This is a genomic window from Ruania albidiflava DSM 18029, assembly GCF_000421225.1.
Lineage (GTDB): Bacteria > Actinomycetota > Actinomycetes > Actinomycetales > Beutenbergiaceae > Ruania > Ruania albidiflava.
On sequence record NZ_ATWL01000007.1, the window covers coordinates 112,635 to 170,305 of the forward strand.

Here is a 57,671-nt window from a genome sequence, read left to right on the forward strand (position 1 = left end):
GAGGGACTGGCCACGGCGATCACCGCCGTCGCCGACGCCGACGCGCAGGTCAAGGGTGAGTACCGGGACCCCCGGTTCGCCGTCGAACGGGCCGTGCTGCGCATCTGCGCCGCCCACGGCCCGCAGTAGCCGCTCGCGCCGACACCCGCGGACCCGCACCGCACCGCCGGGCGGTTGGCCACCTGTCTGAGGTGCGCGCGGCGATCGGAGGTCGTCCGGACCACCCGCAGACCGCCTGGCGGACCTCCGATGCCTGCGTGGCGGGACGCAAACGGCGCCGCACCCCGAGCAGGGGAGCGGCGCCGTCGTGCTCGGCTCAGAGAGCGGCGACCTGCTTGGCCAGCGCCGACTTACGGTTCGCGGCCTGGTTCTTGTGGATGACACCCTTGCTCACGGCCTTGTCCAGCTTGCGGGTGGCGGTCCGGAGGTTGGTCTCCGCCGCTTCCTTGTCACCAGCTGCGATCGACTCGCGCACCTTGCGCACCAGGGTCTTCAGCTCGGACTTGTACGCCTTGTTGCGCAGCCGGGCCTTCTCGTTGGTGCGGTTGCGCTTGATCTGGGACTTGATGTTTGCCACGTGTTGACTCTCTCGTGTGGTCGCTGGCGCGACGGGGCTCAATGACGTCGAAGAGGGCGGCCCATGACCTCAGGACCGGGCGTGGGGTGCCCTGTGGCGGGTCGATGGGTGGCCCAGCGGCGACGAAGCACGCCGTCGCAGGTCCAGCCGTTGATTCTAGCAGCAGAGCGAGCAGGTGCGAGCCGTGGCCTCGGTCACCATGGCGCCGGTCAGCACGGTAGGGGAGCCGGGCTCAGCTGCGGTGCCGCCGGACCGCGGCCAGCACCTCGGTGAACCGGTCCCGGTCCAGGGCTGCCCCTTCGCGGCGCACGGTGGCGACCGGTAGCCACAGCACCCGGTCCACCCGGGCTTCGGAGTCGCGGCGCTGGGCGTCCCAGCCGCCGCTGCCCACGTCCACCCAGTACCGGCCCCACCGGGCTTCTTGGGCGGCGTCCTTGTCGTGGTCCTTGGAGGTGAGCTGCAGGCCGAGCAGCCCACCCTCGTGCTCGGCGATGATCAGCACCGGGCGGTCCTTGCCGCGGCTCGGGTCGTCCTCATAAGGGACCCACGCCCAGACCACCTCACCCGGATCGGGAGCACCGTCCGCAGCCGGCGCGTACTCCGGCGGTGGTAGCGGGCCGAGGTACGCATGTGCCTGCTGCGGCGCCGCCGACCGGGAACGTGGTCGACGAGCAGCGACACGCCCGGCCTCACGTCGGGAGGCACGGACCGCATCCCGAGCGACCAGACGGGCTGCGCGGGCAAGACTGCTCACCAGGCTCATGGCGAACCAGGGTAGTGACCCGCACGGGACCCGGTGGTGGACCGGCCCCGGTGTGCCGCGGTCAGCGGCTCAGCAGCAGCGCCTCCCCCTGACCACCACCGCCGCACAACCCCACCGCACCCCGCTGCCCCGGTTGTAGCGCATGCGCGAGGTGCACCACCAGCCGCGCACCGGAGGCACCGATCGGGTGGCCGAGCGCGATCGCACCGCCGTCCGGGTTCACCCGGTCGGCGGCCACACCGAGCTCGGCGACCGAGGCGAGCACCACGGCGGCGAACGCCTCGTTGATCTCTACGTGCGCCAGGTCCGCGGCGGACCAGCCGGCCCGCCCGAGCGCCTGGTCGATCGCCGCCGCCGGTTGGTGGTGCAGGCTGTTGTCCGGACCGGCCACCTGACCGCAGGCCCCGACCGTGGCCAGGATCGGCGCCCCGGCTGCGTCGGCCCGCTCGCGGGTGGTGAGGACCACGGCAGCCGCTCCGTCAGTGAGCTGGGACGCACTGCCGGCGGTGATCGCGCCGTCGGGGGTGAACGCGGGCCGCAGCCGGGACAGGGCCGCCACAGTGGTCTCCGGCCGAATCCCCTCGTCCGTGGCGACCTCGACCTCGTCCTTGCGCCGGCGCACCCGCACCGGTGCCATCTCCGCGGCGAACCGGCCCGCCGCAGTGGCCGCTGCCGCTCGCTGGTGCGACCGCGCTGCCCACGCGTCCTGGGCCGAGCGGGACAGGTCCACACCGGGTGGGCCGCCCCCGCGCTCGGTGAGCTCGCCCATGCTGATGCCGTCGGTCGCATCGGTGAGCCCGTCGTGGGCGAGGTGGTCCACAGCGGTGCGGTCCCCGTAGGCCCAGCCGCCGCGCACACCGGGCAGCAGGTGCGGCGCCTGGGTCATCGACTCCATCCCGCCGGCCACCACCACCTGCGCCTCCCCGGAGCGCAGCAGCCGGGTGCCGTCCACGATCGCGGCCAGACCGGACAGGCACACCTTGTTCACCGCCGCGGCGTGCGCCCGGCGTCCGACTCCGCCCTGGAGAGCCGCCTGCCGCGCGGGGTTCTGCCCGGTACCGGCCTGCAGCACCTGCCCCAGGTACACCGCATCCACCTCCTCGCCGTCCAGTCCGGACTGGGCGAGCGCTGCGGCGATCGCGTGCGCACCCAGGGCGGTGGCGGGCAGCGTGGCCAGGGCGCCGTTCAGGCGGGCGAACGGGGTACGTGCCGCGCCGATGACGACGACGTCTGCGGAGGTGGTCATGTCAGCTCCTTCGCTGTGGCGCACCGCGGGCGCAGTGGTGCCGCGTCTGGCGGTGCGCTCCTCGGGTCGTTCGGTACTGCCATTCTGACGCGAAACGGCCCGGCTGTGTACGAACTGCTGCGCTCCGATTGTCCAGATAGCAAGATGGTGGGGTGCGGGTCGTCGTCGCCGACGGCGCGCAGGAGGGAGTGGTGATGAGCACGACGTTGAGCGCCGGGATCGACAAGGTGGTCCTGGACCCGGCCGAGGCGGTGGCTGACATCGGGCACGGTGCCTCGATCGCCGTCGGTGGGTTCGGTCTGTGCGGCAACCCGATGATCCTCATCGAGGCGCTGCTGGCCCAGGGTGCGAGCCGGCTGTCGGTGGTGAGCAACAACTGCGGGGTGGACGACTGGGGGCTCGGCGTGCTGCTGCGCGCCCAGCGGCTGGCGAAGATGACCTCCTCCTACGTGGGGGAGAACAAGGAGTTCGAGCGGCAGTTCCTCACCGGTGAGCTGGAGGTCGAGCTCACCCCGCAGGGCACGCTGGCGGAGAAGCTGCGCGCCGGCGGGTCCGGGATCGCCGGCTTCTACACCCGCGCCGGGGTGGGCACCCAGATGGCCGAGGGCGGCCTGCCCCGCCGCTACCACGCCGACGGCACGGTGGCCACAGCCTCCCCGGTGAAGGAGACGCGGCTCTTCGACGGGGTGGAGCACGTGCTCGAAGAGGCGATCAGCACAGACTTCGCGCTGGTGCACGCCGCGACCGGCGACCGGGCCGGGAACCTGGTGTTCAACGCCACTGCCCGCAACTTCAACCCGCTCGCCGCGATGGCCGGGCGCACCTGCATCGCCCAGGTGGAGCAGCTGGTCGAGCTCGGCGAGATCGATCCCAACGAGATCCACCTCCCGGGCGTGTTCGTGCACCGGGTGGTCCCGGTCGGGGCCGACATCGAGAAGCGGATCGAACGGCGCACCGTTCGGCAGGAGGACTGAGCGATGGCACTGACCCGTGAGCAGATGGCCGCACGGGCGGCAGAAGAGCTGGCCGACGGCGCCTACGTCAACCTGGGTATCGGGCTGCCCACACTGGTGCCGAACTACGTGCCCGAGGGCCGCACCGTGGTGCTCCAGTCCGAGAACGGCATCCTCGGCGTGGGCCCCTACCCGCGGGAGGAGGAGGTGCACCCGGACCTGATCAACGCCGGCAAGGAGACCGTGACGGTGCTCCCCGGGTCGGCGTTCTTCGACTCGGCCACCAGCTTCGCGATGATCCGGGGCGGGAAGATCGACGCGGCCATCCTCGGCGGTATGCAGGTCTCCGCCCGCGGCGACCTGGCGAACTGGATGATCCCGGGCAAGATGGTCAAGGGCCCCGGCGGCGGGATGGACCTGGTGCAGGGAGCCAGACGGGTGATCGTGCTGATGACGCACACCGCCAAGGACGGCTCGGCGAAGATCACCCACGAGTGCAGCCTGCCGCTCACCGGACGCGGTGTGGTGGACCGGATCATCACCGACCTGGCGGTCATCGACGTCACCGAGCAGGGCCTGGTGCTCCGTGAGCTCGCCCCCGGGGTGAGCGAGGAGGAGGTGCGTTCGGCCACCGAACCGGAGCTGCTGACGCCCTGAGCGGGGTCAGCCGGTGAGCAGCACCAGCGCCAGGATGATCGCCAGCAGCCCGGCCAACGGAACTGCCACCAGCGTTCCCAGCAGGGCGAGCACGGTCACCCGCAGGTCCGGTTTCAGGTAGGGGGCTGCCACCGGACCACCAGCGGCCACCAGCAGAGCGCGCTGGGCCTGCTCGGTGCGGGTGAGGGCGTAACCGAGCACCCCGAGCCGCCCCGAGCCGAGCCAGCGGGTCATCCTTGCCCTGGCGCCGGTCCCGGTGCCAGGGGGCACCCGGCCCTCGGTGATCGCCTCCAGCACCACGTGCACGTCCTGGCCACCCGGTGCGGTGCCCATCTGCTCCGAGACCCGGTCGGCCAGCTCGTCGGGAGCGACCAGGTCGGTGGAGAGCACAGCGGGAGCCGAGGTCTCCACGGCGCGCAACCACCGCCGTCGCCGGATTGCGAACAGCACGACCGGCAGGGCGAGCAGCACGGCCAGACCCAGCACCACCCAGTGCCCGGCCGTGGCCGGGTCGGCCGTGGTGAGGTTGACCACGGCGAGCAGCAGGGCCAGGCCGGCTGCCGCCGTCGCGAGCAGGAGGATGGCAGCGCTGGGCAGCCGGAACAGGCGGCTGAGCCCGCGGGCGAGCTGTCCGATCGACTCCGGTAACGAGCTCATAGATCGATCATGCCTGATCAACCTGGCCGTCACCGCCCCCTCCTCTGTGCGCGAACGCTCCGGTTCGCGGCCATAGTCGGGCGTGTCGCCGCGGAGGAGAGCGTCCGGCACCGGCCAGCCGGCCGGCGCGTACCCATCGAACGATGGATGCCGGTGCCAGCGGGAGCCTGGGACTATGGGGGCGTGACCAGCACACTGACCACCGGCGCGCTCACGCCCCGCCGCCTCTACCGCATCCTCGCCGTCGCCGAGACCGTCACCTGGACGATGCTCATCCTGGGGATGGTCGGCAAGTACGTCCTCGAGCTCGGCGACTGGCCGGTGCGGGTGGGCGGTATGACGCACGGCATCGTGTTCGTCGCCTACGCCTTCACCGCGGGCCTGGTCGGGGTGAACCAGCGCTGGACCCCGGTGCAGGTGGTCGGCGCGGTAGCCACCGCCGTGGTCCCCTATGCCACCATCCCGTTCGACCACAGCCTGGAGCGGCGCGGCATGCTCGACGGCCCCTGGCGCCGGGAGAAGACCGACGACCCCCGGGATGGCACCTGGGTCAACCGGCTGCTGCGGGCCTTCCTGGCCCACCCGGTGCTGCTCGCTGTCGGCATGGTCGTGGCCGTGGCCGTGGTGGTCAGTGTGCTGCTGGCGCTCGGCCCGCCCACCGAGTGGGGGTCCTGACCCTCAGCCCGGCGCGGGCACGCCAGGCGGGGCAGCACCCGCCAGGCATGGGACCATAGAGGGCAGACCTGTCCCCGCCCACCGACCCCCGAGGTAGTCAAGCCCGTGCCCATCGTGACGCCGGCCGCCAGTGCCACCATCGCACCGAGTGCCACCGCGCCCGAGCAGCTGCGCAACTTCTGCATCATCGCCCACATCGACCACGGCAAGTCCACCCTGGCCGACCGGATGCTGCAGCTGACCGGTGTGGTCGAGGAGCGGGTGATGCGCGCGCAGTACCTGGACCGGATGGACATCGAGCGCGAGCGGGGCATCACCATCAAGTCCCAGGCGGTGCGGATGCCGTGGCAGGTCGCCGACGAGGCGTACGCGCTGAACATGATCGACACCCCCGGGCACGTGGACTTCTCCTACGAGGTGTCCCGCTCCCTGGCCGCCTGCGAAGGGGCGCTGCTGCTCGTCGATGCCGCCCAGGGCATCGAGGCGCAGACCCTGGCCAACCTGTACCTGGCGCTGGAGAACGACCTGGCGATCATCCCGGTGCTGAACAAGATCGACCTGCCTGCCGCGCAGCCGGAGCGGTTCGCCGAGGAGCTCGCCTCGCTGATCGGCGGCGACCCGGAGGACTGCCTGCGCGTCTCCGGCAAGACCGGCGAGGGCGTGCCGGAGCTGCTGGACCGGATCGTGCAGGAGATCCCGGCCCCCACCGGCAGTGCGGACGGCCCACCGCGGGCGCTGATCTTCGACTCCGTCTACGACGTCTACCGTGGCGTGGTCACCTTCGTGCGGATGGTCGACGGTCGCCTCAAGCAGGGCGACCGGCTGCAGATGATGAGCACCGGTGAGGTGCACGAGCTGCAGGAGATCGGTGTCTCCAGCCCGGAGCCGCACGCAGTGCCCGGTTTGGCCGTGGGCGAGGTCGGCTACCTGATCACCGGGGCGAAGAACGTGCGCCAGTCCCGGGTGGGGGACACCGTCACCTCCGCCGGCACCCCGGCACCGGAGGCCCTCGGCGGCTACCAGGACCCGCAGCCGATGGTGTTCTCCGGGCTGTACCCGATCGACGGGTCGGACTACCCGGTGCTGCGCGACGCGCTGGACAAGCTCAAGCTCAACGATGCTGCCCTCACCTACGAGCCGGAGACCTCGGTGGCGCTCGGGTTCGGCTTCCGGGTCGGCTACCTGGGGCTGCTGCACGTGGAGATCGTCCGAGAGCGCCTGGAGCGGGAGTTCAACCTGGACCTGATCTCCACGGCGCCGAACGTCGTCTACGACGTGACCATGGAGGACGGCACCGAGCACGAGGTGACGAACCCGAGCGAGTTCCCGCCCGGGAAGATCGCCTCGGTGCGGGAACCGATGGTCCGAGCCACCATCCTCACGCCAGCTGAGTTCGTCGGGGCGGTGATGGAGCTGTGCCAGTCCCGCCGCGGGTCCATGCAGGGGATGGACTACCTGTCCGAGTCCCGGGTGGAGCTGCGGTACGAGCTGCCGCTGGCGGAGATCATCTTCGACTTCTTCGACCAGCTGAAGTCCCGCACCCGCGGGTATGCCTCCCTGGACTACGAGCTGATCGGCGAGCAGGAGTCGCAGCTGGTGAAGGTGGACATCCTGCTGCAGGGCGAGCAGGTGGACGCGTTCTCCGCGATCGTGCACAAGGAGAAGGCCTACTCCTACGGCGTGATGATGACCGGCAAGCTCAAGGAGCTCATCCCACGGCAGCAGTTCGAGGTGCCGATCCAGGCGGCCGTCGGCTCGCGGATCATCGCCCGGGAGACGGTGCGGGCGATCCGCAAGGACGTGCTCGCCAAGTGCTACGGCGGCGACATCTCCCGCAAGCGCAAGCTGCTGGAGAAGCAGAAGGAGGGGAAGAAGCGGATGAAGTCCATCGGCCGGGTGGACGTGCCGCAGGAGGCGTTCATCGCCGCGCTCTCCTCCGATGCCCCCACCGGCAAGGAAGCGAAGAAGTGAGCCGGGCTCCCGCGGGGAGCCGTTGCTCCCGATGACGACGGCGCAGCCCGGCCGGGCGCCGGAGGCTCACCTGGGCGCCGGGGTCGCCCAGGGCGCTGCCGACCGCGAGCTGAGCGTGTACCTGCACGTGCCGTTCTGCTCGGTGCGGTGCGGGTACTGCGACTTCAACACCTACACCGCCGCCGAGCTGGGGGAGGGTGCCAGCCGCTCCGACTACGCCGGCAGCGCGATCGGCGAGATCGCCCTGGCCGAGGAAGCGATGCGGGCGGCCGGGCTGCCGCAGCGGGTGGTGAGCACCGTGTTCGTCGGCGGCGGCACGCCCACCCTGCTGCCCCCGCGTGACCTGGCCGCGATGCTCGGTGCAGTGGCCGACACCTGGGGGCTGGCGCCCGACGTGGAGGTCACCACCGAGGCGAACCCGGACTCGGTCACGGCGGCAGACCTGCACGAGCTGGCTGCAGCCGGGTTCACCCGGGTGTCCTTCGGGATGCAGTCGGCTGTGCCGCACGTGCTGGCCACGCTGGACCGCACCCATGATGTGGACCGGGTGCCGCAGGTGGTCGACTGGGCACGGCAGGCCGGGCTGCAGGTCTCCCTGGACCTGATCTACGGGACTCCCGGGGAGTCCCTGGCGGACTGGCAGACCAGCCTGCGCTCCGCCGTCGAGATGGAACCGGACCACGTGTCCGCCTACGCACTGGTGGTCGAACCGGGCACGAAGATGGGCGCCCAGGTGCGCCGCGGGGAGCTACCCATGCCCGCAGACGACGACGAGGCGGACAAGTACGAGCTCGCCGCCGACCTGCTCGCCCGGGCCGGGTACGACTGGTACGAGATCTCCAACTTCGCCCGCGCCCCGGAGTACCGGTGCCGGCACAACATCGCCTACTGGCGCTCGCAGGACTGGTGGGGGATCGGTCCGGGGGCGCACAGCCACGTCGGCGGGCAGCGGTGGTGGAACGTCAAGCACCCCCGGCCCTACGCGGCGCTGCTGACCGGTGGGCGGCTGCCGGTGGCCGGGGTGGAGGAGCTCACCGCCGAGCAGCGCGCGGACGAGGAGGTCCTGCTGGCGGTGCGGCTGGCCGAGGGGCTGCAGGTCGCCCCGGAGAAGCGGGAGAGGTTGTCGGAGCTGGTGGCCGGCGGTCTGTTGGAGCCGGGGGCTGCCGAGCGCGGTGTGGCGTTGCTCACCTTGCGGGGCCGGTTGCTGGCGGACACAGTAGTCCGCGCACTGGTCGACTGACCCACCCCACCTCTGCCGAACGCTCGATTTCGCGGCTTCTGAACCGATTCATGTCGCGAACCAGAGCGCTCGCGAACCGGGGGTGGGTGGTGTGGGTCGTGGCACCCAAGGGTGCGGCAGCGCTACGGTATCGGCTGTGTCGCGCGGTTCGCGACCCATCGACTCGAACAGAAAGTGGAGCCGAATGAGCCAGCAGCCACCGGAGAACGGGCCCAACGGTCCGAACGGTCAGCAGCCACAGGACCCAGGGGCACCGCCGCCCCCGCCGCCACCTGGTCAGGGGCCCGGTCAGGCACCGCCGCCCCCGCCACCCCCGCCACCCGGTCAGACACCACCGCCGTACGGCGCTGCGCCGCAGCCGCACAGCGCCTACCCGGACCCGCAGCAGGGCGGTTTCCAGACACCCCCGCCGCCAGGACCGGACGGCTACGGCCAGTACGGTCAGCCCGGCCCCGGCTACGGTGGTCCGCCGCACGCGCCACAGTACGGGGCCAACCCGTACCAGCAGGCCTACCCGCAGCAGTTCTCCGTCGGCGCTGCGGCCAGCTACGGCTGGAACGCAGTCACGAAGAACCTCGGCCCCTGGATCCTGGCGATGCTCATCGTGGGCGTGCTGTCGGCGCTGGTGAACTGGCTGCTCAACCCGGCCTTCACCTACACCCTGGATGCCGGAGACTTCTCCCGGGCCGGTGCCGGCGGGTTCGGCGTGCCGGAGCCGTCGTTCGGTGGCGTCGTGCTCGGCATCATCGCCTGGACGCTGACCACCCTGTTCGGCCTGATCATCTACCAGGGCGCGGTGCACCAGGTGAACGGCCGCAAGCCGGGACTCGGTGACTTCTTCCAGCTGAACAACCCGGCCCAGGCGCTGATCGCGGCGCTGATCGTCGGCCTGGTGTCCGGCATCCTGCAGCAGATCCCGATCATCGGTGGGCTCCTCTCCCTAGCGGTCTCGCTGCTGGCCATGTTCGCGATCCCGATCGCCTTGGACGGCAACGTCTCCGGGATCGACGCGATCAAGCACAGCATCACCCTGGTGACGCAGAACTTCGGCAGCGCGTTCCTGCTCGCGCTGGCCTGCTTCGGCATCACCGTGCTCGGGTTCATCGCCTGCCTCGTGGGCGCGCTCGTGGCCTATCCGGTGGCCGTGGTAGCAGCCACGTACGGGGCGAAGTCGCTGTCGAACCAGCCGGTCGCACCGATCGTCTGACCGCGCTGCGGCTGACGCGAGCGGCCGGGTCCCCGCAGAAGGGGGCCCGGCCGCTAGCGTAAGGGGCCATGAGCACGAACCCCCCGTACGGCGAACGTCCCGCCGGACAGCCAGAGACCCCGCCACCACCTGCAGGGCCACCGAGCACCGGAGGCGTTCCGGGCGGGCCGCCGCCGGGCCCGCCACCCGGAGGGCCGCCGCAGGGGCAGCCTGGCGGTTTCGGCCCGACCAGCGGCGGCTACAGCGGTCCGCCGCAGGGTCCTGCCGCCAGCTACCACCCGCCCGGTGGGTATGACGGCCCACCGCCGCAGACGGGACCCGGCGGATACGCCCCGCTCCCGCCCACACCGCAAGCGACCGACGGGTTCGTCTGGGGATGGAACGCGTTCAAGGCGAACGCCGGCACGCTCATCCTCGGCCAGCTCGCCTGGCTGGTGATCGTGCTGGTCATCGTCGGACTATGGTTCGGGCTGCTGTCCGGCTCCGGGATCCTCGCGAGCACCAGCGGCTCTCAGGTGGCGGCCGGCGCATTCCTGGGCGTCGGGATCCTCGGCGTCATCCTCCTGGTGGTGGTAGTGGTGCTGGTGGGCATCTTCGCCTCCGCCGGGATGAGCAACGCCACGCTCAAGCTGGTGCGCGGCGAGTCGATCAGCGTGGGCGACTTCTTCCGCTTCCCGAACGTCGGCACGATCGTGCTCGTCGCCATCGTGCTGTCAGTGGTTTCAGCGCTGCTCAGCTTCACCTTCATCCTGCCGGTGGCGCTGATGTTCTTCGCGGCCTACACGGTGCTGTTCGCTCTCGACCGGGGCGAGCACCTCGTGGACGCGATCACCTCCAGCGTGAAGATGGCCCTGGCCAACCCGGGGCAGACCATCCTGCTGCTGTTGCTGGCCTACCTGGCGAACCTGGTCGGTGGCCTGCTGTGCGGCATCGGCACCCTGGTCTCACTGCCGCTGACGGCACTGGCCAGCGCGTGGCTGTACCGCAGCCAGCTGGCGCTCACACCGCCTCGGCAGTGACGAAGTCCACCAGCTCCTCCACCCGGCCGAGCAGGCTCGGCTCCAGGTCCCGGAAGTCCCGTACCTGACCCAAGATCCGCTTCCACCCGCGCGCGACGTCCGCCTGGTCGGAGGCCGGCCAGCCCAGCGCCCGCAGCGTGCCCACCTTGATATCGGTACCCCGGGGGACGTGCGGCCACTCCTGCAGACCTACCCGGGCCGGCTTGACCGCTTGCCAGACGTCCACGTACGGGTGCCCAACCACCAGGACATGCTCCGCCCCGAACTGCTGGGTCGCTGCCCGGGCGATCCGGGACTCCTTGCTCCCGGGCACCAGGTGGTCGGCCAGCACACCGACCCGGCGACCCGGTCCGGGGGAGAACTCCGCCAGCCGGTCGGCAAGGTTGTCGATCCCCTCGAGGAGCTCCACCACCACGCCCTCGATGCGCAGGTCGTCTCCCCAGACCTTCTCCACCAGCTCGGCGTCGTGGCGACCCTCCACCCAGATCCGCGACCCGCGGGCCACCCGTGCGCGCGCACCCGCCACAGCCACCGAGCCCGAGGCGGTCCGCTGGGGTGCTGCCGCGGCAGGAGCCGGGCGGTGCGGCACCAGCCGGACTGGTTTCCCGTCCACCCAGAACCCAGCCCCGAGCGGGAAGGACCGCGTCCGCCCCTTGCGGTCCTCGAGCACCACCACGTGCACACCGCCGCTCTTCTCCACCCGGACGATGGCGCCCACCCAGCCGGTCTGCACGTCCTCGACGACCAGTCCAGGCTCAGCGGGCTGGTCCCGGGTCTGCGGGCGGCGGCGGGAATGCGGATCGTCGGCCAGGACGTTACTGCCATAGCGGTCGAAGGTCACCGGTCAAGGTTAGGCGGACCGCCGGCGGAACCACCGCAGGCACGCCCAGCCCGGGTGCCCTGATGGTTGCGCGAGGGTGCACCTGTGGTCGTGATCCGGGGTGATTGCAGCCATAACCGCACCCTCGGGATGATGTGTGGGTCGCAGTGAACTTGGCGCCCGCGCGTAGAGTTGGCACTCTAGAGGTGCGAGTGCTATCTGTTCGAGGGTCGAGGAGGTGAGGACCAGTGACGAGCGACCGGCGGCTGCAGGTGCTGGGCGCGATCGTGCAGGACTACGTCCGCAGCCGCGAACCCGTGGGCTCGCGCAACCTGGTGGACCGGCACAACCTCGGCGTCTCCCCGGCCACGATCCGCAACGACATGGCTGCGTTGGAGGACGAGGGCTACATCGCTCAGCCGCACACCTCGGCGGGCCGCATCCCCACGGACAAGGGCTACCGGATGTTCGTGGACCAGATCTCTGTGGTCAAACCGCTCTCCGGTCCGGAACGGCGCGCCATCACCGAGTTGCTCGGCGGCGCTGTGGACCTGGACGAGCTGCTCGAGCGCACCGTGCGGCTGCTGGCGCACCTCACCCAGCAGGTGGCGGTGGTGCAGTACCCCTCCCTGCGCCGTTCTGCACTGCAGCACGTCGAGCTCGTACCCACCGCTCCGCACCGCCTCATGGTGGTCATCATCACCAGCAACGGCCGGGTCGCCCAGCGCATCGTGGAGTCCACCCAGGACCTGGACGAGGTGCTGCTGGCCGAGCTGCGCGCCCGCATCAACGCCGAGGTCGCCGGCCTGGGTGCCGTCAAGGCCCGCCAGCGCCTGGAGCTGGTCGCAGCAGCGTTCGACCCACAGGACCGGCCGCTGATCACAGCGATCGTGCAGACCATCGACGAGACCTTGTCGGAGGACGTCGAGGAGCGGATCGTGATGGCCGGCACCGCGAACCTGGCCCGTTCCGACCTGGACTTCCCTCGCACGATCGGTCCGGTGCTCGAGGCCCTCGAGGAGCAGATGGTGCTGCTGCGCCTGCTCACCGAGATGGTCGACGACGCCCCGGACCGGCCGTTGGCGGTGCGCATCGGCCGGGAGACCCACCACGAGAACCTCGCGGAGACGGCTGTGATCGCGAGCGGTTACGGTGGGGAGGGCCCAGAGGCCGTCGGCCAGCTCGGCGTGCTCGGTCCCACCCGGATGGACTACCCCACCACGATGGCGTCCGTCCGCGCGGTCGCCCGCTACCTGTCCCGATTCATGAGCGGATGACTCGGCCCACAGCCCACCCTCGGACCCTAGCGACCTGAGAACCTACAGAAAGCAACCTGTGAGCGATTACTACGCCATCCTGGGTGTCTCCCACGACGCCAGCACGGATGAGATCAAGCGCGCGTACCGCAAGCTCGCCCGTCAGCACCACCCGGACGTCGCCGGACCGGAGAGCGCGGAGAAGTTCAAGGACATCGCCGCCGCGCACGACGTGCTGTCCAACCCGGAGAAGCGGCGCGCCTACGACATGGGCGGGATGCCCGGCATGGCCGGTGGCGGCGCCGGCAGCGGGTTCGGGTTCTCCGACATCTTCGAGTCCTTCTTCGCCGCGGCGGCCGGTGGCGGCGCGCAACGCGGGCCGGTGCCACGGTCCCGCCGTGGCCAGGACGCCTTGCTGCGCATCGACCTGGAGCTGGCCGACGCCGCCTTCGGGGTGGCCAAGGACGTCGAGGTCGACACGGCGGTGATGTGCACCACCTGCCAGGGCACCTGCTGCCAGCCCGGCACCAGCCCGGTGACCTGTGAGGTGTGCCACGGTCGCGGCTCGGTGCAGCGGATGGCCCGCTCGTTCCTCGGCCAGGTGATGACCACCACGGCATGTGCTGCCTGCTCCGGCTTCGGCACCATCATCACCAGCCCGTGCACCGAGTGCGCCGGAGAGGGCCGGGTGCGCACCCGCCGCACCGTCCGGGTGAACGTGCCCGCCGGGGTGGACGACGGCACTCGGATCAAGCTCACCGGGCAGGGTGAGGTCGGTCCGGCCGGAGGCCCCCCGGGAGACCTGTACGTGGAGGTGCGGGAAAGGCGCCACCCGGTGTTCACCCGTCGCGGTGACGACCTGCACTGCACCACCGAGGTGCCGATGACCGCTGCTGCGCTGGGCACCGTGCTCGACCTGGAGACCCTGGACGGGGTTCAGCAGGTGGACCTGCGACCGGGCACACAGCCGGAGGAGGTGGTCACCCTGCGCGGTCTGGGCATCGGGCACCTGAACGGCGGTGGCCGCGGCGACCTGCACGTGCACGTGGCTGTATCGGTGCCGAGCAAGCTGGACGAGGAGCAGGAACGGCTGCTGCGCGAGCTGGCCACCCTGCGCGGGGAGGAGCGGCCTGAGGCTCGTCTGGCCCCCGCGCACCCGGGGATGTTCTCCCGGTTGCGGGACAAGCTGCAGGGCAAGTGAGCCTGCCGGTCTTCCTCACCGCCGCTGGTGACCTGGACGGCCTCGGACCAGGCGACAGCTACGCACTGACCGGACCGGAGGCCCGGCACGCGGTGGGTGCGATGCGTATCCGCCCGGGCGAGCAGGTCCAGGTGGTCGATGGGGCGGGCGTCCGCCTCACCGGTCAGGTCACCGCCGTCGACGGCGGAGCCCGCCTGGACCTGGACGTGCAGTCCGTCGAGCGCGAGCGGGCCCCCGGGTGCCGCCTGGTCCTGGTGCAGGCCCTGGCCAAGGGAGGCAGGGACGAGCTCGCGATCGAGGCGGGCACCGAGGTCGGCATGGACGCGGTGGTGCCGTGGCAGTCGGCCCGGTCGGTCTCTCGCTGGCGCGGCCCGAAGGCAGCCCGTGGGGTGGCCCGCTGGTGCCAGGTGGTGCAGGCGGCCACCAAGCAGTCCCGGCGTGCGTACCTGCCCGCTGTGGCCGACCTGGTGGACGGCGAGCACGTGCAGACCACGGTGCGCTCCGCCGTCGCCAGCGGGGGAGTGGTGCTGGTGGCGCACGAGAGCGCCACCACGCCGATCAGCCAGGTGCAGATCGCACCGGAGGCCCCCGAGGTGCTCGTGGTGGTCGGACCGGAGGGCGGCCTCACCGACGACGAGGTCCGCGGCCTGTCCGATGCCGGTGCCCAGGTGGTGCGGCTCGGCCCGCACGTGCTCCGCACCTCCACCGCCGGTCCGGTCGCCCTCACTCTGGTCGCCCACGCGCTGGGCCGAGAGTGAGGAAGCGGTCTGCCAACGTCGGCTGTGCTCGGTAGCATCGAGACACACCACACCACCGAACGAGGAGTCACCCCAGGGCCATCGGCCCAGCCCATGACCGAGTCCACCCCCTCCGGCGCCGACGACCAGCTGCCCGCTGGTCGGGTGCGTCACCAGATCACCGTCCCCGAGCACGTGCCCATGGTGGCCCTGCTCGGACAGCGCGACGAGGTGCTCGACGCCATCGAGGCAGGCTTCCCGCAGGTCGACGTGCACGTGCGCGGCAACCTGGTCATGATGACCGGCAACGCCGGCGACGTGGCGCTGGCCGAACGCCTCCTGGACGAGCTGACCCAGATCGCCTCCGCCGGGCAGCCGCTGACCGCCGACGCCGTCGAGCGCGCCATCGCCATCCTCACCGACGCCACCACCGACCGGCCGGCGCAGGTGCTGACGATGAACATCCTGTCCAACCGCGGCAAGACCATCCGGCCCAAGACCGTCGGGCAGAAGGACTACGTCGAGGCGATCGACGCCAACACGGTCGTCTTCGGCATCGGCCCGGCCGGCACCGGGAAGACCTACCTCGCGATGGCCAAGGCGGTGCAGGCCCTGCAGGCCAAGCAGGTGAACCGGATCGTGCTCACCCGCCCGGCCGTGGAAGCGGGAGAGCGGCTCGGTTTCCTGCCCGGCTCCCTGAACGACAAGATCGACCCGTACCTGCGTCCGCTGTACGACGCGCTGCACGACATGCTCGACCCGGAGTCGATCCCACGGTTGATGGCCGCCGGCACCATCGAGGTCGCGCCGCTGGCGTACATGCGGGGGCGGACTCTGAACGATGCGTTCATCATCCTTGACGAGGCGCAGAACACCTCTGCGGAGCAGATGAAGATGTTCCTCACCCGGCTCGGGTTCGGCTCCCGGATCGTGGTCACCGGGGACGTCACCCAGGTGGACCTGCCCGGTGGGGCCACCTCCGGTCTGAAGGTGGTCCAGGAGATCCTCACCGACATCGACGACGTCGCATTCTGCGAGCTGACCAGCGCCGACGTGGTGCGCCACCGGCTGGTTGCCGACATCATCGACGCCTACTCGCACTACGAGACCCGGCACCCGCAGGTGGGGCGGGGGCAGAGCACCCCTCGGGGCCGGTCGGAGTGGACCCGATGACCGCGCAGACACCGACGAACGCGAGGAGCCAGCGCCGATGAGCGTCGAGGTGACCAACGAGTCCGGCTACCGCCTGGACGAGGCTGAGTTCGCCGACCTGTCCCGGCACGTGCTGGATGCGATGGGTGTGCACCCCCTGGCCGAGCTGGAGATCCGGTTCGTGGACGCAGACGTCATGTCCGAGCTGCACGTGCAGTGGATGGACGAGGAAGGACCCACCGACGTGCTGTCCTTCCCGATGGACGAGCTGCGCCCCGGTACCGACGGCGAGCTGAGCGAGGAGGGCATCCTCGGATCGATCGTCGTCTGCCCACCGGTGGCCGCCGACCAGGCGCTGGCCGCCGGGCACTCCGCCGAGGAGGAGATGCTGCTGCTGACCACGCACGGCATCCTGCACCTGCTCGGTTACGACCATGCCGAACCGGAGGAGGAGAAGGAGATGTTCGACCTGCAGCGTCGGCTCCTGCTCACCTTCCTGGCCGCCCGCTGATCGCCATGCTGCTCGGAACTGCCGGTGATGCCCCGGCCCCGGTGGGTGGTATCGGGTTCATGATCGTGCTCGCCTGCGTGTGCGCCCTGCTCGCCGCCGTGCTCGCTGCCGCTGAGGAGGCCGCCAGCCGGGTCACCCGCGCCGCAGCCCAGGACTACGCCGCCGGCTCCGGCCGCGGCACGACGGTGGTGCGGATCGCCGAGGAACCCGCGCCGGCGGTGCGTTCGGCCACCTACGCCCGGGTGCTGCTCGAGCTGGTCGGAGCGGTGTGCCTGACCCTGGTGATCGCGGCCGCCTTCCCCCGTTGGTGGCAGGTGCTGCTGGTGGCCCTGGCCGCCCTGATCATCTTGGCCACTGTGGTGGTGGAGCTGCTGCCCCGCGCCCTGGGCCGCCGGTACTCGCTGCAGGTGCTGGCCCTGGTCGGCCCGGCAGTGCTGCTGGTGCAGCGCGGCCTGACCCCGATGATCGCCGCAGTGCGCCGGCTCGCGCATCGCCGGGGCCGCAGCCCCGCCGAGGAGCTGCAGGAGGAGACGGAGAACCTGCGCGACATGGTCGAGCGGGTGAGCGAGAGCGACCAGATCGACGAGGACGAGCGGGAGATGCTGCAGTCGGTGTTCGAGCTGGGCACCACCCGGGTGCGGGAGGTGATGGTGCCGCGCACCGACATGGTCACCATCCACGTCGGTGTCTCGGTGCGCAAGGCGCTGAACCTGTTCGTCCGGTCCGGGTACTCCCGGGTGCCGGTGGTCGGTGACTCGGTGGACGACCTGCGCGGGGTGCTCTACCTCAAGGATGCCCTGGCCCAGACCGTGCGCGGCGGACCAGAGGAGACCACAGTCGTCGAGGAGGTGATGCGTCCGCCGTTGTTCGTCCCGGAGACCAAGGTGGTCGACGACCTGCTGGAGGAGATGAGAGACGGGTCGGTGCACATCGCCATCGTGGTGGACGAGTACGGCGGAGTGGCCGGTCTGGTCACGGTGGAGGACATCCTCGAAGAGCTCGTCGGTGAGCTGGTGGACGAGCACGACACCGAGGAGGAAGAGGTCGCCGCAGCCGACGACGGTACGTTCGTCGTGCCTGCCCGGCTGGGCCTGGACGAGCTCGGCGAGCTCTTCGACATCGACATCGAGGACGACGAGGTCACCACCGCCGCTGGGCTGCTCACCAAGGCGCTCGGGCGGGTGCCGATCCAAGGCGCCCGCGCCTGCACGCACGGCATCTGCCTGGAGGCGATCGACTTCCAGGGCCGGCGCCGCCGCCTGCACGCGCTACGGGTCTGGCGGGCAGAGACCGAGACCGAGGCTGCTGCGGCAGCCAGCGCCCCCTCACCCGCGTCCATAGAGGCACCCGAAGGACAGACCCGGTGACCGAGAACCACGACCAGCAGCCCGCCACCGAACCAGACGAGGGCTTCCGCGCCGGTTTCGTGTGCGTCGTCGGCCGGCCGAATGCCGGCAAGTCGACCCTGACCAATGCGCTGGTCGGCCAGAAGGTGGCGATCACCTCCGGCCGGCCGCAGACCACCCGGCACGCCATCCGCGGCATCGTGCACCGTCCGGACGCCCAGCTGATCCTCGTGGACACCCCCGGGGTGCACCGGCCGCGCACCCTGCTCGGCCAGCGGCTCAACGACCTGGTGATCGACACGCTCACCGAGGTGGACGCGATCGCCCTGTGCCTCCCGGCGGACCAGACGATCGGCCCCGGCGACCGGTTCATCGCTGGCGCAGTGGCCCAGGCAGGCACCCCCGTGGTGGCCCTGGCCACCAAGGCGGACACAGTGTCCAAGGCGCGGCTCGCCGAGCACCTGGTCGCCATCGCTGAGCTGGGTGACTGGGCGGACATCGTGCCGGTCTCGGCCGTCTCCGGCTACCAGCTGGAGGAGCTGGTGGCTGTGCTCCGCTCGCACATGCCGCTCTCTCCACCGCTGTACCCGGACGGAGAGCTGACCGACGAGCCGGAGCACGTGATGGTCGCTGAGCTGGTCCGGGAGGCCGCCCTGGAAGGGGTGCGCGACGAGCTGCCACACTCCCTGGCCGTGGTCGTGGAGGAGATCGTCGAACGGGACCGGCCAGCCAAGGACGGGCGGCCGATGCTGGACGTGCGGGTGCACCTGTTCGTGGAACGGGACTCGCAGAAGGGCATCGTCATCGGCGCCAAGGGTGCCCGGCTGCGCGAGGTGGGCACCACCGCCCGGCGGGGGATCGAGGCCCTCCTGGGCGCCGCCGTCTACCTGGACCTGCACGTGAAGGTGGCCAAGGACTGGCAGCGTGACCCCAAGCACCTGCAACGACTGGGCTTCTGAGGCCGCTAGCCTGAACCGGTGAGATACCGGAAGCTCGCGATGGTCCTGGTCATCGTCATCGCCTTCGGTGTGATCGGGTCGCTGGCCGGGCCACGGTGGACGCCGCAGCCGATGGAACGGGCCATCGTGCCCGAGACACCGGACGTGACGATCGGTTCGGACGCCGTCACCGACCCGGTCGGCAGCTATGAGATCGCCAGCGAGACCTTCGACGTCGACCTGGACGGCGCCACGGTCGCCGCGACGCTCACCTACCCGGTGGGTGCGCCCGGAGAGCGCCCCGGGATGCTGTTCATGCACGGCGCCGGCACTGCGAGCAACGAGAACTTCCACGACCAGGCCACCGCCCTGGCCAGTGCCGGGGTGTACGTGCTGGTCCCGGCGAAGCGGATGGACACCTACACCACCACCAGCCGCAACTACCCAGCGATGGCCGAGGACTACCTGGTCTCCTGGCACGTGCTGCGCGACTGGCCCGGGGTGGACCCCACCCAGGTCGGGATCTACGGGGAGAGCGAAGGCGCCTGGATCGCCCCGATCGCTGCGGTGAAAGAACCCGGCGTGGCGTACTTGGTCCTGGTGTCTGCACCGATCGTGCCGCCCCGGGAACAGTTCGCCTTCGCCACCGACTCCTACCTGCGCAACGTGGGCGTGCCGGACGCGCTGCTGCGGGCCATCCCGCGCGGCCTCGGGGCGGACGTGCCCGGGGGCGGTTTCGACTACGTGGACTTCGACGCCACACCCTGGCAGCGCCAGCTCACCCAGCCGGTGCTGATGGTCTACGGCACCGACGACGCCTCCATGCCCACCATCCAGGGGCCGCTGACCCTGATCGAGGACATCTCCCACGCCGGCAACCACGCCTACACCGTGCGGTACTTCGCGGACGCGAACCACGGCATCCGGGTGGACGGCGAGCTGGCCCCCGGGTTCACCAGCGTGCTCGCCCGGTGGACCCAGGGCCTGCCGGCCACGGCGATCGCCGAACCACGGATCGCCGGAGCACAGCCGGAACAGACGATCCGGGCCGCACCGCTGGACCACCCGCGCTGGTACGCCAACGGGGACATGCTGGTGTTCACCCTGCTCGGGGCATTCGCCCTGGTGCTCCTCGGGCCGGTGGTGTGGGCGACCAGCCGGCTGCTGCGCCGACCAACTCGCGCGCTGCCGCCGCCACTGGCCCGGTTCAGTGCCGCGACCGTGATGAGTGCGGTCGCCGTGCTGGTGGTGTTCGTCGCCTATGTGGTCTACGTGGCCACCTTGGCGCTGAACTACCGCACCGACGACCTGGTGGTCGATGGCGGGTGGATCGTGCTGCACGCACTGGGGATCCTCGCCGTGGCGGTCGGGGTGCGCTCGGTGGCCGCCGGCTGGAACGCCTGGCGCACTCTCCGGCGGAGGGCGATGAGCGCAGGCTCAGCGGTGATCTGGGCCAGCGTCCACCTCGGGGCGGCGGCGATGCTGTTGATCGCTGCCTACTGGGGAGTGTTCCCCACCCTGTTCTAGGCCGGTCCGCACCCGCCAGCGCTAGGATCGGCAGGTCGATGTGCGCCCGGAGGGAAGGAAGGCAACACGTGCAGGTTGCGTGGGGTGCTGCCACCGATGCGGGCGGGCGCCGTCCGGCCAACGAGGACGCGGTGCTCGCCCAGCCGCCGGTGTTCCTCGTTGCCGACGGCATGGGCGGCCACGTGCACGGAGCGATGGCCTCGGACATCGTGGTGCGCACGTTCGCCGAGTTCTCCGACGCCTGGCACCCGGACGTGGAGGTCCGCGGGGAGCACGTGCTGGCGGCCATCCACGCTGCTCAGGAGCGGATCCGGTCCGAGCTGGCGCACCTCGGTGGTGCGGGCATCACCGCCGGCAGCACAGTGGCCGGCGCCGTGCTCACCGCGCACGACGAGAAGACGTACTGGCTCGTGTTCAACGTGGGCGACTCCCGCGTCTACCGGTTCTCCGGCGGTGAGCTGCACCAGGTGAGTGTGGACCACTCGGTCGTGCAGGAGCTGGTCGAGGCCGGCGCACTGCGGCCAGAGCAGGCGCGCGAGTCCCGGCACCGGCACGTGATTACCCGGGCGGTGGACTCCGGGCCGGACACCACCGCCGACTTCTGGCTGCTGGCCGCCGGCAGCGAGGACCGCCTGCTGATGTGCAGCGACGGCCTGCTGGACGAGCTCAGCGAAGCGCATGTCGCGAGCGTGCTGGCGGAGCGAGAGCTCGCCTCGGCGGCGGCCGAGGTGCTGCTGCAGGACGCGATCACTGGCGGAGCACGCGACAATGTCTCAGTAGTGGTGGTGGACCTGGCCGGTGAAGCCGACCTGGCGCACACCGCCCCGAGGATGGAACCTAGGGGTCAGGACATCTCGTCGGTGGGCACGACCGTGCCCCGCGAGCAGATTCGGTCCACGGAGGGATGACGATGGCAGGGAGCACGGCAGCCCGGTACGTCCGCGGCAGATGGTCAGCGCTGGTGACCGAGCAGGGCACGGCGCTGCTGCACCCCTCGATCGGGGAGGAACGCGTCCGCGGGGTGTGGTCGGCGCTGAGCGAGGGCGCTGGGGTCAGCGGCTGCCTGGAGGTGCTCGCTGCGGACGGGCTGGTCGACCTGCCCTCGTTCGGGCTCGTGCAGCACGGGCAGGGTGAGCTGCGCGTGCTGGTGCGCGGCGAGGTGCAGATCAGTGCCGCCGAGCAGGTGCTCGGTGCCGCTGGTATCGCAACCTGGCGAGAGGCGCTCGTACCCGCCCAGTCCTACCGGATCTTCGTCGCGGACGACGACGCAGCCGGGGTGGCGTGGCCGCTGGCAGCGGGCGTCGTGCTCGCCTCGGAGGTGGAGTGGCTGGGTGCAGCACCGGAGGTCACCGGGGCTGCACAGGCAGGCGTCCAGGCTGCTGAGGCCGCCCAGGGCCAGGCCGAGGTCGAGGGAGCGACCGCCGCGCAGGACGCGGCGGTGAGCTCGCCGGAGGTCGCCGCGCCGGTCCCAGCGGTAGGACCGGTGGCGGACGGCGGCGTGCCGCACGACGGGCCGGCCACCGACGAGGGTCCGCAGCAGGACGAGCCAGCCACGGGCAGTGGCGTGGAGCAGACCGAGGTGAGCCCCGCCGTCGAGCAGAGCGACGAGCACGAGATCGCCGCGGTGGCCGACGACGGGCTGCAGGCGGCAGCCGAGTCAGGTGAACCGGTCGAGGCCCCCGATGCGGTGGCGGCCGAAGAGGCCCCGGGCGAGGAGGAGCAGCCGGAGGCAGGTGCAGCGCCGGTCTCCGAGGAGACGCAGGTCGGTCAGCTGTCTGAACGGCGGCCCACGCACCCGGCACCCTCGCTGGCCGCTGAAGGCAGCGAGATCATCGACTCCCTGCCCTGGGCAGTGAGCACCGCCGACCGGGAGCAGGCAGCCGCTACCGCACCGGCGGCCGAGGCACCGGAGTCCTCGGCGCCGGAACCAGCTGCGGACGACCTGCCTGAGCACACGGTGCTCTCCCCGCGCGGTCCGAACGCCGCCGCTGCAGCGGCGGCCGCCAGCAGTCCGGTGCCGCCCTGGCAGCCGCCGTCGGACATGCCCCCACCCAGCGCAGCGGCCCCGGCCTACGGTCAGGGTGATGTGGACATCGACGGCGACCACGACGGGCACACCATCATGGTCTCCGAGCTGCCCAAGGACCAGGACATGACGATCGTGCCCGGCCTCGGGGACACCGACCTGTACGACGAACCCGGGCAGCGGCCGGCCGGCGCCCCGGCGCTCAGCCTGAGCGTGTCCACCGGCGCCGAGGTGCCGCTGGACCGGCCAGTGCTCATCGGGCGCGCCCCGGAGTCGGCCCGGTTCAGCGCGGGTGTGCAGCCCCGGCTGGTCACCGTGCCCAGCCCGCAACAGGACATCTCCCGGACGCACGTGGAGATCCGTGCGGAAGCAGGCAGCGCCGTCGTCACCGACCTGAACTCCACCAACGGCACTGTGCTCGTGCAGCCCGGTGCTGCCCCGCGTCGGCTGCACGCCGGCGAAGGTGCGTCCGTGCCGGCCGGTACGCTCATCGACCTGGGCGACGGGGTCACCGTGAACGTGCACCCGACCGACCAGGCCGGAACGTGACCCGGCGACCACCCTCACGGCCGCCGGAGATCCCCGGGTTCCGGTACCAGCGGCTGCTCGGCAGCGGCGGCTTCGCCGATGTGTTCCTCTACGAGCAGGAGCTGCCGCGGCGGAAGGTGGCGGTCAAAGCGCTGCTCGCCGACGCCGTCACCCCCGCCGGCCTGGCACAGTTCGTGGACGAGGCCAACCTGATGGCCCAGCTGTCCACCCACCCCTCGATCGTGACCATCTACCAGGCCGCCACGACCGCCGACGGACGCCCCTACCTGGTGATGGAGTACTGCCCCCGACCGAACCTGTCGGTGCGGTACCGCAACGAACGGATCGGTGTGGCCGAGTCGCTGCGGATCGCGGTACGTCTCGCAGGTGCCGTGGAGACTGCGCACCGGGCCGGAATCCTGCACCGGGACATCAAACCGGCGAACGTGCTCACCACCGACTACGGCTGGCCCGCGCTCACCGACTTCGGCATCTCCGTGGCCACCGCCGCCGCCGACGACACCGACCAGGCAGGCATGTCCATCCCGTGGGCAGCACCGGAGTTCTTCGCCGACGACGCCCCCCGCGGCGCCGGTGGCGACGTGTACGCCCTCACCGCCACGGTCTACACGCTGCTGGCCGGGCGCTCCCCGTTCGAGCAGGGGCGCGGGTCGAACTCGGCGCTGGACCTGATCACCCGCATCGAGCGCGACCCGGTGCCTCCGACCGGCCGAGACGACGTACCCCCGTCGCTGGAGGAGCTGTTCCGGCGCGGCATGGCCAAACGCCCGGAGGGGCGGTTCTCCTCCGCAGCGGCGTTCGCGCGTGCTATCCAGCGGGTGGAGCAGGAGCTGCACCTGACCCCCACTGCGTTGGACGTGCCGGACGCCTCCTGGGTGGAGACCGGAGAGGATGCTGAGGACCAGCGCACCCGGGTCCGGTCGATCAGCACGGTGCAGGTGAACCGCGACCCGAGCGCGACCCGGCACCGGCCCGCGATCATCGACCCGGCCGCACGCGGCCAGGAGGCTGCGGGAGCAGGGCGGGCCGCGGACGAGGGGGACGTCGGCGCACCGGGCTCGGAGCGTGCCGGTCGACGCCGGAACGCCTGGATCGCTCTCGGCGCGGCGCTGGTGGTGGTCGCGGCAGTGGCGGCGATGGCGATCGGTGCGCTGAACCAGCCCGGTGGTATCGAGGAACCGAGCCCGTCGGACTCGGTGGCCACCGCTGACACGCCCACCGCACAACAGTCCCCGCCACCACCGGTGACGGACCTGGACCTGGACCGCACAGGTGACGACGTGCAGGTCACGTGGACGGCACCGAAGTACGAGGGGGAACTAGAGTTCGTCATAGTCGTCACCTCCGGTGGGGACAGCTGGGACCTCAGTACCGGTTCTCGGACGTCGAGCACGATCGAGGACCGGGCCGACCAGGTCTGTGTCACGGTGAAGAGCATCGATGCCACGTCCAGGAAGGTGTCCAGTGATAATGGCAATCCGACGGCGTGCGCGTGACCACGGGGAGGGGCGAGACGATCGATGAGCATCCAGGTGGAGTTCTGCGGTGAATGGTTCGACGTCAGCAACGAGGAGACATTCCTCATCGGGCGGGAAGGGGACCTGGAGATCGATGACAACCCCTACCTGCACCGGCGGTTCCTGACCATCACCTACCACGACGACCTGTGGTGGTTGGAGAACGTGGGCAGCCGGCTGTCGGCGACCGTGGCGGACTCCGACGGAAACATGCAGGCCTGGCTCGCCCCGGGGGCGCGGTTGCCGTTGGTGTTCGCGCACACCTCGGTGCTGTTCACCGCCGGGCCGACCACCTACGAGATCGGCATCGTCGGGGACTCGCCACACTTCGAGCCGTCGGCCCCGGAACGCACCCAGGTGGGAGAGACCACGATCGGTCCGGTCACTCTCACCGAGACGCAGAAGCTGTTGATCATCGCGTTGGCCGAACCTGTGCTGCGCGGCCGCGGATCGACCGCCTCCATCCCGACGTCCGCCCAGGCCGCCGCCCGGCTGGGCTGGGCGATCACCCGGTTCAACCGCAAGCTGGACAACGTCTGCGACAAGCTCTCCCGGTTCGGCGTGCGCGGTCTGCGTGGTGGCCCCCGACAGCTGGCGGTGAACCGTCGCGCCCGCCTGGTGGAGCACGCGGTCGCCTCCCGGGTCGTGGTCCCTGCCGACCTGGAGCTGCTCGAGGAGAACGCACGGGCGGTTGCGGAGGCCGCCGAGTCCTGACCGCGGCCGGCCGCTGACCGCAGCTGCGGCCCGCGACGGCGGGCTGTGATGGGGAGCTCTTCCCGTTGGCTTCCCCAGGGCGGCATCGTAGACTGCCACGCGGACCGCAGGTCGACCAAGGCAGGGGCAAGGTGAGGATTCGAACGCGGCTGCGCCAGCACAAGCGTGGTGTTGCCAGCGCGACGATCATGTCGTTGGTGCTCGGCACCGTCGTGGCGCTCAGCCTCAACTACGAAGGCGTCGCCACAGCCGACGTGGACCTGAACGACGGCGGGGTCTGGGTCTCGAACAACTCCTCGATCATGGTCGGTCGGCTGAACTACCCGATCGGGGAGATCGACGCCACCCTGGCGGCGCAGAGCCAGGACGTGGACCTGCTGCAGCGCCAGGACGTCGTCTTCGTCCGGGACCGGGCCACCAACGGCATCCAGCGGGTGGACCCGGCGGCGGTGAGCGTGCAGGGGATGATCCCGCTGCCGGCGGACTCCGACGTGCAGCTCGGGGACGGCACCCTCGGGGTGCTGGTCGGCGAGACCGGTGAGTGGCGGGTGCTCGGGCTGAACGAGCTCGACGTGCTCCAGGAGTCCAGCGAGGACCCGCAGGCCGTGCTCGGCGAGGGGTCGGCCCAGGCGATCGCCGACGACGGTACCGCCTACGGGGTGAACACCCGTGACGGGGAGCTGCTCACCTTCGCCCCAGGACAGCGCACCGAACCCGAGGCGACCACCATGGACGCGGACCTGCTCACCGACGACACCCAGCTGACCGCCGTCGGGAACGATGTGGTGGCCCTCAGCTACGACGAGCAGGAGGACGCGCTCACCCTGCTGCGGCCGGAAGAGGAGCCGGTGGACCTCACCGGCCTGGACATCGACCGCGGCACCGCACAGCTGCAGGCACCCTCCGCCGACGGCGACGTGGTCGCCATCACCACCTCCGACGCCCTGGTGCTGGTGCCGCTGGATGGTGGCGAGCCCCGGGTGGAGCAGCCCAGCACCCCGGGCGAGCCGGCACAGCCCGTGCAGGTGGCCGACTGTGTGCACAGTGCCTGGTCCTCGGCCGGTTCGGAGTACATCCGGGTCTGCGGCGACTCCGAGGCCGTGCCGCTGCCAGTACCGGAAGGCACCGGTGGGGAGCTGAAGTTCCGCACGAACCGGAACTTCGTGGTCCTCAACGAGCTGTCCACCGGTAGCTCGTGGATGATCGAGGACACGCTGATCCTCGTGGACAACTGGGAGGACCTCACTCCGCCGACCGAGGAGGAAGAAGAGGAGGAAGAGGACTCCGAGGACCTCGAGGAGCGGGAGCTGGAGCTGGACCGGGAGGCAGAGAACCGCGACCCGGTCGCCCAGCCGGACTCCTTCGGCGTGCGGCCAGGGCGCACTGTGCTGCTCCCGGTGCTGGACAACGACTCCGACGCCGACGGCGACCTGCTTACTGTCGGTGCCTTCGAGGAGGTGGCAGAAGAGTTCGGCGTCGTGGAGCCGGTGCTCGGTGGCCGGGCGCTGCAGATCCGGGTAGCAGCGGAGGCCAGCGGCACTGCGAGCTTCCAGTACACCGCCGACGACGGCCGTGGTGGCACCGACGATGCGACCGTGGACCTGACCGTGCACGGGCCGGAGCAGAACAGCCCACCCGAGCAGCAGCAGGACATCGAGGCGACCATCACCAGCGGCGCCAGCACCGAGGTGAACCTGCTCGACGACATGCACGACCCCGACGGTGACCCGATGTACGTCGTCGACGCTGTCGATGCTGCCGGGCTGAACGTGGTCGCCAACCCCAACGGTCTGATCAACATCACCGACCCCGGGGTGCAACCCGGCGTGCACCAGGTGCGCGTCGAGGTCAGCGACGGGCAGGACACCTCCGAAGCGGTCATCGACGTAGAGGTGCTTCCGCAGTCCGCGCAACCACCGACGGCGGTCTTCGACTTCGAGACGGCGTTCGCCGGGCAGGCGATCACGATCGACCCGATCGCCAACGACGTGGACCCGAACGACAAGCCACTGCGGTTGGCGAACATCAGCGGGGCCGAGGGGGCGGAGATCTCCCAGAACTCAGACAGCACCACGTTCCAGTTCAAGGCCGAGACTCCCGGGGACTACTACGTCACCTATGTGGTGGCCGACGACGACGGCCTGTCCGCCACCGGTCTGGTCCGGGTGAACGTGCGGGCGGCCGAGGACGACGAGCCGATCGCCGTGGCCGACACAGCGCTGCTGCCTCCGACGGGCACTGTGCTGGTCGATGTGCTGGAGAACGACTTTGACCCAGCCGGTGGTGTGCTGGCGGTGCAGCAGATCGACGTGCCGGCCGGTCAAGGGCTGCGGGTCTCGATCCTGGACCACCGGATCCTGCGGATCAGCTCCGAGCGGGCCCTGGCCGCTCCGGTGACGATCAACTACACCGTCTCCAACGGCACCTCCAGCGCCGAGGGTGAGGTGCTGGTGCTGCCGATGGACGCCGAGACCCAGGCCCAGGGCCCGGTCGCAGTGGCCGACTCGGTCCGGGTGCGGGCCGGAGACCATGTCACCATCCCGGTGCTGGCCAACGACTCACACCCGAACGGGGTGCCGTTCAGCCTGGACGACGAGCTCGTGGAGGAGCCGGAGGAAGGGCTGATCTTCACCGCCGGGGACATGGTGCGGTTCCAGGCCCCGGACGAGGCCACCACGCTGCATGCCGTCTACTCGATCACCGACGAGAACAACCGCACCTCCTCCGCTCGCATCACGATCAACGTGCAGGCTCGGGCGGACGAGGCGAACACGCCGCCGGTGCCCCGGGACGAACAGACCCGATCGTTCGCCGGGGAGCGGATCCGCATCCCGATCCAGACCTACGGCATCGACCCGGACGGGGACTCCGTGCAGCTGCTCGGCACCGAGTCCGCTCCCTCCCTCGGGCGGATCGTGGAGGTCGGTCCCAGCTACATCGACTACCAGGCCTACACCGACTCCGCTGGTGCCGACGAGTTCACCTACGCTGTGCGGGACCGGCTCGGGGCGATGGCCACCGCCTCGGTCACCGTCGGCGTGATCCCGCCGCCGGCGACCAACCGGGACCCGGTGACCGTCAACGACCAGCTGAGTGTGCGACCGGGCCGTGCCGTGACCGTGGACGTGCTGGAGAACGACACCGACCCGGACGGTGACCAGCTCGCGCTGGACGACCCGCCCTTCGGTGAGACCGACGGGATCGACGCATCGGTGCAGGACGGGAACGTCGCGTTCACCGCACCGGAGGAGCCGGGCACCTACCTGGTGGAGTACAACGTCACCGACCTGCACGGTGGCACCGCCCAGGGGCTGCTCACCGTGGACGTCGACCCGGACGCCGAACCGCAGGCGCCGGTCGCAGTCGATGACGTCGTCCCGGCGAACGAGATCGTGGACCGTACCGAGGTGCGGGTCGAGGTGCTTGCCAACGACTACGACCCGGACGGCAGCCGAGAGGCGCTGGAGGTCTCCATCCCGGACGGCCAGGACGGCGTCCGCGAAGTGGACGACCAGGTCGAGGTCCAGCTCACCGACACCAGGCAGGTGGTCACCTACAAGATCACCGACGAGGACGGACTGTCCTCGTACGCCTTCATCGACGTGCCGGGGCTGACCGACACCGGGCCGGTGCTCCGCCCAGACCTGGAGCCGATCCGGGTGGAGGCGGGTGTCACCGAGACGATCGAGCTGAACGACTACGTCATCTCGCTCAGCGGTGACCCGGTGCAGCTGGCCGACACCACCTCGGTGCGCGCGAGCAACTCCGACGGGTCCAACCCGGTGGTGGACCCCAGCACCTTGCAGTTCACCTCCAGCCCCGACTACGTGGGTCCGGCGACCCTCACCTTCGAGGTCACCGACGCCGAGGACATCAACTCCGACGACATCCTCACCTCGGTGCTCACCCTGGACATCGAGGTCTACTCGGAGGAGAACAAGCCGCCGCGGATGCGCAACGGCTCCCTGTCCGCGGAGGTCGGTGGAGACGCGGTCACGCTCGACCTGGCCCGCCTGGCGGAGGACCCGGACGGACAGTCCACCGACCTGGAGTACGCGATCGCCGAGCAGGCGCCGGGCTTCACTGCGTCCCTGGACGGATACATCCTGACCGTGCAGGCGGACAACGACACCGCCACCGGCACGGTGACAGAGCTGCCGATCACGGTCACCGACGGCGAGTCCGACCCGGTCAGCGCCGCAGTAGAGCTGACCGCCACGGCGAGCAACCGGCCACTGATCAGCACCAACCCGGACGATGCCGGTGAAGTGCACCAGGGGCAGAGCACCACTGTGGACGTGCTGGAGAACGACTCCAACCCCTTCCCGGGCGAGCCGCGCGAGATCACCGACGTCCAGGTGGACGCAGAGCAGGGCACTGCCTCGATCGACGGCGACTCGGTCACCATCACCCCGGCCGATGACTATGTCGGCCGGATGACTGTGGTCTACACCGTCGTCGATGTCACCGGCGCCCCGGACCGAGAGGTGCAGGGGCAGGTGACCGCTGCCGTGCTCGGTGCGCCGGAGGCGCCGACCATCCCGCTGGTGGAAGAGGTCGGCAACGGCCAGGTGGCGCTGAGCTGGACGGCACCGGACGACAACGGCTCGCCGATCACCGGGTACACGGTCCACTACAACGGCGGCAGCCAGTCCTGCCCGTCCACCACCTGCACCATCTCCGGACTGTCGAACGGGACCACCTACACCTTCACCGCCGTGGCGCACAACGACGTCGGTGACTCTGAGGAGAGCCCGGCCTCGGCCGAGGCCACCCCGGACGTGCGCCCAGAGGCGCCGCGCGCCCCGTCCGTAGAGTTCGGCGACGGTGAGCTCACCCTGGACTGGAACGAACCGGCCAACGAGGGCACGCCGATCACCTCCTACGACGTGCAGATCAACCCGGCCGGTGGCCGCAGCCAGCAGTCGGTGAACGGCACCCAGATGACCTGGACCGGTCTGACGAACGGGCAGAACTACACCTTCCGGGTGCGTGCCATCAACGATGCACCGGACCCCGGGCAGTGGAGCGAGTGGTCCGCCGCCGAGCACCCGTCCGGTCCGCCGGCCCAGCCAGCAGCACCGCAGACCACCCGCATCGACGATGCCGACGGCGGACGTCTGATGGTCGAATGGAGCGCGCCGAACAACAACGGCGACCCGATCTCCTCCTACGAGCTGCGGATGTACCAGGACGGCGACCGCGTGCAGACCTTCACACCCGGGGGTGGGCAGACCTCCCGGGAGGTGCAGGTGGAGAACGCGCACGACTACCAGTTCAGCCTGGTGGCGATCAACCGATCCGGTGACTCGGAGATGTCTCCGCGGTCCGAGGAGGTGCGCTCCTTCGGCAAACCCGGTCGGGTGGGGAACGTCTCGGCGGAGCCGACAGGCGTGGACAACACGGCCGAGGTCAGCCATAACGAGCCGTCGAACAACGGCCAGGCGATCTCCCGGTACGAGTACCGGCTGAACGGTGGCAGCGTGCAGAACCTGCCCTCCGGCGGCGAGATCACCGTGCCCAACGACGGGACTTCCTACCGGGTCCAGGTGCGCGCCTGCAACACCTACTGCGGCGCCTGGAGCGCACAGTCGTCTGCGTTCAGCACCTACGGGAGGCCGGGAACCTCCACGGTGAACATCGATGCCTCTGCCGATGGGCAGCGCGTCAACTTCTCCTGGACGATCGGTGATCGCGACAACGGCGCTGCGCTGAACGCGAGCCGCTACCGCATCGACGGTGGCAGCTGGCACAACGTCTCCGGCCGGTCCGGCAGCGCCAACGTGAGCGGTGACTGGGAGGAGAACCACACCATCGACGTCCAGGTGCGCAACGAGCACGGCCAGTGGAGCGACTCGAGCGCTAGCAAGTCGCAGAAGGCCGACAAGGACCCGACGCCGCCGGCGAACCCGCGCATGTGGATCACCCACGGTGACGAGCGCGGCTGCCAGAGCTCCGGAAGTACCAGTGGCTGCGTACGGTTCAAGTTGAACTGGGAAGACATTCCAGCGGCGGATCAGGGTACGTACGATGTCTGGATCTCAGTTTCGAACGGCTGCTTCGACCGTCGCGGGCCATACTCCACGACCATCGACTCGACGGATGGCAGCGTCCAGCTCGGGAACTCCGGATACACGCCGCCGCACCTCGACCCGAACTGCAGCGGAACCGTGGATCTCGAGATCAGTCCGAACGGTGGATGGGCAGACGACACCGCTTGGTGACAGGCAGGCGTGACGAAAGGCACTCATGACAGCAGCACCTCTGACGGGGCAGCAGGCCCCGGTGACCCCCGACCAGGCGGCCTGGTTCGCCGACACGTTCGACCGGCTGGTCGCCAACGTGTCCGCTGCAGTGCTCGGCAAGTCGCACGTGGTACGGCTGACCCTGACCTGCCTGCTGACCGGCGGTCACCTGCTGTTGGAGGACTTCCCGGGCACCGGGAAGACCTCGTTGGCTCGCGCTGTGGCCGCCACCGTGCAGGCCAGCCACTCCCGGATCCAGTTCACGCCCGACCTGCTGCCCTCGGACGTGACCGGTGTGACGATCTACGACCAGAAGAGCCAGCAGTTCGAGTTCCACGCGGGCCCGATCTTCGCCTCCGTGGTGCTCGCAGACGAGATCAACCGTGCCTCGCCGAAGACCCAGTCGGCGCTGCTGGAGGTGATGGAGGAGGGGCGCGTCACCATCGACGGCAAACCGCACTCCGTCCCCGGCCCGTTCATCGTGCTCGCCACCCAGAACCCGGTCGAGCAGGCCGGTACCTACCGGTTGCCCGAGGCGCAGCTGGACCGGTTCCTGATGCGCACCTCGCTCGGGTACCCGGACCAGGCCGCCACTGTGGAGATCCTCAGCGGTGCCGCGGTCCGCGACCGTACTGCGGCGCTGTCCCCGGTGATCACCGCTTCCGCCGTGGTGGACATGGCCAACCTCGCTGGCGCGGTGCACGTGGACCCCGCCGTCCTCGCCTACATCTCCAGCCTGGCCGAAGCCACCCGCGAGGCTCCCGAGATCGCCCTCGGTGTCTCCGTGCGTGGTGCTCTCTCCCTGGTCCGCTGCGCCAAGACCTGGGCGGCCGCGAACGGCCGGCACTACGTGATCCCGGACGACGTGAAGGAGCTGGCCGAGCCCGTCCTGGCCCACCGCATGGTGCTGGACGCCGAGGCGGAGTTCGAGGGCGCGGACCCGGCCACAGTGCTCTCCCGGATCGTCTCCGAGGTGCCGCCGCCCGCGCAGCGGGGGCAGACCCCCGGAGCATGAGCACCCCGCCTGAGACGCGCCGGCGCATCGACACCGGCCCCAGCATCGGCGACGGCCTCACCCGGGCCGTCGCCGGGCTGCGCGACCCGATCCGGCGCACCACGTCGGTGCTCACCTGGATCACGCGAGCGGCCTGGATCGTGCTCGGCCTGGGCGTCATCGCCTGGGTGGTCGGCGCACTGGGCGGCTGGGTGGAACTGGTCGTGGTCGGTGCCGGTCTGCTCGCGGTGCTCCTGGGCTGCGCGTTCTTCGCCATCGGCCGGCACCCGTACGCGGTGAACCTGCGCCTGCGCGAGGGGCGTGTGGTGGTCGGCGAGCGTGCGATGGGTGGGATCGACGTACGCAACGTAGGCACCTCGCACGTGCTGCCCGCCCGGCTGGAGCTCCCCGTCGGCCCGGTCACCGCGAAGTTCGCCCTCCCCGGGCTGGACCCGGGAGCCGAGCACGACGAGCTGTTCGCGATCCCCACCGAACGCCGCGGGGTGCTCCAGGTCGGCCCGGTCCGCTCCGTGCGTGGCGACCCGTTCGGGCTGATCCGCCGGGCGGTGCAGTGGACCGACCCGGAAGACCTGTACGTGCACCCGCGCACGATCCGGCTGGGTTCCTCCTCGGCCGGGTTCCTGCACGACCTGGAGGGTCAGGTCTCCCGCGAGGTGACCAACGCGGACCTGTCCTTCCATGCCCTGCGCGAGTACGTACCGGGTGATGACCGCCGGTACGTGCACTGGCGCTCCTCCGCCCGGGTGGGGGAGCTGATGGTGCGTCAGTTCGAGGAGACCCGCCGCACCCACCTGGTCACCGCCCTGTCGGTGAACGACCGCGACTACGGCGACCCAGACGAGTTCGAGCTGGCCATCTCCGCTGTGGGGTCGCTCGGCCTGCACACGCTCGGCACCGAGTCCGAGCTCACCGCCCTCACCCAGCGCCGGGAGATCGTCACCCTCGGCCCGCGCCCGTTGCTGGACGACCTCACCCGGCTGGAGAGCCGGAAGATGAGCGAAGGGGTGGTGGACCTGGCCCGGGCGGTCACCCGGGACGCGATGCGTGCCACAGTCGCGATCATCGCCTGCGGGTCCACAGTGACGCCGCACCAGATCCGTGCTGCCGGTGCCGTGCTGCCCGCCGGGGTTCGGGCGCTGGCAATCCAGTGCCGCATCGGCGCCCAGGTGCGCGCCCACCGGCTCGGCGCCGTCACCGTGCTCGAGCTGGGCAACCTCGAGGACCTGCCCCGCGGCTTCCGAAGGCTCAAGGCATGATGCGGGGTAGCCCATGAGTGCCGACGCCGCAGCACCCGCCTCTCGTCGCGAACGACGCGTGCAGGCCCGCAGCTGGCTGACCCCGCTGGCCCGGTGGGCCAGCCTGCGCAACGTGCTCAACGCCGTCGTACCGGTGCTCCTGATCGGCATGGCGATCGCACCGCTGCACGCGGTCTACCTGGACCCGGCGCTGTACGCGGCAGTGGTCGGCGGACTGGTGCTCGGCGGCGGTATCGCCGTGGCCGGCGCCGCCTACCGTCTCGGTGCCGTGACCATGATCTCGGTGACCGTGATCGTGTTCTTCCTCTTCGGGGCACTGGCGGCCCCGTCGACGGCGGTGCTCGGGGTGATCCCCACGCCCACCACGTGGCAGCTCATGGGCGTGGGCATGGTGACAGTGTGGAAGCACGTGCTGACCGTGGCTCCGCCGCTGGGCGCAGGCGGTGTCGTGCTGCTGCTGCCGTACCTGTTCACGTTCGTGGCCGCCGTGGTCGCGGTGACCATCTCGCTGCGCACCCGCCGGCTGTACAGCCTCAGCCTGGCGCTGCCTGCGGTGGTGCTGATGGCCTCGATCCTGTTCGGCACGTACCTGTCCGTGCTCGCCGGTGTGCTCGGTGTGCTGGCTGTGGTGGTCGCGGTCACCTGGGTCGCCTGGCGTGCCGACCGCCTGGAGCTGAACCGGGTGCTCGCGGTCACCATCGTGCTCGCGGTCGCTGCCCTGGGTGGGACCGGTGCTTCGGTGTTCGCCGCGCCCACCTCGCAACGTGTGGTGCTGCGTGACTACGTAGAGCCGCCGCCGGACCCGCAGGACCTGCCCAGCCCCCTGGCCGGGTTCCGGAACTATGCCGACGAGCTCGCCGACGTCGACCTGTTCACCGTGTCCGGGCTGCCGCAGGACGAGACGCTGCTGCGGCTGGCCGCGCTGGACAGCTATGACGGGCTGGTCTGGTCGGTGACCGGGGAGAACGTTCCCGGGTCGGGAGTGTTCCGGCGGATCGGGGAACGGGTCGAGGTGGAGGTCCCTGACGACGCCTACGCCGTGGACGTGCACGTCTCCGGTTATGACGACGTGTGGGTGCTGAACGCCGGCGGCACGGTCGATGTGAACTTCTCCGGGGCCGATGCCGCCGACCTGAGCGACACGTTCTACTACAACCAGGCCACCGACACCGGGCTGACCACCGCCCGCCTCAGCGAGGGAGACGGCTTCGAGCTGGTGGCCGACCCGGCCGCGCAGGTGGTCCCGGAGAACGTCACCGAGCTGGCCGTGGCCAACATCACCTTGCCCGAGCCACGAGACGTGCCCGACGCGATCGGTTCGCTGGCCGGACGGTACTCCGCAGACGCGAACTCTCCCTACGCCAAGATCGAGGCGATCGCCGAGTCGCTGAGCAGCTACGGCTTCTTCTCCCACGGTCTGGAAGGGGAGGTGCCCTCCCGTCCCGGGCACGGGTCCGCCCGGTTGCAGGAGATGCTCGACGCCGAGCAGATCGTCGGGGACGAGGAACAGTACGCTGCGGCGATGGCGCTGATGGTGCGGGCACTGGGGTACCCCGCCCGGGTGGTGCTCGGCTTCGACGTGACCTCCGGGGGCACGGTGACGCTCACCGGTGAGGACGTGATCGCCTGGGTCGAGGTGCCGTTCGAGGGCGTCGGCTGGGTGCCGTTCTTCCCGACCCCGCCCGAGGACCAGATCCCGCAGGCGGAGGACCCTGACCCCGCAGACCGCCCCCAGCCGCAGGTGCTGCAGCCGCCGCCACCGCCGGAGGAGCCAGCTGAGGTGCCGCCGCAGGACCGTGACGACGCCGAGGTAGACAACAAGACCATCGACAAGCTCCCGTACTACAACCGGTGGGTGCTCATCGCGGGGATCGGCTCGGGTTCGTTGCTGGTCCTGCTCAGCCCGCTGTTGCTGATCCTGGCGATCAAGGGGTTGCGCCGCCGGCGCCGACGCACCCGCGGGGACACCGTCGACCGGATCACCGGCGGCTGGGACGAGGTGATCGACTCGCTGCGTGACCTCGGTGTGGCCACCCCGTCCGGGACCACCCGCAGCGAGCTCGCCACCCAGGTGGACGCCCAGGTCGACGGTGCCGATGTGCTCACCCTGGCACGCGAGGCAGACCGTGCCGTGTTCGCACCGGAGCAGCCCGCCGAGGAGCACGTGACCACCTACTGGGCGGCCATCCGACGCGCTGCCTCCCGGGTGGCCGCGGGCATGCCGTGGCGCCGCCGGATGCGCGCGCGGATCTCCACCCGGTCGCTGCGGCGCAGGAAGCGCTGAGGCCGGGCGGTAGCGAAGGGACCCCGTCCTGAGCCGAGGATGGGCAGACGATGGGGAGTCCTCCCCGTCGACCCTGCGCAGGGTGCTGCCTAGGCTCGACGAGTAAGCAAGAGTGAGGAGGGCCGGTGGCAGCCGAGCTGGTGGGCGCGGACGGGACGCAGCTGCTGCAGCAGCTGGAGCGCGCGAAGACCCGCGTCCAGGAGATCCGCAGGCACCTGGACCGAGCAGAGCACGCGATCGCCCGGACGATCAATGGTCAGGACGGTGAGGGTGCGGTCGAGATCGTGCTCGGTGCCGACGGGAACGTCGAGGCGGTGCACCTCGATCCCGACTGGCGGGAGCTGGTGGACGAGCAGGGGCTCCCGGCGGCGGTGACCGAGGCGCACCGCGCGGCACACGGCTCCCGCCTCGCCGACTGGTGCGGTGCACTACGGGAGAGCCTCGGGGCTCGCGGCTGGGTGCCGATGGTCCTGCGAGCGCAGACCGAAGCCCCCGATGGGCCACGGCTCCTCGGACCGGACCCGGACCTGAGCGGTATCGACCCGGACCTCTCCGACGGGCAGGTCGCCGCCGAGGTACGTGCCGCGCTGCACCGGGCCACAGGTGCAGGACCGCATGCTGCGGGCACCGAAGGGGCAGCGCCCGCTGCGGCCGACCGGGGCGCTGGTGCACCGGCCGACGCGCGGCGGCTGCGCGAGCAGGTGGTGGCGGCATTCGGCGACCTGTCGGTGGCGATCGATGCCGCACCTGCCTGGTTGGACATCACCCTCGTGGTCAGTGGCGCCCAGACGGTGCTGGGCATGCTCCGCGAGGTCACCGAACCGCTGCTGCACTCCGGAGCCGGTGCGCCCGAGAGCCAGGTACGGCTCACCGGCGGGCTGGACGTCGCCGTCCGGCGGGCACGGTCGCTGCTGGGGATCCCAGAAGGCCTGGGCGTGGCGCTAGGTGCGGTCACGGACTTCGTCACCGTCGCCGGTCCCGGGCTGGCTGGCGGTCGCTAGCAGCGGCCGACCGGTCGACAACAACCGACAACTGATGTCTTGGTGTACCCGCCTGCGTCTAGGGTGACATCTATGGTGTGGTTCTCTCAGGAAGGCCGTTGGCTGGAGCGCGGGCAGCTCGAGCAGGCGTGTGACCAGCTGCTCACCGAGGCGAAGGAACGGCTCGGCATCGAGACCTACCGCCGGGTGCTGCTGCTGCCGCCGGACATCACCCGGGCACACGCGGGGGTCGGCTGGATCACCGAGTACCTCTACCACCAGCTCGACCAGGCGGGTGCCGAGGTGCACGTGATCCCCACCCTGGGCCAGCACGTGCCGCACACCCCGGAGGACAACCGGTGGATGTTCGGCACCATCCCCGAGGAACGGATCCACGCCCACGACTGGAAGGACGGGGTCACCCACGTGGGCACTGTGCCGGCCGAATACGTGGCCGAACGCACGGGCGGGGCCGTGGACTGGGAGATGCCGATCGACCTGAACACCATGGTGATGAGGCAGGACTGGGACCTGATCATCAACGTGGGCCACATCGTGCCGCACGAGGTGCTCGGCTTCGCCAACCACAACAAGAACTACTTCATCGGCCTCGGCGGCAAGCGCACCCTCGGCGCTGCACACATGGCCTCGGCCGTGTACGGCATCGAGAACAACCTCGGCAACCTGCTCACCCCGGTGCGGGCGTGCTTCAACTACGCCGAGGAGCACTTCCTGGCTGACCTGCCGGACGTGTACCTGCAGGTGGTGATGGACTACCGCGAGGACGGCACCCTCGCGCACACCGGCGTGTACGTGGGCGACGACCTGGACACCTACTACAGCGCCGCACGCGCCTCGATGGCGCAGAACATCACCGCGTTCGAGGAGCCGGTGGACAAGATCGTCGCGGTGATGCAGGCCGACGAGTTCCGCGCCACCTGGGTGGCGAACAAGGCGGTGTACCGCACCCGGATGGCGATGGCCGACGGTGGCGAGCTGGTGATCATCGCCCCAGGGGTGGAGCGGTTCGGGGAGCAGCCTGAGGTGGACGCACTGATCCGCAAGTACGGCTACCTGAGCAAGGACGAGGTGCTCAGCCGGTACGCCACCGAGGCGGACATGCAGGCGATCCCGCACGCCACCGCGCACCTGGTGCACGGCAGCCCAGAGGGCCGCTTCACCATCACCTACGCCCCCGGCGGCCTCACCCGCGAGGAGATCGAGTCTGTGGGCTATGAGTACCTGGACCTGGACGAGGCGCTGCGGCGGTACGATCCAGAGCAGCTCGACGACGGCTGGAACACGCTGCCCGACGGCGAACGCATCTACTTCATCTCCACCCCGTCTGCAGGTCTGTGGTCCACCCGGGCCCGGCTCGAGGCCCGCGCCGGGCACGAACAGCACCACTGACCAGGAGCCAGGATGCTCGATCTCATCGGCGAGGCCGCCGCCTATCTGTCCGCCCCCGCGGGTCGGGCACGGTGGCAGGACACCTGGACGATGAAGCGCACCCGCCGTGAGGCGATGGGGCACCTCGCCAGCGCCTACGCCTCCTGGTTGCGCACCGTCTGCGGTGTGCTGGTCACCGTCGTGGCCCTCGGCGGGGCGTTCCTGCTCGGCCGAGGCGCAGGAGACCTGAGCGGTCCTGGCGGTCTGGTCGCCGTGCTCACCATGGTCGGGGGAGTGGTCCTGCTGCTGGCCGCTCTGGTGGGCGCCGGGTATGTGCTGCTGACCGGCACCCGGCTGGTCGGTGCGTTGCGCACCTGGAGCGCGGCCCGGGCCGACGACGGCGGACCCGGGGTGGGCAAGGTGCTCACCCCTGCCGTGATGGTGCGGCTGGTGCTCGCGCTGCTCGCCCTGCTCAGCGGCCTCGCCGTGGTGCTGGTCCGCACCGACGTGCTCAACCTCGATCTGCCCCTGACCGCGGGCGGGGCACCGGACGAAGCCGGTCAGACGTTGTGGGCGTGGTTCGCTGCGGTGATCGCCATGGCGAGCGGACTGGCCGCAGGCAGTGGTGCGGTCCGAGCGGGACTGGCCGTCCGCCGTCGACCCCGGACCAGGAGAGCCGCACCAGCGGCACAGGCCGCTGCCTCCCAGCAGCAGTACGCTCCTCAGCCCGGTGGTGGCATGTCGAGCGGAGCCGGCGGTGCGACGGCACCCGGGGGGTTGGACCTGGCCACCAGCGCACCGGCAGGTGCGGGGGCTCCCACGGGTGCAGCGGGCTGGCAGCCGCCGGCGACCATGGAGCAGCCGGTGCCCGTGGAGCAGCCGGTGCCCCCGTCAGCACCCGGATCGTCGGCCGAGGAGCAGTGGGCCGAGACCCGAAAGGTCGGCGACCTGCCCGCCGAGGCCCGCCCCACCGCGGAGCCGATGACCACCGCGCTGCGCGCAGTGCTGGCCGATGGACGCACCATCGCCGCCGAGGGGCTCACCCTGCTCGGGCGGTCGCCCGCCGGGCGTGCCGGTGAGCAGGTGGCCGCAGTGGTCGCGGTCGAGGACGCTGCGGTGTCCAAGACGCACCTGGCGATCCGGCTGGAGGGCGCCCAGGGCTGGGTGACCGACCGGGCATCGACGAACGGGTCGGTGCTGGTCCGTGACGGCAACCACGAGACGCTCACCCCCTGGCAGGAGGTGCTGCTCGCAGCCGGTGACCGGCTCCTGCTCGGCACGTCGACGGTGCAGATAGAGGCGGCCAGCTGATCGGTGGTACGGTGGCCAGCATGCGCATGAGCGTCAACCTCCTCCTTCGCTGCCGCGACGAGGCCTAGCAGGCCGGATCCTCGTCGCGGAGTGGTGGTGCCCGGCCATAGCCGACCACACGATGAAGGACATCCGATGACGAAGCGCACCCCCTACGGAATGCCGGTCTCCAAGTACGTCTCGTTCCACGAGGCGATGCCCACCGACATCTCCACGCTGATGACCGACCGCACCTGGCCGAGCAAGGAGATCACCAAGGCCCCGCGGTGGCTGTCCACCGACCTGCGGGACGGCAACCAGGCCCTGATCGAGCCGATGGACCCGGTCCGCAAGCGCACCATGTTCGACCTCCTGGTGAAGATGGGCTACAAGGAGATCGAGGTCGGGTTCCCCTCCGCCTCCCAGACAGACTTCGACTTCGTCCGCTCGATCATCACCGACGACGCGATTCCCGAGGACGTCACCATCTCGGTGCTCACCCAGGCCCGTGACGAGCTGATCGAACGCACGGTTCGCTCGGTGGTCGGCGCCCACCGCGCCACCGTTCATCTGTACAACGCCACTGCTCCGGTGTTCCGCGAGATCGTGTTCCGCAACGACAAGGACGCCACCAAGGAGCTGGCTACCGCCGGTACCCAGCACGTGATGGACCACGCGGAGAAGATCCTCGACGACGACACCATCTTCGGCTACGAGTACTCCCCGGAGATCTTCATCGACACCGAGCTGGACTACGCGCTGGAGGTCTGCGAGGCGGTGATGGACGTGTGGGGCCCGGAGGACGGACGCGAGATCATCCTCAACCTGCCGGCCACCGTAGAGCGCGCCACCCCGAACGTGTACGCCGACCAGATCGAGTGGATGAGCCGCAACCTCACCCGCCGCGAGCACGTGGCGCTGTCGGTGCACCCGCACAACGACCGGGGCACCGCCGTGGCCGCCGCCGAGCTGGCCGTGATGGCCGGAGCCGACCGGATCGAGGGCTGCCTGTTCGGCCAGGGCGAGCGCACCGGCAACGTCGACCTCGTCACCCTGGGGATGAACCTGTACACCCAGGGCGTGGACCCGGGCATCGACTTCTCCGACATCGACGAGGTGCGCCGCACCGTGGAGCACTGCACCCAGATGGATGTGCACCCGCGCCACCCCTACGGCGGCGACCTGGTGTACACCGCGTTCTCCGGCTCCCACCAGGACGCGATCAAGAAGGGCTTCACCGTGCGTGAGCAGCGGGTGGCCGAGGCCGGTGGCGACGAGGCGGACGTGGTCTGGAACGTGCCCTACCTGCCGGTCGACCCCCGCGACGTCGGACGCAACTACGAAGCTGTGATCCGGGTGAACTCCCAGTCCGGCAAGGGCGGGGTGGCCTACCTGCTCGCCTCCACCCGGAACCTGGACCTGCCCCGCCGGCTGCAGATCGAGTTCTCCCGCACCGTGCAGCGGCACACCGACGCCTACGGCGGCGAGATGAGCGCCGAGCGGCTGTGGGAGATCTTCGCCGACGAGTACCTGCCGGCCACCAGCGACAACGGGCTCACCCCGTGGGGCCGGTTCCAGCTGCACGCCACCCAGGTGGCCTCCGCCGGGGACGGCAGTGACGACGTGCTCACCGCCACCATCGTCGACCAGGGCACCGAGCACACGGTGCAGGCCCGCGGCAACGGCCCGGTGGCGGCGTTCACTGACGCGCTCGAGCAGCTGGGCGTGCAGGTCGCCGTGCTGGACTATGCCGAGCACGCGCTGTCCGAGGGCGGGGACGCGGCCGCTGCTGCCTACGTGGAGTGCGAGGTCCGCGACCAGGTGATCTGGGGCGTGGGTATCGACCCGTCGATCACCACCGCCTCCTTCAAGGCGATCATCTCCGCGGTAAACCGCGCCGTCCGCTAACCCCCCCAGTTCGCGAACGCTCTGGTTTGCGGTGTGAATCGGTTCAGCAGCCGCGAAGGCGAGCGTTCGCGATGGGGTGGTGGGGACTAGCTCCCGCTTGGTCGACCATCCCTTCGGCCGCGGGCGTTCGGTGGCGGCGCGGAGGGTCGCGACCCGGCCCTCCCGTGACCATCGAACAAGGGCGCCGCACGGAGCCACCCGGCTCCGGCGGCGCCCTTGTCACTCCCAGGGTTCGCGAACGCTCTGGTTCGCGACCTGAATCGGTTCAGCAGCCGCGGAGGGGAGCGTTCGCGAGGGGGGTGGGTCAGGGGGAGAGGCGGCGCCAGAGGCGGTCCCAGGGCCGCTCGGTCACCGCTATCAGCACTTGCTCTCCTGAGGCCAGCCGCGCCAGCGACCGAGCCCGGGCACCGAGCAGCACCAGCACCATCGCCGTCGTGGAGAACAACCCGGCCACGGCGATCACCCCCAGTGCCCACCGGTAGTCGCCCAGGGCGGCGGGAGCGCCACCTGCACTCAGGTCGAGCACGACGCCGACGACGATCGCCACCACCATCGACCCCAGGAACCCGCCCGCATTCACCAGCCCGGTGGCGGTGGCCATCGTCCGAGGGCTGTTGTAGTCCCGCGCCAGGTGGAACCCGATCTGCGAACCAGGCACCCCGGTGGCCAGCAGCGCCAGCACCAGGCCGATGACCACAGTCGGTGGCCGGCCACCAGGCCAGAGCACCAGCGTGCCGATACCCAGGATGCAGATCAGGGCCACAGCGAGACCCATCGCGGTGCGCCACTCCGGGCGGCGGCCGGCCAACGGACCGATCACCAGGCTGGAGAGGAGGTTGCCGAGCACGTACACCGACAGCAGCGACGCAGCGGCGGCGTCGTCGTACCCCAGCCCCTCGGTCAGGTAGGGGTACCCCCACACCAGGGACACCACGGTGCCCGCCGTCATCGTGCCCTGGTGCAACCAGAACGCCAACCGGGTCTCCCGGCGGGCCCAAGCCACGCGCATCGTGCCGGTCGGCCGGGCGGGGCGGGTGACGCCGGCGGCGGTGCTGGCGGCGGTCTGGTCCGGGTCGCGGCGCGAGCCGGTCGCGCTCGCCGACCCGTCCTCCTCACCCGTGTCGGTGCGGAACGGAGCAGCGACCGCCGGGCGGAGCAGCAGCAGCGCATAAGCCACGGAGATGCCACCGGTGATCAGGAACGTCTTCGTCCAGCCAAGAGCGCCCAGCGCGAGCACCAGCGGCACGGTCGCGGCAAAGTTGCCGAGCATGCCGACCAGCCCGGTCGCCATCGTCAGCACCGCGTAGCGCCGCCGCGGGAACCAGCCAGCCACCAGGCGGAGCACGGCGATGAACACCATGGCATCGCCCACCCCGAGCAGCGCCCGGGCCAGCAGCGCCACCGGGTAGGAGGTGGCGACGGCGAACACCAGCTGCGCCGTGCCCATCACCACGGTCGCCACCAGCAGCACCCGCCGTGGGCCGAACCGGTCGATGGCCAGTCCGGCGGGTACCTGCATGGCGGCGTACAGGCCGAGCTGGACCATGATGAAGCTGCCCAGCTCGGTGGCGGAGATGTCCCACCGGGCCACCGCCTGCGGGCCGGCCACCCCGAGCGAGGTGCGGTGCACCATGCCGAAGAAGTACACGCCGACCGCGAGCAGCCAGACCAACCAGGCGGAGCGGCGGGCCGCATCCTCGATGCGGGAGAAGTGGCTGGTCACGGTGGCCCATTCTCTCACCCCGGCTTCCTGGCCGCTGCTGTCGGCAATGTCCGGACACACCCCTGGCGCCTCCGCCGCCGTCACGGCTCATACGGACCACTATTCGTCAGCGGATCGCCTCATCGGGGTACACACTCAAATAGTGAGCGGCGTTGGGGCCGTCTCCGAGCGAATGGGGTCGGATCATGGGGAGCTTGACGGCATGCCGGAATGGTTGACTGTGAGCTTCAAGGCCTACAGTCGGGGGTAGCGTCGCCGACGAGGTTGCCCATGGTGGGTCTGCGGTTCGACCGCGTTGATTGGCTGCGCTGCTGCTACGGCCGCGTTGGCAGCGGCTCACGCGTATCTGAATGAACGCGGAGGAGTCTGTCCATCCGGTCAGAGGTTGGAGCTGCGGTGGGCCACCTATAGTCCGTTGGCTTTTCCAACAAGTATCGGGTGCATGTTCTGATTGAGGCGAATAGGTGGTTGGTCGGATTGTACAAGCTTCGGCAAGCGGCGCTTGGTACTGCAGCGCTAACGCTGACCAACTTCGCTGTTGTGGCGGTAACGGCCAGTTCGCTGCTTGAGGCTGTTCGTACCGTACTGTTGCCGTGCGCCATCGGCGGCGGGGCGATACTCACCGTGCTGTACTTCTCAGATCGTTCGGCACAGCGACGTCGGGCACGACCAGAGTGACGTCGTCGGGTTGTCACTGCCCCAGATCTGTCGGCTGGCTGAGTCAGGATCAGCCCCATCTGGCCAGAGGTGCGGTGGCGGGGCCATTCATCACCGGATGAATCTCTCGGGCACGGCACCACTCCGCTGACGTTTCGCGGCGCCGTCACCGGAGACACCGCGCGTCTGCAGGGGGCTTGTCGGTCCGATAGGTGACAATGGGAAGGTGAAGCTCTACCGGGACGAGGCGATCGTGCTGCGCACCCACAAGCTGGGTGAGGCCGACCGGATCGTCACGTTGCTGACCCGCCGCTATGGGCAGGTGCGCGGGGTGGCCAAGGGGGTGCGCCGCACCAGCTCGAAGTTCGGCGCCCGGCTGGAACCGTTCAGCGTGATCGACGTGCAGCTCTACGCCGGCCGGAACCTGGACGTGATCACCCAGGTGGAGACCCTCGCTCCGCACGGTCGCCCGCTGGGCGGGGACTATGCCCGCTACACCACTGCCACCGCCATGGTGGAGACCGCCGGGCGGCTCACCGAGATCCCTGGCGAACCGGCCACCCAGCAGTACCTGCTGCTCTCCGGCGCGCTTGCCGCGCTCGCCGAGCAGCGCCACCCGGCCACCCTGATCCTGGACTCCTACCTGCTGCGCGCGCTGGCGATCGGCGGCTGGGCCCCGTCGTTCACCGAGTGTGCCCGGTGCTCCGCCCCGGGTCCGCACCGGGCGTTCGCGCCGGCGCTGGGCGGTGCGGTCTGTGGGGACTGCCGCCCGCCCGGTTCGGCAGCGCCCGCCCCGGAGACGTTCACCCTGCTCGGTGCGCTGCTCGCGGGGGACTGGCCGCTGGCCGAGGCCAGCGAGGACCGGCACCGCACCGAGGCCTCCGGGCTGGTGGCCGTCTACACCCAGTGGCACCTGGAGCGTCAGCTGCGCTCGTTGCGGCTGGTGGAGCGGGCGTGAGACCAGCCGCACACCAGCACCACCCGGTCGCGCCCCCACCACATCCCTCCGGCGCCCGCCCGCCGGCGATCCCTGCCGAGCTGGTACCCCGACACGTGGCGATCGTGATGGACGGCAACGGCCGGTGGGCCAACGCCCGCGGACTCACCCGCAACCAGGGGCACGCCGCCGGGGAAGCGGTGCTGCTGGACGTGGTGGCCGGTGCCATCGAGCTGGGCATCAGCCACATCAGCGCCTACGCCTTCTCCACCGAGAACTGGAAGCGGTCACCCTCTGAGGTGCGCTACCTGATGGGCTTCAACCGGGACGTGCTGCGCCGCCGCCGGGACGAGATGAACGACTGGGGGGTGCGGGTGCGCTGGGCCGGTCGCCGTCCCCGCCTGTGGCGCTCGGTGATCACCGAGCTGGAGGAGGCCGAACGGCTCACCGCCGGCAACTCCACCTGCACGCTGACCATGTGCGTCAACTACGGCGGCCGGGCGGAGATCACCGACGCGGTCCGGGCGATCGGCCGCGAGGTCGCCGCCGGGCGGCTGGACCCCGACCGGATCACCGAACGCACCCTCGCCCGGCACCTGGACGAGCCGGACATGCCGGACGTGGACCTGTTCCTGCGCACCTCCGGGGAGCAGCGCACCTCCAACTTCCTCATCTGGCAGTCCGCCTACGCCGAGATGGTCTTCCTGGACAAGCACTGGCCGGACTGCGACCGCCGGGACCTGTGGGCCGCCGCCGAGATCTACGCCAGCCGGGACCGCAGGTACGGCGGAGCCCAGGACCGGCCCGCCGCCCGCTGACCTGCGGCTCAGTGCACCTCGGCGGGCACCTGCTCGGCCGCTGCCCGGCTGCGCCGCCGGCGCACCAGCACCACGCCTGCCACTGCGCCGAGCACCAGCACCACGATCACGGCGATCCCCAGCGGACTGCCGGCAGCCGCCGCCAGCGCAGCCTCCCACACGGCGAACCCGATGGAGGCATAGATCAGCCCCCACGCGATCGCCCCGGGAACCTGCGCGAGGGCGTACTTCCACCAGGTGATCCGCAGCACCCCGGCACCGGTCTGCACCATCGACTGGAAACCCACGGTCAGGTAGCAGACCGGCACGATCAGCAGGCCCCAGCGGCGGATCGCCTCGATGCCGGCATCGGCGCCGCCACCGGCGAGCCAGGCGTGCACCCGGCCCAGCCGCCCGGTCGGGTTGGTGCGCCGCAGCGCCTGGTCGGTGGGGATGCGCCCGATCCAGTACATCAGCTGCCCACGCAGCCAGCCGCCCACACTGAGGGCGGTCAGCGCCACCGCGAACGGAAGGCTGCTGAGAAAATCGGGCACGCCGTCTCCGTCCATCGCTTGCAGTTACCGGGCGCGCAGCACCTGGGGGCTGACCCGCAACCATGTTATCGCAACATCAGTGTTGCTGAAGTGGCTCCGGTCACCCAGCGAGGGGGCGCGGCCGCCCGCGCGTGATCACTCCTTGGCGGCGCACTCCGCGCAGGTGCCGAACAGCTCCACAGTGTGCTCCACGCCGGTGAACCCGTGCTCGGCGCCCATCCGCGCTGCCCAGTTCTCCACAGTGGCGGCATCCAGCTCCACTGTGGCCCCGCACTCCCGGCAGACCAGGTGGTGATGGTGGTGCCGGGTGAGGCACTTGCGATACAGGGACTCGCCGTCGGCGGCGCGCAGCACGTCCACCTCACCGCGTTCGGCGAGGACCTGCATGGTCCGGTACACGGTGGCCAGGCCGATCTCCTCACCACGGTCCCGGAGCATCTCGTGCAGCTGCTGGGCGCTGCGGAAGTCATCGGTCCCGTCCAACAGCTCCGCCACCGCGGTCCGCTGGCGGGTCATGCGTTGCACTGGCCTACCTCCTGCTCGGAAAGACTGACGTCGTCCGGGACATCCGGGTGCGGGTCGGCGTGCTGGTGCCGCCGGCGGGGCCGGACGACGGTGCGGACGATGGCCACTCCAGCGTAGACGGTCACTGCGAGCACCACGATGGTCGCCCCCGGAGCGAGCGGCTGGGTGAAGGTGATCAGCAACCCGCCCACGCACAGCAGGGCGCCCAGGCCCATCGCCAGGGTCATCGTGCGCCGGAACGAGCTGGTCAGCTGCTGGGCGATCGCCACCGGGACGATCATCAGGGCACTGACCAGCAGCAGCCCCACCACCCGCATCGCGATCGTCACGGTCAGCGCTGCCACCACGGCGATCGCCAGGTTCACCACCCGCACCGGCAGCCCGGCTGAGCGGGCGAACTCCTCGTCCTGGCTCACCGCGAACAGCACGGTCCGCCCACCCAGACCCACCACGAGGATGACGGCGGCACCCACCATGGTCGTGACCAGCTCGCTGGGGGAGACGGTCGCCAAGGAACCGAACAGGTAGCCCATCAGGTTCGCGTTCGTGCCGCCGGCCACGCCGATCAGCACCACGCCGCCGGCGATGCCGCCGTAGAAGAGCAGCGCCAGGGCCACGTCCCCGCTGGTCCTGCCCCGGGCGCTGACCACGTCGATCAGGATCGCGCCGATCACCGCGGCGACGACGGCGCCCAGGACTGCGTAGGCATCGTTGGGTTCGGCATGGGTCCGGGCCCCGACGAGCCAACCCATCGCCACGCCGGTCAGGGCCACGTGGCCGACCCCGTCGCCGAGCAGGGACAGGCGCCGTTGCACCAGGTAGGTGCCCACCACTGGGGCGCTCACCCCGACCACCAGGGCGGTGAGCAGGCTGCGCTGCAGCAACGGGGAGGACAGGGCCGTGGACATCAGCTCCCACCAGGCGTTCATGGCAGGCTCCGTTGCATCAGGTGCTCCTCGGCAAGGGTCTGTTCCTCGCCGTGGTCGGCGTGCAGGTGCTGGTGACCCAAGCCCGCGTGTGCGTCTGCGGCCAGGGGAGGGGCGCCGTCGTGCACGATACGGCCATGCCGCAGCACCACGGCTCGCTGCAGGATCGCCGACATCCCGGCAACCTCGTGCAGCACCACCACGATGGTCATCCCGTCGTGGTGCAACTGACTGAGCAGCTCGACCAGCGTGTTCTGGGTGGGCGTGTCCACCCCGGCCATCGGCTCGTCCAGCAGCAGCAGGTCGGGCTGACGCACCAGTGCTCGGGCGATCGCGACCCGCTGCTGCTGTCCGCCGGAGAGGTGCTGCAGTGCAGTGTGCGCCTTCCCGGCCAGGTCCACTGCTTCCAGTGCGGCCAGGGCACGAGGGCGGGCGCCCCGGTGCAGGCGGAGCGTGCGGCGGTTCAGCAGGCCGGTGAGCACCACCTCCACAGCGGTGGCCGGAACACCGGACGGGGCGGCCACCCGCTGGGGCACGTACCCGATCCGCTCCCACGGCACCGCCCGGCCCTTGCTCACCGGGGTGCCGAAGATACGCGCCTGCCCGGCGGTCGCGGGGATGATGCCGAGCAGGGTGCGCATCAGCGTGGACTTGCCGGAGCCATTGGCCCCGAGCAGCGCCACTGCCTCTCCGGACCGGATGGTCAGGTCCACATCGGACAGCACCCGGGCGGAGTCATAGGCCACCGAGAGGTGCTCGGCCTGGATCACAGGCGTGCCCGGGGCGGGGCGGGCGGCGGCGGGGTTCGAGGCGTTCATGCGCACTCCAGGGCGGAGGTGAGGGCGGTCAGGTTGCTGCGCATAACGCTGAGGTAGTCGGCGCCCGGGTCGGTGAGGCTCTCCAGCGGGTCGAGGCGCTGCACGGTGATGTCGAGCTCGTCGGCGAGCGCCTCGGCGACGTCCGGACTGAGCAAGGTCTCGGTGAAAATGGTGCGTACCCCCTCGGTGCGGATCACCTGCGCGATCTGCTGCATCCGTGCCGGGGAGGGCTCGCTCTCCGGGTCCAGGCCGGCGACGCCGACCTGTTCGAAGCCGTACCGGTCGGCCAGGTAGCCGAAGGCCTCGTGGCTGACGACGATCACGTGTTGGTCGCAGCTGGAGAGCTGGTCGTGGAACTCGGCGTCCAGCTCGCCCAGCTCCGCCTGCAGCTGTGCGGCGTTCGCGGCGTAGGTGGTGGCGTTCGCGGGGTCGATCGCGGAGAGGGCGGTGGCCACCTGGTCGGCGGTCGCAGCGAGCCGCGTGGGGTCGAGCCAGAAGTGTGGGTCGGTGCCCAGGTGACCGTGGCCGTCGTCGTGGGCATGGGCGTGCTCGTCGTGGCTGTGGCCTGCGTGGTTCTCGGCTGCGCCCTCGGGGTCGGCTGTGCCCAGGTGTGGATCCTCCTCTGCGACGGTGTCCACCACCTGCGGGCCGCGGATCTCGGCGAGGGCGTCGTCCAGCGCCGGTTGGAACCCGGAGAGGGTGAGCACCGCGTCTGCCTCCTCCAGCACGAGCACGTCCCGGGTGGTCAGCTCCAGGTCGTGTGGCTCGGCCCCGGCGGGGGTGAGGTTCTCGACGTCTACCTCGTCGCCGCCCACCTGCTCGGCGACGAACTGCAGCGGGTAGAAGGAGGCCACCACGCGCACCTCGCCGGTGCTGGCGTGTCCGGCGGTGCAGCCGGCCAGGGCCAGGGCGGATACGAGGGCAGCACTCAGTAGCCCCCAGGTCCGCCCGCTACGCTTCATGGGAACGATTCTCAATCCAGGTAAGGGTCGATGTCAACTTGGCGCTGTCTTGGCCCGCCCCGAGTCGACGATCTGAGGTGCCAGAGGGTGTCTGAGGCAGGCGCGGCGTACCTCAGTCAGCACCCACGGCCTCAGACGTGCGTGCAGGGCGGCTGGCAGTGGGCAGAGGCACGTCGGGCGACCGGTAGCCTGGTGCGCACGTCTCGCCCGGACCAGCCAGGTGCGGGCCCGCCGACCCAGGAGTGTATGAAGTGGCCAAGGAGCCGTCGCGTCTCGATTCCGTCGTCAACCTCGCCAAGCGTCGGGGATTCGTGTTCCCGTCCGGGGAGATCTACGGCGGTACCCGCTCCGCGTGGGACTACGGCCCACTGGGTGTGGAGCTGAAGGAGAACATCAAGCGGCAGTGGTGGCAGCAGATGGTGCGCGGCCGTGAGGACGTGGTCGGGATCGACTCCTCGGTGATCCTGCCCAAGCAGGTCTGGGTCGCCTCCGGGCACGTGGGTGTGTTCAGCGACCCGCTCACCGAGTGCCTGTCCTGCCACAAGCGGTTCCGCGAGGACCAGATGATCGAGGAGTTCGAGGAGCGCAAGGGGCGTGCCCCCGAGGGCGGGCTGGCCGAGATCGCCTGCCCGAACTGCGGCACCCGTGGCCAGTGGACCGAGCCTCGGGACTTCAACATGATGCTGAAGACCTACCTCGGCGTGCTCGAGGACGAGTCCGGTCTGCACTACCTGCGCCCGGAGACCGCGCAGGGCATCTTCGTGAACTTCGCGAACGTGATGAGCGCAGGGCGGAAGAAGCCGCCCTTCGGCATCGGCCAGATCGGCAAGTCCTTCCGGAACGAGATCACGCCAGGCAACTTCATCTTCCGCACCCGCGAGTTCGAGCAGATGGAGATGGAGTTCTTCGTCGAGCCGGGCACCGACGAGGAGTGGCACCAGTACTGGATCGACAACCGCACCGACTGGTACGTGGACCTGGGTATCGCCAGGGAGAACCTGCGCCACTACGAGCACCCGACCGAGAAGCTCTCCCACTACTCCAAGCGGACGGTGGACATCGAGTACCGGTTCGGGTTCTCCGGCAGCGAGTGGGGTGAGCTGGAGGGCATCGCCAACCGGACCGACTTCGACCTGTCCACGCACACCAAGCACTCCGGGCAGGAGCTGTCCTACTTCGACCAGGCCACCGGGGAACGCTGGGTGCCCTACGTGATCGAACCCGCCGCGGGGCTGACCCGCTCGCTGATGGCGTTCCTGGTGGAGGCCTACGCCGAGGACGAGGCACCGAACGCCAAGGGCGGGGTGGACAAGCGCACCGTGCTGCGCCTGGACCACCGGCTGGCCCCGGTGAAGGCTGCGGTGCTGCCGCTGTCCCGGAACGAGAAGCTCTCCCCGGTCGCCCGCGACCTGGCCGCCGAGCTGCGGAAGAGCTGGAACGTGGACTTCGACGACGCCGGCGCGATCGGCCGCCGGTACCGTCGCCAGGACGAGGTCGGCACCCCGTACTGCGTGACTGTCGACTTCGACTCCCTGGAGGACCAGGCGGTCACCATCCGGGAGCGGGACTCGATGGCCCAGGAGCGGGTGGCCCTGGACCAGGTGGGCGCCTACCTGGGGGCACGTCTGATCGGGGCATGACCGGGTGAGTCACGGCCACGGCCAGGTGGAGCTGGCCGCCGGACCTGCGCGTCGGGCCCGGCGCGTGCTGGCCGCCATCACCGTGCCGCTGCTGCTGGCCACGCTGATCGGACTGGCCGTGCTCTGGCCGCGCGGAGACACCCCGGTGGGCTCCCAGCCGGACCCGTTCGCCGGTGCCCAGTTCGTGACCGCGGAGGTCGTGGAGGTTACCGGGGAGACCGGCAAGGAGGTGCGCGCCGAGCTGGCGGACGGGTCGGGCGAGGTGGTGCCGGTGCAGGTGCCGCCGGAGATCATGGCTGCCGGCGTGGACCCTGGCGACAGCATCCGGGTGTTCTTCACCGCCACCGCGATGGGCTCGGGCAGCCCGTACGTGTTCGTCGACTTCGTGCGCGATGTGCCGCTCGTGCTGCTCACCGCGGTCTACGTGCTGGTGGTGCTGGCCGTGGCTCGGGTGCGCGGGCTGATGGCGATCGTCGGCCTGGTTGCCTCGATGGGCATCGTGGTGGCCTTCCTGCTGCCGGCGCTGATGGCCGGGGGCCCGCCGCTACCGGTGACCCTGGTGGGGGCGAGCGCGATGATGTTCATCGCGGTCTACCTCGCCCACGGCATCTCGGTCCGGACCACGACGGCGTTGCTCGGCACGTTCGTCGGCCTTGCGGTGACCACGTTCCTGGCCTCCTGGGCGACCGGTGCCGCCGAGCTGTCCGGGGGGCAGCTCGGACGCCTCGATCATGATGAACGCCATGCTGCCCGGGGTGGGGCTGCGTGAGCTGCTGCTCTGCGGGATCGTGATCGCCGGCCTCGGTGCGCTCAACGACGTGACCATCACCCAGGCCTCGGCCGTGTGGGAGCTGCACGCGGAGAGTCCTCGGGCACCGCGCCGGCGGCTGTTCTCCCGGGCGATGCGGATCGGCCGGGACCACATCGCCTCGACCGTGTACACCCTTGCCTTTGCCTATGTGGGCGCCGCGCTGCCCACCCTCATGCTGGTGATGCTCTACGACCGGTCCCTGGGCGCCACCCTCACCGCCGGAGAGATCGCCGAGGAGGTGGTGCGCACCCTGGTCTCCTCGATCGGGCTGGTGCTGGCCATCCCCGCGACCACCGCCCTGGCCGCCGTGCTGGTGCGCACCCGAGGCGGTGCCCGACGGGTGGACCGGTCGGCCCCGGAGCAGGCGGCGTCCGTAGACTGACGCGGTGTCTGTGCGCGTCGCGATGATCAGCCTGCACACCTCCCCAGGTGCCTCGCCCGGGGCAGGTGACGTGGGCGGGATGAACGTGGTGATCCGCCAGCTCAGCGATGAGCTCGCCCGCCTGGGCTGCGCCGTCGAGATCCTCACCCGGCGCACCGACCCCCAGGCGCCGGACAGCATCGAGCTGGACCCAGGAGTGCGGCTCCGGCACCTGGACGCCGGACCGCCGCGGGTGCTGGCGAAGAACGCCCACGAAAGCTTGGTGCCCGAGTTCGCCGCGGCGCTGCGCGGCCTGCCGGGCTACGACCTGGTGCACGCCCACCACTGGTACTCCGGCCTGGCGGCGCGGCAGGCGGCCGCCGACTGGGGTGCGCCGCTGGTGCAGTCCCTGCACAGCATCGCCGCGGCCCCGCACACCCCGCTCAGTGCCGGCGAGCGGCCGGAGTCACCGGGGCGGCTCGCCGCCGAGCAGGCACTGGCACGCCGCGCCGACGCGCTGCACGCGGTCAGTACTGCCGAGCGAGACACCATCGTCGACCGGCTCGGCGCCGATCCCGCCCGGGTCGAGGTGATCCCGCCCGGAGTGGACACCCGCCAGTTCCACCCCCAGCGGGCCGAGCAGGGCGGGCCTGGTTACCTGCTGATGGCCGCCCGGTTGGAACCGCTCAAGGGGGCCGACCTGGCGATCGAGACCTTCGCCCGGATCGATCCCGCGCTGGTCGGAGAGCTGATCGTCTGCGGTGGCGCGACCAGCGGGTTCGAGGACTACGTCACCGAGCTGCACCACCTGGTGGCCGACCGGGGCCTGGGGGAGCGGGTCCGGTTCGTGGGTGCCCGGGACCGGGACGAGCTGGCTCGGCTGATGGCCGGTGCCCGGCTCTTCCTCAACCCCTCGCACTCGGAGACCTACGGTCTGACCGCGCTGGAGGCCGCTGCCTGCGGGGTGCCGGTGGTCGCCTCCGCCGCCGGCGGGCTGGTCGAAGCGGTCCGGCACGGCGAGACCGGCCTGGTGCTGGACAGCCGCGACCCGCAGGACTGGGCCGAGGCGGTCACCGGTCTGCTCCGCGACCCGGACCAGGTCCGCCGCCTCGGCGTCGGTGGGCTGGAGCACGCGCGGGCACACACCTGGGCGCTGATGGCCCGCCGCACGCTGGCGTCCTACCGCAGGCTGCTCGGGCGCGGCTGACTCGGCGTGCTGCAGGGCAACGGGGGTGACCTTGTGGTTGCGATCGGCGCCGTTTGCAACCACAAGGTCACCCCCGCGGAGGGATGTGGCACGAATGGTTCGGATCCGTTGGCCCGTGGCGACGGCAGCGCCTACACCGCCACCGGACGCCGCCGCGGCCGCGCCCGGGCGGGGCGCAGGGTGCGGGTGGTCGGCCACGGGTTCACCGTGACGGGATAGTCAACCCCCACGGGTCTACCGCACACTCGGGCACGAGCGGAAGGCAGACCCCCAACGTGTCCAGAGCGCGGACAGCAACATCTGACAGACGGTCGCGCCAGCGCCCCGGAGGCAAGATCCTCAAGCCGGCCAGGACCTCTGCGCGGTTGATGACTGTGGTGACCGGTTGCTCCGGGAGACTCCGCACCCACGCCAGGACGTGCGCAGAAGCGTGCGGACCCCGCATCAGCTCGGAGATGACGTTGGTGTCGAGAATGATCATCGAGCGGTGAAGTCGGCGGCGGTCGCAGGTTCGTCCGCGACCTCGGGGATGTCAACGCCACCCACGTCCTCACCAACGGCGATGCGCTGCTCGACCCGATCGGGCCCGGTGATGGCCGGCCCCGCCCAGCTGAGAGAATGGCAGGGTGAGTGGACTGCAGATCGGACCCATCGCCGTCGGCACTCCCGTGGTGCTTGCGCCGATGGCGGGCGTGACCAACGCCCCGTTCCGCCGCCTCTGCCGAGAGGCCGGCGCTGCCGGGCTGCCCGCCGACCGGCCCGACCTCGCCGCGGGACCAGCACCGGCCGGGCTGTACGTCGCCGAGATGGTCACCTCCCGGGCCCTGGTGGAGCGCACCCCGGAGTCGATGCGGATCATCTCCCACGATGCCGGTGAGGCCGTCCGCTCGGTGCAGCTCTACGGTGTGGACCCCGCCACTGTGCGCGCTGCCGTGCGGATGCTGGTCACCGAGGACCGCGCCGACCACATCGACCTGAACTTCGGCTGCCCGGTGGCCAAGGTCACCCGCAAGGGTGGGGGAGCGGTGCTGCCCTGGAAGTCGGACCTGTTCGGCGCCATCATCACCGCTGCCGCTGAGGAGACCCGCGGCACCGACGTGCCACTGACCATCAAGATGCGGATGGGCATCGACGCTGACCACCTCACCTACCTGGACGCCGCCCGGCACGCCCAGGACGCCGGCGTAGCCGCGATCGCCCTGCACGCCCGCACCGCCGCCGACTACTACTCCGGCACCGCACACTGGGACGCGATCGCCACGCTGAAGCAGGCGATCACCGAGGTGCCGGTGCTCGGCAACGGGGACATCTGGTCCGCCGAGGATGCGCTGGCGATGGTCGAACACACCGGCTGCGACGGGGTGGTGGTCGGCCGCGGCTGCCAGGGCCGGCCGTGGCTGTTCACCGACCTGGTCGCCGCCTTCGCCGGCTCGGACCTGCGGGTGCGACCCGGGCTGGCCGAGGTGGCCGAGGTGATCCGGCGGCACGCCCTGCTGATGGTCGAGCACTTCGGCGAAGAGCTCAAGGCACTGCGCGAGCTGCGCAAGCACCTGTCCTGGTACATGAAGGGGTACGTGGTCGGCGGCGAGGCCCGCCGGCAGCTCGGCCTGGTCAGCACCCTGGCCGAGCTGGACGAGCGGCTCGAGGCACTGGACCTGTCCCAGCCCTATCCGGGTGAGGCTGCGGAGGGGCCGCGGGGCCGGGCCGGCAGCCCGAAGCGGCCGCACGTGCCCGAGGGCTGGCTGGACTCGCGAGTGATGGATGAGTCCTGGCGGGCCCAGCTCGCCGAGGCGGAGCTGTCCATCTCCGGCGGCTGAGCACACGTCCGGCGCACGTCTCAGCCCTGCGGGGCAGCCGCCGTCGAGTCCCGCACGATCAGCTCCGGGGTGAACAGCATCTCCGTGTGCGGTGCCCCGGTGCCGTCGATCTCGGCGAGGATCGTGCTCACCGCAGCGGTGCTCATCGCGTCCACGCTCTGCCGGATGGTGGTCAGCGGGGGATCGGTGAACGCGATCAGCGGGGAGTCGTCATAGCCCACCACGGACACCTCGCCCGGCACCGACAGCCCGCGTGACCGCGCCGCCCGGATCGCCCCGAGCGCCATGATGTCCGAACCGCAGACGATCGCCGTGTGCCCGGAGGCGAGCAGCTCTGTGGCTGCCGCCTGCCCGCCCTCCACGGTGAACAGGCTGGTCGCCACGTGCTCGCCCGGGTCGCTCACGCCGAGCCGCTCGCGCAGCGCGGCGGTGAACCCGGCCACCTTGCGCTCGGCCGGAACGAATCGCTGCGGACCGATCGCCAGCCCGATCCGAGTGTGCCCCTGAGCGACCAGGTGCCGCACCGCCAGGTCCATCGAACCGGCGTCGTCGGAGGAGATGAACGGCGCGTCCACGCTGGCCGAGTACCCGTTGATCAGCACCATCGGCATCCCGCGGCTGTGCAGCCGTTGATACCGCTCCGGGCTCGCCTCGGAGTCGGCGTGCAACCCGGAGACGAAGATGATCCCTGCCACGCTGTGATCGAGGAGGATCTGCACGTACTCGTCCTCGGTGGTGCCCCCAGGTGCCTGGGTGCACAACAACGGTGTGTAACCAGAATGGGTGAGTGCCGCCTCGATCTTCTGCGCGAAGTTCGGGAACACCGGGTTGCTCAGCTCCGGGACCACCAGGCCGATCAGGCCCGCAGACTTGCCGCGCAGCTTTTCCGGCCGCTCGTAGCCGAGCATGTCCAGGGCCGCGAGCACCGCTTGCCGGGCCTGTGCGGACACTCCCGGCTTGCCGTTGAGCACACGGGAGACCGTCGCGGTGCTGACACCGGCCTGGTCGGCAAGATCGGTGAGCCGAGTGCGTGAGGACACGGCGACCTCCTCGTCTGGCGCCCCGCCACCGACGGTGCCCCTCATTCTGAAAGCGTGATCTGAAAGTTACAGCAAGGGCTTGCAGGATGCCAGTCGAGCACTTATCTTCGGAGTGTCCCGGCCGCAGGACGCATCGACGCAGGCGGCCTTCCACCAGTCCCACATCAGGAGAAGAGCGGATGCGACGAAGCATGATGATCACTGCGGCGGCCGGCCTCACGCTGGTGCTCGCCGCGTGCTCGGGCGGCACGGCCGAGGCGCCCGAGGAACCCGGCAGCGCAGATTCCGACCAGGCCGACGGCGGCGAGGAGCAGGCCTCCGGTTCGCTGACCGTCTGGGCCGACGAGCTGCGTGCGGACGCGATCACCGACATCGTCGCCCAGTTCGAGGAGGACAAGGGCGTGGACGTGGAGGTCGTGGAGAAGAACTTCGACGACATCCGCGAGGAGTTCCTCGCCCAGGCACCCACCGGCGAGGGGCCGGACGTGATCGTCGGCGCGCACGACTGGGCCGGGGAGCTGGTCACCAACGGTGTGGTCAGCCCGGTCGAGCTCGGTGCCACCGCTGAGGAGTTCTCCGAGGTCGCGGTGAACGCCTTCACCTACGAGGGTCAGGTCTACGGCGTCCCCTACGGCATCGAGAACATCGCCCTGGTGCGCAACAACGACCTGGCCAGCGACACCCCGGACACCTTCGACGACCTGATCGCCCAGGGCGAGGACGCCGACGCGGAGTACCCGGTGCTGATCCAGGTCGGCGAGGAGGGCGACGCGTACCACATGTACCCGCTGCAGACCTCGTTCGGCGCCCCGGTGTTCGAGACCGACGAGTCCGGCTCCTACGTGCCCGAGCTGGCCCTCGGCGGGGAGAACGGTGAGGCGTTCGCGGAGTACCTGGGCTCCATCGGTCAGGCCGGTTCGGGTGTGCTGGACACTGCGATCACCGGTGACATCGCCAAGGAGGCCTTCGCCAACGGTGAGTCTCCCTACATGATCACCGGGCCGTGGAACATCTCCGCGTTCACCGACGCTGGGCTGGACATCTCCGTGCTGCCGATCCCCGGCGCGGGCCCGGAGCCGGCGGCGCCGTTCGTGGGCGTGCAGGGCTTCTACGTCTCCTCCTACTCGGAGAACGCGGTGCTCGCGAACGAGTTCCTGGTGAACTACGCGGCCACTGAGGACGTGCAGATCGCGCTGTACGAGACCGGCGGGCGCATCCCGGCACTGACCGCAGCGGCCGACGCGCTCGCTGACGACCCGATCGTGGCTGG

The 57,671-nt window shown here is 70.6% G+C and carries 49 protein-coding genes (2 of these 49 cut by a window edge); 36 read left to right on the forward strand and 13 right to left on the reverse strand.

Translation table 11 applies throughout. The features are described 5' to 3' along the window. Nucleotides 1-129, forward strand: the 3' portion of a protein-coding gene (gene holA, locus K338_RS0110215) for a DNA polymerase III subunit delta (protein ID WP_027286693.1). It extends 909 nt beyond the left edge of the window; the window shows 129 of its 1,038 coding nt (coding positions 910-1,038); its start codon lies off the left edge, out of view; its stop codon occupies nt 127-129. 187 nt (nt 130-316) lie between these two features. On the opposite strand, the gene rpsT is transcribed toward holA, so the two are convergent. The 3 genes from rpsT to K338_RS0110230 all read right to left on the reverse strand — a co-directional run bounded on the left by rpsT (nt 317) and on the right by K338_RS0110230 (nt 2,586). Next, on the reverse strand, nt 317-577 hold the full coding sequence (gene rpsT / locus K338_RS0110220; protein WP_022918078.1) for a 30S ribosomal protein S20: 261 nt from the start codon (nt 575-577) through the stop codon (nt 317-319). Between the two features lie 232 nt (nt 578-809). Next, nucleotides 810-1,340, reverse strand: coding sequence for a type II toxin-antitoxin system PemK/MazF family toxin (locus K338_RS25115; RefSeq protein WP_022918079.1), 531 nt, complete (start codon nt 1,338-1,340; stop codon nt 810-812). A 61-nt stretch (nt 1,341-1,401) separates the two neighbouring features. Next, nucleotides 1,402-2,586: an acetyl-CoA C-acyltransferase gene (locus tag K338_RS0110230; protein ID WP_022918080.1), complete on the reverse strand. Its 1,185-nt coding sequence runs from the start codon at nt 2,584-2,586 to the stop codon at nt 1,402-1,404. Between the two features lie 194 nt (nt 2,587-2,780). On the opposite strand from K338_RS0110230, the gene K338_RS0110235 reads away from it, so the two are divergent. Then, nucleotides 2,781-3,560 carry a CoA transferase subunit A gene (locus K338_RS0110235; RefSeq protein ID WP_051154764.1) on the forward strand — a complete coding sequence of 260 codons (780 nt, stop codon included), beginning with the start codon at nt 2,781-2,783 and terminating at the stop codon, nt 3,558-3,560. Between the two features lie 3 nt (nt 3,561-3,563). Further along, nucleotides 3,564-4,196 (forward strand): CoA transferase subunit B, encoded by a 633-nt coding sequence (locus K338_RS0110240; RefSeq protein ID WP_022918082.1) that lies wholly within the window; start codon nt 3,564-3,566, stop codon nt 4,194-4,196. Nucleotides 4,197-4,202: 6 nt separating this feature from the next. Here the strand turns inward: K338_RS0110240 and K338_RS0110245 are convergent, their stop codons facing one another. Then, nucleotides 4,203-4,853: a hypothetical protein gene (locus K338_RS0110245; RefSeq protein WP_022918083.1), complete on the reverse strand. Its 651-nt coding sequence runs from the start codon at nt 4,851-4,853 to the stop codon at nt 4,203-4,205. A 183-nt stretch (nt 4,854-5,036) separates the two neighbouring features. Here K338_RS0110245 and K338_RS0110250 point away from each other — a divergent pair, with 183 nt between their 5' ends. From K338_RS0110250 to K338_RS0110270, 5 genes are all read left to right on the forward strand, one after another. Continuing rightward, on the forward strand, nt 5,037-5,528 hold the full coding sequence (locus K338_RS0110250) for a DUF3817 domain-containing protein (protein ID WP_027286695.1): 492 nt from the start codon (nt 5,037-5,039) through the stop codon (nt 5,526-5,528). A gap of 105 nt (nt 5,529-5,633) precedes the next feature. Next, nucleotides 5,634-7,499, forward strand: a complete 1,866-nt coding sequence (lepA, locus tag K338_RS0110255; RefSeq protein WP_022918085.1) for a translation elongation factor 4 — start codon at nt 5,634-5,636, stop codon at nt 7,497-7,499. A gap of 31 nt (nt 7,500-7,530) precedes the next feature. After that, the gene (hemW, locus tag K338_RS0110260) at nt 7,531-8,739 is read left to right on the forward strand and encodes a radical SAM family heme chaperone HemW (protein ID WP_022918086.1); all 1,209 of its coding nucleotides are present in this window, start codon (nt 7,531-7,533) and stop codon (nt 8,737-8,739) included. Nucleotides 8,740-8,923: 184 nt separating this feature from the next. Then, nucleotides 8,924-9,946 carry a DUF2189 domain-containing protein gene (locus K338_RS0110265; RefSeq protein ID WP_022918087.1) on the forward strand — a complete coding sequence of 341 codons (1,023 nt, stop codon included), beginning with the start codon at nt 8,924-8,926 and terminating at the stop codon, nt 9,944-9,946. 68 nt (nt 9,947-10,014) lie between these two features. After that, a complete protein-coding gene (locus K338_RS0110270) occupies nt 10,015-10,965 on the forward strand; it encodes a hypothetical protein (protein WP_022918088.1) in 951 nt (316 codons plus the stop codon). Here K338_RS0110270 and K338_RS0110275 read toward each other — a convergent pair. Beyond that, nucleotides 10,946-11,806, reverse strand: coding sequence for a DUF3097 domain-containing protein (locus K338_RS0110275; RefSeq protein WP_022918089.1), 861 nt, complete (start codon nt 11,804-11,806; stop codon nt 10,946-10,948). The genes K338_RS0110270 and K338_RS0110275 overlap by 20 nt on opposite strands. Before the next feature lie 227 nt (nt 11,807-12,033). On the opposite strand from K338_RS0110275, the gene hrcA reads away from it, so the two are divergent. The 20 genes from hrcA (at nt 12,034) to leuA (ending at nt 41,626) form a co-directional block, all read left to right on the forward strand. After that, nucleotides 12,034-13,062, forward strand: coding sequence for a heat-inducible transcriptional repressor HrcA (hrcA, locus tag K338_RS0110280; RefSeq protein WP_022918090.1), 1,029 nt, complete (start codon nt 12,034-12,036; stop codon nt 13,060-13,062). 58 nt (nt 13,063-13,120) lie between these two features. Beyond that, nucleotides 13,121-14,242 (forward strand): molecular chaperone DnaJ, encoded by a 1,122-nt coding sequence (dnaJ, locus tag K338_RS0110285; protein ID WP_022918091.1) that lies wholly within the window; start codon nt 13,121-13,123, stop codon nt 14,240-14,242. After that, on the forward strand, nt 14,239-15,000 hold the full coding sequence (locus tag K338_RS0110290) for a 16S rRNA (uracil(1498)-N(3))-methyltransferase (RefSeq protein ID WP_022918092.1): 762 nt from the start codon (nt 14,239-14,241) through the stop codon (nt 14,998-15,000). Before dnaJ ends, K338_RS0110290 begins: the two co-directional genes overlap by 4 nt. A gap of 93 nt (nt 15,001-15,093) precedes the next feature. Then, nucleotides 15,094-16,152, forward strand: coding sequence for a PhoH family protein (locus K338_RS21850; RefSeq protein ID WP_022918093.1), 1,059 nt, complete (start codon nt 15,094-15,096; stop codon nt 16,150-16,152). 37 nt (nt 16,153-16,189) lie between these two features. After that, on the forward strand, nt 16,190-16,642 hold the full coding sequence (ybeY, locus tag K338_RS0110300) for an rRNA maturation RNase YbeY (protein ID WP_022918094.1): 453 nt from the start codon (nt 16,190-16,192) through the stop codon (nt 16,640-16,642). Nucleotides 16,643-16,647: 5 nt separating this feature from the next. Further along, on the forward strand, nt 16,648-18,009 hold the full coding sequence (locus tag K338_RS21855; protein WP_022918095.1) for a hemolysin family protein: 1,362 nt from the start codon (nt 16,648-16,650) through the stop codon (nt 18,007-18,009). After that, on the forward strand, nt 18,006-18,947 hold the full coding sequence (gene era, locus K338_RS0110310) for a GTPase Era (protein WP_022918096.1): 942 nt from the start codon (nt 18,006-18,008) through the stop codon (nt 18,945-18,947). The genes K338_RS21855 and era overlap by 4 nt, the downstream gene beginning before the upstream one ends. A gap of 18 nt (nt 18,948-18,965) precedes the next feature. Further along, nucleotides 18,966-20,453: an alpha/beta hydrolase family protein gene (locus K338_RS0110315; RefSeq protein WP_022918097.1), complete on the forward strand. Its 1,488-nt coding sequence runs from the start codon at nt 18,966-18,968 to the stop codon at nt 20,451-20,453. 68 nt (nt 20,454-20,521) lie between these two features. Beyond that, a complete protein-coding gene (locus K338_RS21860; protein WP_022918098.1) occupies nt 20,522-21,361 on the forward strand; it encodes a PP2C family protein-serine/threonine phosphatase in 840 nt (279 codons plus the stop codon). A 2-nt stretch (nt 21,362-21,363) separates the two neighbouring features. Further along, a complete protein-coding gene (locus K338_RS0110325; RefSeq protein ID WP_040653532.1) occupies nt 21,364-23,028 on the forward strand; it encodes an FHA domain-containing protein in 1,665 nt (554 codons plus the stop codon). Beyond that, nucleotides 23,025-24,524, forward strand: a complete 1,500-nt coding sequence (locus K338_RS21865; RefSeq protein ID WP_022918100.1) for a serine/threonine-protein kinase — start codon at nt 23,025-23,027, stop codon at nt 24,522-24,524. The genes K338_RS0110325 and K338_RS21865 overlap by 4 nt, the downstream gene beginning before the upstream one ends. A 24-nt stretch (nt 24,525-24,548) precedes the next feature. Further along, nucleotides 24,549-25,259 carry an FHA domain-containing protein gene (locus tag K338_RS0110335; protein WP_022918101.1) on the forward strand — a complete coding sequence of 237 codons (711 nt, stop codon included), beginning with the start codon at nt 24,549-24,551 and terminating at the stop codon, nt 25,257-25,259. Nucleotides 25,260-25,390: 131 nt separating this feature from the next. Then, the gene (locus tag K338_RS21870; RefSeq protein ID WP_157612349.1) at nt 25,391-31,483 is read left to right on the forward strand and encodes an Ig-like domain-containing protein; all 6,093 of its coding nucleotides are present in this window, start codon (nt 25,391-25,393) and stop codon (nt 31,481-31,483) included. A gap of 25 nt (nt 31,484-31,508) precedes the next feature. Further along, a complete protein-coding gene (locus tag K338_RS0110345) occupies nt 31,509-32,519 on the forward strand; it encodes an AAA family ATPase (protein ID WP_051154755.1) in 1,011 nt (336 codons plus the stop codon). Continuing rightward, nucleotides 32,516-33,775, forward strand: coding sequence for a DUF58 domain-containing protein (locus K338_RS0110350; RefSeq protein WP_022918104.1), 1,260 nt, complete (start codon nt 32,516-32,518; stop codon nt 33,773-33,775). The genes K338_RS0110345 and K338_RS0110350 overlap by 4 nt, the downstream gene beginning before the upstream one ends. Nucleotides 33,776-33,788: 13 nt before the next feature. After that, on the forward strand, nt 33,789-36,059 hold the full coding sequence (locus K338_RS0110355; RefSeq protein ID WP_157612351.1) for a transglutaminase-like domain-containing protein: 2,271 nt from the start codon (nt 33,789-33,791) through the stop codon (nt 36,057-36,059). A gap of 125 nt (nt 36,060-36,184) precedes the next feature. Then, on the forward strand, nt 36,185-37,060 hold the full coding sequence (locus K338_RS0110360) for a YbaB/EbfC family nucleoid-associated protein (protein ID WP_022918105.1): 876 nt from the start codon (nt 36,185-36,187) through the stop codon (nt 37,058-37,060). A gap of 72 nt (nt 37,061-37,132) precedes the next feature. Then, nucleotides 37,133-38,449, forward strand: a complete 1,317-nt coding sequence (locus tag K338_RS0110365) for a nickel-dependent putative hexonate epimerase (RefSeq protein ID WP_022918106.1) — start codon at nt 37,133-37,135, stop codon at nt 38,447-38,449. Nucleotides 38,450-38,461: 12 nt separating this feature from the next. Further along, nucleotides 38,462-39,739 carry an FHA domain-containing protein gene (locus K338_RS0110370; protein WP_022918107.1) on the forward strand — a complete coding sequence of 426 codons (1,278 nt, stop codon included), beginning with the start codon at nt 38,462-38,464 and terminating at the stop codon, nt 39,737-39,739. A 135-nt stretch (nt 39,740-39,874) separates the two neighbouring features. Beyond that, a complete protein-coding gene (gene leuA, locus K338_RS0110375; RefSeq protein ID WP_022918108.1) occupies nt 39,875-41,626 on the forward strand; it encodes a 2-isopropylmalate synthase in 1,752 nt (583 codons plus the stop codon). A 304-nt stretch (nt 41,627-41,930) separates the two neighbouring features. Here the strand turns inward: leuA and K338_RS0110380 are convergent, their stop codons facing one another. Continuing rightward, nucleotides 41,931-43,367 (reverse strand): MFS transporter, encoded by a 1,437-nt coding sequence (locus K338_RS0110380; protein WP_157612353.1) that lies wholly within the window; start codon nt 43,365-43,367, stop codon nt 41,931-41,933. A gap of 865 nt (nt 43,368-44,232) precedes the next feature. Between K338_RS0110380 and recO the strand changes: the two genes are divergently transcribed. Beyond that, a complete protein-coding gene (gene recO, locus K338_RS0110385; RefSeq protein ID WP_022918110.1) occupies nt 44,233-44,964 on the forward strand; it encodes a DNA repair protein RecO in 732 nt (243 codons plus the stop codon). Beyond that, entirely contained in the window at nt 44,961-45,761 is an 801-nt protein-coding gene (locus K338_RS0110390) for an isoprenyl transferase (protein ID WP_027286700.1), read from the forward strand. The genes recO and K338_RS0110390 overlap by 4 nt, the downstream gene beginning before the upstream one ends. A gap of 8 nt (nt 45,762-45,769) precedes the next feature. Here the strand turns inward: K338_RS0110390 and K338_RS0110395 are convergent, their stop codons facing one another. The 5 genes from K338_RS0110395 to K338_RS0110415 form a co-directional block, all read right to left on the reverse strand. Continuing rightward, complete coding sequence (locus K338_RS0110395) at nt 45,770-46,294, reverse strand: DedA family protein (RefSeq protein ID WP_027286701.1); 525 nt, start codon at nt 46,292-46,294, stop codon at nt 45,770-45,772. A gap of 135 nt (nt 46,295-46,429) precedes the next feature. Next, nucleotides 46,430-46,810: a Fur family transcriptional regulator gene (locus K338_RS0110400; RefSeq protein WP_040653534.1), complete on the reverse strand. Its 381-nt coding sequence runs from the start codon at nt 46,808-46,810 to the stop codon at nt 46,430-46,432. After that, on the reverse strand, nt 46,807-47,748 hold the full coding sequence (locus K338_RS0110405; RefSeq protein WP_022918114.1) for a metal ABC transporter permease: 942 nt from the start codon (nt 47,746-47,748) through the stop codon (nt 46,807-46,809). Before K338_RS0110405 ends, K338_RS0110400 begins: the two co-directional genes overlap by 4 nt. After that, the gene (locus K338_RS0110410; protein ID WP_022918115.1) at nt 47,745-48,563 is read right to left on the reverse strand and encodes a metal ABC transporter ATP-binding protein; all 819 of its coding nucleotides are present in this window, start codon (nt 48,561-48,563) and stop codon (nt 47,745-47,747) included. The genes K338_RS0110405 and K338_RS0110410 overlap by 4 nt, the downstream gene beginning before the upstream one ends. Next, entirely contained in the window at nt 48,560-49,525 is a 966-nt protein-coding gene (locus tag K338_RS0110415; RefSeq protein WP_022918116.1) for a metal ABC transporter substrate-binding protein, read from the reverse strand. Before K338_RS0110415 ends, K338_RS0110410 begins: the two co-directional genes overlap by 4 nt. A gap of 251 nt (nt 49,526-49,776) precedes the next feature. On the opposite strand from K338_RS0110415, the gene K338_RS0110420 reads away from it, so the two are divergent. From K338_RS0110420 to K338_RS0110430, 4 genes are read left to right on the forward strand one after another with little or no spacing between them, the layout of a single operon-like run. Continuing rightward, the gene (locus K338_RS0110420) at nt 49,777-51,165 is read left to right on the forward strand and encodes a glycine--tRNA ligase (RefSeq protein WP_022918117.1); all 1,389 of its coding nucleotides are present in this window, start codon (nt 49,777-49,779) and stop codon (nt 51,163-51,165) included. 4 nt (nt 51,166-51,169) lie between these two features. Further along, nucleotides 51,170-51,934, forward strand: coding sequence for a YibE/F family protein (locus K338_RS26420; protein ID WP_281166614.1), 765 nt, complete (start codon nt 51,170-51,172; stop codon nt 51,932-51,934). Further along, entirely contained in the window at nt 51,897-52,358 is a 462-nt protein-coding gene (locus tag K338_RS26425) for a YibE/F family protein (RefSeq protein WP_281166615.1), read from the forward strand. The genes K338_RS26420 and K338_RS26425 overlap by 38 nt, the downstream gene beginning before the upstream one ends. A gap of 4 nt (nt 52,359-52,362) precedes the next feature. Continuing rightward, the gene (locus K338_RS0110430; RefSeq protein WP_022918118.1) at nt 52,363-53,544 is read left to right on the forward strand and encodes a glycosyltransferase; all 1,182 of its coding nucleotides are present in this window, start codon (nt 52,363-52,365) and stop codon (nt 53,542-53,544) included. A 202-nt stretch (nt 53,545-53,746) separates the two neighbouring features. Here K338_RS0110430 and K338_RS26585 read toward each other — a convergent pair whose 3' ends face one another. Continuing rightward, nucleotides 53,747-54,025, reverse strand: a complete 279-nt coding sequence (locus tag K338_RS26585; protein ID WP_022918119.1) for a PIN domain-containing protein — start codon at nt 54,023-54,025, stop codon at nt 53,747-53,749. A gap of 145 nt (nt 54,026-54,170) precedes the next feature. Between K338_RS26585 and dusB the strand changes: the two genes are divergently transcribed. Next, nucleotides 54,171-55,361 carry a tRNA dihydrouridine synthase DusB gene (gene dusB / locus K338_RS0110440; RefSeq protein WP_022918120.1) on the forward strand — a complete coding sequence of 397 codons (1,191 nt, stop codon included), beginning with the start codon at nt 54,171-54,173 and terminating at the stop codon, nt 55,359-55,361. 20 nt (nt 55,362-55,381) lie between these two features. Here dusB and K338_RS0110445 read toward each other — a convergent pair whose 3' ends face one another. Continuing rightward, the gene (locus K338_RS0110445) at nt 55,382-56,401 is read right to left on the reverse strand and encodes a LacI family DNA-binding transcriptional regulator (RefSeq protein WP_022918121.1); all 1,020 of its coding nucleotides are present in this window, start codon (nt 56,399-56,401) and stop codon (nt 55,382-55,384) included. A gap of 179 nt (nt 56,402-56,580) precedes the next feature. Here K338_RS0110445 and K338_RS0110450 point away from each other — a divergent pair, with 179 nt between their 5' ends. Further along, nucleotides 56,581-57,671, forward strand: partial view of a sugar ABC transporter substrate-binding protein gene (locus K338_RS0110450; RefSeq protein WP_027286704.1) — the 5' portion only. It continues 175 nt past the right edge of the window; 1,091 of the gene's 1,266 nt are visible here — the first part of the coding sequence; it begins with the start codon at nt 56,581-56,583; its stop codon lies beyond the right edge, outside the window.

Bases quoted from the DNA above. Each gene is read 5' to 3' on its own strand.
- K338_RS0110410 (WP_022918115.1), bottom strand. From the start codon at position 48,563: ATGAACGCCTCGAACCCCGCCGCCGCCCGCCCCGCCCCGGGCACGCCT.
- K338_RS0110400 (WP_040653534.1), bottom strand. From the start codon at position 46,810: ATGACCCGCCAGCGGACCGCGGTGGCGGAGCTGTTGGACGGGACCGAT.
- K338_RS0110270 (WP_022918088.1), top strand. From the start codon at position 10,015: ATGAGCACGAACCCCCCGTACGGCGAACGTCCCGCCGGACAGCCAGAG.
- K338_RS0110235 (WP_051154764.1), top strand. From the start codon at position 2,781: ATGAGCACGACGTTGAGCGCCGGGATCGACAAGGTGGTCCTGGACCCG.
- K338_RS0110345 (WP_051154755.1), top strand. From the start codon at position 31,509: ATGACAGCAGCACCTCTGACGGGGCAGCAGGCCCCGGTGACCCCCGAC.
- ybeY (WP_022918094.1), top strand. From the start codon at position 16,190: ATGAGCGTCGAGGTGACCAACGAGTCCGGCTACCGCCTGGACGAGGCT.
- K338_RS26425 (WP_281166615.1), top strand. From the start codon at position 51,897: ATGATGAACGCCATGCTGCCCGGGGTGGGGCTGCGTGAGCTGCTGCTC.
- K338_RS0110265 (WP_022918087.1), top strand. From the start codon at position 8,924: ATGAGCCAGCAGCCACCGGAGAACGGGCCCAACGGTCCGAACGGTCAG.
- K338_RS0110350 (WP_022918104.1), top strand. From the start codon at position 32,516: ATGAGCACCCCGCCTGAGACGCGCCGGCGCATCGACACCGGCCCCAGC.
- K338_RS0110370 (WP_022918107.1), top strand. From the start codon at position 38,462: ATGCTCGATCTCATCGGCGAGGCCGCCGCCTATCTGTCCGCCCCCGCG.
- K338_RS0110240 (WP_022918082.1), top strand. From the start codon at position 3,564: ATGGCACTGACCCGTGAGCAGATGGCCGCACGGGCGGCAGAAGAGCTG.
- K338_RS21850 (WP_022918093.1), top strand. From the start codon at position 15,094: ATGACCGAGTCCACCCCCTCCGGCGCCGACGACCAGCTGCCCGCTGGT.
- K338_RS0110230 (WP_022918080.1), bottom strand. From the start codon at position 2,586: ATGACCACCTCCGCAGACGTCGTCGTCATCGGCGCGGCACGTACCCCG.
- leuA (WP_022918108.1), top strand. From the start codon at position 39,875: ATGACGAAGCGCACCCCCTACGGAATGCCGGTCTCCAAGTACGTCTCG.
- K338_RS0110405 (WP_022918114.1), bottom strand. From the start codon at position 47,748: ATGAACGCCTGGTGGGAGCTGATGTCCACGGCCCTGTCCTCCCCGTTG.
- K338_RS0110325 (WP_040653532.1), top strand. From the start codon at position 21,364: ATGGCAGGGAGCACGGCAGCCCGGTACGTCCGCGGCAGATGGTCAGCG.
- K338_RS0110245 (WP_022918083.1), bottom strand. From the start codon at position 4,853: ATGAGCTCGTTACCGGAGTCGATCGGACAGCTCGCCCGCGGGCTCAGC.
- K338_RS0110415 (WP_022918116.1), bottom strand. From the start codon at position 49,525: ATGAAGCGTAGCGGGCGGACCTGGGGGCTACTGAGTGCTGCCCTCGTA.
- K338_RS0110365 (WP_022918106.1), top strand. From the start codon at position 37,133: ATGGTGTGGTTCTCTCAGGAAGGCCGTTGGCTGGAGCGCGGGCAGCTC.
- K338_RS0110335 (WP_022918101.1), top strand. From the start codon at position 24,549: ATGAGCATCCAGGTGGAGTTCTGCGGTGAATGGTTCGACGTCAGCAAC.
- K338_RS0110355 (WP_157612351.1), top strand. From the start codon at position 33,789: ATGAGTGCCGACGCCGCAGCACCCGCCTCTCGTCGCGAACGACGCGTG.
- K338_RS25115 (WP_022918079.1), bottom strand. From the start codon at position 1,340: ATGAGCCTGGTGAGCAGTCTTGCCCGCGCAGCCCGTCTGGTCGCTCGG.
- hemW (WP_022918086.1), top strand. From the start codon at position 7,531: ATGACGACGGCGCAGCCCGGCCGGGCGCCGGAGGCTCACCTGGGCGCC.
- K338_RS26585 (WP_022918119.1), bottom strand. From the start codon at position 54,025: ATGATCATTCTCGACACCAACGTCATCTCCGAGCTGATGCGGGGTCCG.
- K338_RS21855 (WP_022918095.1), top strand. From the start codon at position 16,648: ATGCTGCTCGGAACTGCCGGTGATGCCCCGGCCCCGGTGGGTGGTATC.